Genomic DNA, 41,390 nt, shown 5'->3' on the forward strand with positions numbered 1-41,390 from the left:
GACTTACGCCAAGTTAGTCAGGTTAAAGAATTTCTATAGATAATTCATATAAATTTAGAGGAAGTTTAAATTTATACTAAATAAGATTCATTTACATAGAAGTATAATTACATTATTGACATTGGACATCATACATCATACAATAAATACATACAACTAAGAATATATTATAGAGGTGTTCATATTATGAATAGCGATTCAGTAACTAAAAGTGCACCTAAACGTGCATTATTCCATGCTCTTGGATTAACAAATGAGGAAATGAAAAAGCCTTTGATCGGTATTGTTAGCTCTAAAAATGATATCGTTCCAGGACATATGAATTTGGACAAGATTGTAGATGCAGTAAAACTTGGTGTAGCAATGGCTGGGGGGACTCCCTTTGTATTTCCTGCTATTGCAGTATGCGATGGCTTGGCAATGGGGCATCAGGGAATGAAATATTCTCTTGCCACAAGAGAATTGATTGCGGATTCTACAGAAGCTATGACACTAGCTCATGCATTTGATGCTTTAGTTATGGTTCCAAATTGTGATAAAAATGTTCCTGGATTATTAATGGCAGCGGCTAGATTAAATATTCCAACCATATTTGTAAGTGGTGGACCAATGCTTGCAGGAAAAGTGGATGGGCATAAAGTCAGTTTCTCTAGTGTATCTGAAGCAGATGGTGCATTTAATGCAGGAAAAATTACAAAGGAAAAATTAGAGGAATTTGAAAATAAAGCCTGTCCAACTTGCGGCTCATGTTCTGGTATGTACACAGCTAACAGTATGAATTGTTTAACAGAAGTACTTGGAATGGGATTACAGGGTAATGGAACTGTTCCAGCAGTGTATTCAGAACGTATTCAGCTTGCAAAGCGTGCAGGTATGCAAATCATGGAATTATTTAAAAAGAACATAAAACCGAGAGACATCATGACTAAAGATACCTTTATAAATGCTTTAACTATGGATATGGCCTTGGGTTGCAGTACTAATAGCATGCTTCATCTTCCTGCAATTGCCCATGAATGTGGTATTGAGTTAAATGTTGATATTGCAAATGAAATCAGTGAAAAAACACCTAATCTTTGTCATCTTGCACCTGCAGGACATAATTATGTTGAAGAGCTTAATGAAGCAGGCGGTATTTATGCAGTTATGAATGAAATCAATAAATTGGGTTTACTTAGAACGGATTTGATTACATGTACGGGTAAAACCGTAGGAGAAAATATTGCAGGTTGCATTAACAAAAATACAGAGGTAATTAGAACTGTAGAAAATCCTTACAGTAGGACTGGGGGAATTGCTGTATTAAAAGGTAATTTAGCACCTAACTCATGTGTTGTGAAGCGTTCTGCGGTTTCAACTGAAATGCTAAAGCACCAAGGCCCTGCAAGAGTTTTTGATTGTGAAGAAGATGCCATGGAAGCAATAAACTCTGGGAAAATTATAGCAGGTGATGTTGTGGTTATACGTTATGAAGGACCTAAAGGAGGCCCTGGTATGAGAGAAATGCTGAATCCAACATCTGCAATTATGGGACGTGGTCTTGGTGAAAGTGTAGCACTTATTACAGATGGACGCTTTAGTGGTGCAACTAGGGGGGCAGCAATTGGACATGTATCTCCAGAAGCCGCAGTAGGTGGAAATATTGCGTTGATAGAAGATGGAGATATTATTCGTATTGATATTATGGCGAATAGGATTGACTTTGTAATAAGTGATACTGAACTAGAAAAACGTAGAGCAAACTGGAAGCCTAGAAAGCCAAAAATTACAACAGGATATCTTGCAAGATATGCAGCTTTAGTTACATCAGGGAATAGAGGAGCTGTTTTAGAAGTATGTAAGGCATGTGAAAATAAATAGTAAGTCAAAGATGCGACGAGTATTTTGAATCCAACAAGGAAGCAGGTTCCGAAGATAGTTTGGCTATCTAAGGGTTCTGCTGACGCAGTAGGATTCAAAATAGGCTAGCATACTGACTAGTTATTTATTTGAATATGCCTAAGTTTTAATTGAATTTACAGTATTTTTAAATGGATAATACAATTAAGATAATAATTTACAGTTAAAATCCTTATTAAAAATAGTATTATCCCTTATCTAAAAAGTGCTATAATTACCTTAAATATAAGAGAGGTAATAATATGAGTGATAAAATCAATAAAGAAAAATTAGTAAAGAAGATACTGGATAACGATAGAGATTTAGATGGATCTAATATTAGCGAAGAATTAATACATGAACTTATAAGTGGAAAGATTTCAAAAAATATAAATAATATTCATGATGAAAAGCTTACAATTGGACAAAAAGTTGCAGATAAAATTGCTTCCTTTGGTGGAAGCTGGCCATTTATAATAAGTTTTGTAACTGTACTTGTAGTTTGGATAGTAGTAAATGCAGTTTTGTTATCAAGAAAGGCATTTGATCCTTATCCATTTATATTGTTAAATTTAGCACTATCCTGTGTTGCAGCTATACAAGCGCCTATAATTATGATGTCACAGAATCGTGAGTCTGAAAAGGATAGGTTAACTGCTGCTAATGACTATCTTGTAAATCTAAAGTCAGAGATTATAATAGAGGACTTACATAAGAAGATCGATATACTAATGGAGCAGCAAGAAGAAAATAAGAAAAACATAGAATTATTATTAAAAGTAAAAAAATAGTATAGAGAACGGTACACTCATAATAGTGTGTGCCGTTTTTTTTAGTTACTAAATCTATTTTTTTACTATAGTATATTTTTACTTTTAACTTATATTTTTAATATTTTTAACATTTTATATTTAAATATGTATTTTAATATTGACATCAAATATAATTGTATTATAATATATATATCATAGTAATCTTATAAGATTACTATGAAAAATTATTACATAGATATTCAGGGGGTAATAATATGAAAAAATTATGTATTAAGTCAGAATGCTTAGAATTAGCATTTTGATAAATCAAATTATTTTTAAACACAAATAGGGGGGGCTCTTTATGAAAAAAATTAAGTTTGGTATTTTAATTTCATTAATTAGTATTTTGACATTGTTAACTTTTGCCGGATGTGGAAATAAGAATAGTGGAGAAGCAACAAATGAAAAAAAATCAGCTGAAAAAAAGCCAGTGGAACTTTTAAACGTTTCCTATGATCCAACTAGGGAATTATATGTGGAATACAATAAAGCCTTTGCGAAATATTGGAAAGGAAAAACTGGTCAAGATGTAACTATAAAACAATCCCATGGTGGTTCTGGGGCACAGAGTAGGTCCATCATACAAGGCCAAGAAGCGGATGTTGCTACTTTGGCTCTAGCCTACGACGTAGATGCAATTCAAAAGGAAGGACTAATTAATGAAGGATGGATGAAAAAACTTCCAGATAATAGTGCTCCGTATACATCAACTATAGTATTTCTTGTTAGAAAAGGAAATCCTAAAAATATAAAGGATTGGGATGACTTAACAAAGAAGGGAGTTTCAATTGTAACTCCAAATCCTAAAACTTCTGGTGGTGCTAGATGGAACTATCTTGCTGCTTGGGGATATGCTTTAAAGAAGAATAATAATGATCAAGATAAAGCTAAAGATTTTGTTAAACAGATATATGGAAATGTTGAAGTATTGGATTCAGGAGCAAGAGGTGCTACTACTACTTTTGTTGAAAGAGGAGTAGGAGATGTTCTTATAGCTTGGGAAAATGAAGCTTATCTATCTGTAAAGGAATTAGGTGCAGATAAATTTGATATAGTTGTACCATCTATAAGTATACTTGCTGAACCATCAGTAGCGGTTGTAGATAAAGTTGCTGACAAAAAAGGCACTAAAGAAGTTGCACAAGAGTATTTAAAATATCTATATTCTAAAGAGGGTCAGGAAATAGCTGCAAAAAACTACTATCGTCCAAGAGATAAAGAAATTGCTGAAAAATATAAAAATAACTTCGCTAAAGTAAATTTATTTACTATTGATGATGAATTTGGCGGATGGGCTAAAGCTCAAAAGACTCATTTTGCTGATGGAGGAACATTTGATCAGATATATCAACCTAAAAAATAATACTATGATATCAATGAATCTTAATTAGTGGGAATTTGTACTCCCGCTAAGTTTAGATGAATTATCCAGGGACGTGTCGCTATTATCTCCACCTTTTGAGGGTGGAGTATTATAGCGACTAGTCATCAGATAAACAGAAATCTAAGTTTCAGATTGTAATTATTATTCTGAAACTTAGAATTTATTATATATTTTTATGATGCTTTTATTGACACCGGAGTTAAAGAGTTATTGGATAAACATATGGGGAGGCGACATAAGTGGCTAAAAAAACAAGAGTTATTCCGGGGTTTGGTATATCTATGGGATTAGCTATTTTATATTTGAGCTTAATAGTTTTAATTCCACTTAGTACAGTATTAATTGAAACATCTAAAGGGGGACTTGTAGAATTTTTAAAAATTATAACAGATCCAAGAACAGTAGCATCATACAAAGTGAGTTTTGGTTGTGCATTTTTAGCTGCTGCAATAAATGTTGTATTTGGATTAATTATTGCTTGGGTATTAGTAAGGTATGATTTCCCTTTTAAAAAATTTTTAGATGGATGCATAGATTTGCCCTTTGCCCTTCCTACAGCTGTTGCAGGTATTTCATTAACAACACTTTACTCAAAAAATGGGTGGCTTGGTTCTATACTAGCTAAGTTTGGTATACAGGGAGCATTTTCAACCTTTGGAATTACTGTGGCATTAGTATTTATAGGTATACCATTTGTTGTACGTACTGTACAACCTGTTTTAGAAAATTTAGATTCTAGTATAGAGGAAGCAGCTTCTATTTTAGGTGCATCCAGGATACAGGCTTTTGTAAGGATAATATTTCCACAACTTATTGCACCTCTTCTAACTGGATTTTCACTTGCTTTTGCAAGAGGAATAGGAGAATATGGTTCTGTTGTGTTTATAGCAGGTAATAAACCTATGAAAACTGAAATAGCACCACTTTTAATAATGACTAAACTTGAACAATTTGATTATTCAGGAGCTACAGCTATAGCCTTAGTTATGCTGATATTTTCATTTTTCATGTTATTTGTTATAAATTTAATTCAATGGAGAGCCAACAAGTATAGATAAGGGGTGAAAAAATTGGAAAAAGGATATTATACTAAATCTAAAGCAATTAAGTTCTTACTTATAGCAATAACAATAATATTTCTATTTATAATGCTTGGAATGCCATTGATATTAATATTTATACAGGCTTTTAGAAAAGGCAGAGAAGCATATATAGCAGCTATTACAGATATAAATACTCTTTCAGCTATAAGGCTTACTTTAGTGGCTTCTGGAATAGCAGTTTTGCTAAATACAATATTTGGAGTCATAATGGCCTTTGCTGTAACAAAGTTTAAATTTCGTGGTAGAAATTTTTTAATTACATTAATAGATCTTCCCTTTGCTATTTCACCAGTTATAGCTGGATTAATATATGTACTCACATTTGGTAGAGGAGGTTTATTTTATGACATTTTATTTGCAAATGACATAAAAATAATATTTGCCTTGCCGGGTATAGTATTAGCAACAGTATTTGTAACTTTCCCTTTTGTAGCTAGGGAAATAATACCTTTAATGATTGCTCAGGGTACTGATGAGGAGGAAGCGGCAGCATCTATGGGAGCAAATTTATGGACAATATTTAGAAGGATAACACTTCCTAATATAAAATGGGCTCTTTTATATGGAGTTGTATTATGTAGTGCACGTGCCATAGGAGAATTTGGAGCGGTTTCTGTAGTATCTGGGCATATAAGAGGGGAAACCAACACCCTACCATTACACGTAGAAATATTATACAATGAATATCAGTTTTCTGCATCTTTTGCAGTATCATCACTCTTAGTATTTATAGCGGTTATTATTTTAATTTTAAGAAATATTATCGAATGGAAAGCGAAAAAAGAGGTGAGATAAAATGTATGTTGAAGTTAAAAATCTTAATAAAAAGTTCGGAAATTATAAAGCATCAAGAAATGTATCATTTGAAATAGAACGTGGGAAATTAATAGGACTATTAGGACCTAGTGGAAGTGGTAAAACTACAATACTTCGTATTATTGCAGGTCTTGAAACTGCTGATAGTGGTGAAATATATATTGATGGAAAATTAGTTAATGATATAGCTCCGGGCAAAAGAGGAATAGGATTTGTTTTTCAAAACTATGCGCTTTTTAGAAATATGACAGTTTATCAAAACGTAGCTTTTGGACTTTCGATTAAAAAGGTAAATAAAAATGAGATAAAGAAGAGAGTATTAGAATTAATAGAACTTGTAGGGCTTAAAGGGTTAGAAAAGAGATATCCTAGTCAATTATCCGGAGGGCAGAGACAGAGAGTTGCTTTTGCTAGGGCCCTTGCACCAAACCCACAATTGCTTCTTTTAGATGAGCCTTTTGCAGCCATTGATGCTAAGGTAAGAAAAGAACTTAGAACATGGCTTAAACAGATGATACACAAGTTAGGTATAACAAGTATTTTTGTGACCCATGATCAGGAAGAAGCAGTAGAAGTAGCAGATGAGATTATCATAACTAATTTAGGAACCGTTGAGCAGAAAGGAGAGCCTGTAGAGATATATAAAGAGCCTAAAACTGCTTTTGTAGCAAAATTTATTGGTGAATCTAATGTTATTGAAAACTTTGAAGAATTTAAGGCATTTAAGGATATACCACAAGGATCCAAAGCTATTATAAGACCAGAATTTATTCAGATTGGCAAAAAAGGTGAAGTGCAATATGTATCTGCCTCTGATAAAGGTATAGTTACTGACATTTCTTTTGCCGGTTCTAATTGGATAATTACTGTTAAAATAGGAAATATCGAAATTACAGGTACTCGTTCCTTAGAGCAAAGTGCTTTTAAGTTAGGTGATGAGGTATTGGTTCTTATACACAGATTGTACTTATTTAATGACAATAAGGTAGAGATCGTTGAAAATAAATTAAAGATTGATCCTATGCCAGTATATATATAAAACTTAAAAATATAGAATTATTATTGAAAGCAAGAAAATAATATAAAAAACGGTACACTCATAATATTGTGTACCGTTTTTCAGTTGTCAAATTTTAAAAACAAAATCCGTGTATAGGGTTGTTTAATTTTCCGTAGAAAAATTTACAATTACAGTTTAACTAACTTATTTGTTGAATCAATATAGAAGCATTGTCATTGATTTGGGTTCCACCTACTAAAGTTTGTAAGGTGACTGCAGCAGCACTAGTATGGTTTCTTATAGTTAACGTATCACCGGCGGCAGATGTAATAATTACCATGCCAGGATTAGGTTGAGTGCCAGCTCCAGAGCCATAGGTTGCACCAGAAACCGGAGCACCATTTTGGAATAGAGTAAATTGATTTGGTTCTACACCTGCAACATTAAACCATATTGCATAGTCTCCTGCATTAACAAGGGCAATTGAAGCTGTATCTTGTGCATGTGTTATGCCTGCTGTGAGGATACCGTTAGTACTAAAGATAATATCTGCTTCTAATGGTACAACTTGAGCAGCTAAGTTGTAAATGTACGCATATGCTGATAATCCTTGACCAACAGGACCGATAGCACCAGTAGCACCAACAGGACCAACAGGACCAGTAGGCCCAGCAGCACCGGTAGGTCCAGTAGGGCCGATAGCACCAGTAGGGCCGGTAGCACCCCGACTATCATGAGCTTCCCAATGATAATACTCTGAACCATTATTATCCATAAATTTACCTCCTGATTATTGCTATTTTATTTTAATTGTCACTATAGATTATGAAAATAAAAACAAGCTGTTACTGATGTTGTCATAATACTGTGAATAAAGGAAACCCACAACTTATGAATATATAATTGTATTTCATGTAGTTTTTTTTGCATTTCATTCAACATTTAATAATTTTGTATTGAATTAATATATAATTTAAAAAAAGAAAATGTTTACAACAATATAAAAATATTATTTAGTTACTATATTAATCTAGATAAAATTAGAATATGAATGTAAGGAGAATTTTAAAATGAAAAGCACATCAGAAAAACGCTGGTTAATAGCAATAGGTACAGTGATCTGTCAATTGGGTCTAGGAACAATCTATACTTGGAGTTTATTTAATGGACCTCTTGTAAATAAGTTTGGATGGCAACTAAATAAAGTAGCTCTTACATTTTCCATTACAAGTTTTGCTCTAGCATTTGCCACATTATTTGCAGGTAAGCTTCAAGATAAACTGGGAATTAGAAAACTTATAACAATTACTGGAATAATACTGGGTATTGGTTTATTCTTAACATCTAAAGTCAGTTCACTATCTATGCTATATATTACTGCAGGTGTGATTGTTGGAGCTGCAGATGGTATTGCATATATTATTTCACTTTCAAATTGTATTAAGTGGTTTCCAGAGAAAAAGGGTCTTATATCAGGTATTTCTGTAGGAGCCTATGGAACTGGAAGTTTGGTATTTAAATATATTAATGGAGGTTTAATTAGCAGCAAGGGTGTTTCAGAAGCATTCTTATATTGGGGTATTATAGCAATGGTGTTAGTAGTAAGTGGCGCTCAATTATTAAAGAATGCACCATCTCAAAAGGTTAGTGCTAATAATTCAAATGAAAATAACTTTACTGTAAAGGAAATGCTAAAAACTAAAGAAGCTTATCTTTTATTTACAATATTCTTTACAGCATGTATGAGTGGTCTTTATCTAATAGGAATTGTTAAAGATATAGGTGTCCAATTGGTTGGGATTAAACCAGATATGGCTGCAAATGCCGTAGCTATGGTAGCAATATTTAATACAGCAGGAAGAATTATATTGGGTGCGCTATCAGATAAAGTAGGTAGATTAAAAGTAGTATTATTCTCACTTACAGTTACTGCTATCTCTGTGTTTGTATTGAGTTTTGTACATTTAGACTTTGGAATTTTCTTTGCCTGTGTTGCTGGAATCGCATTTTGTTTTGGTGGAAATATTACAGTCTTTCCTGCTATAGTAGGTGATTTCTTCGGCTTGAAAAATCATAATAAGAACTATGGAATTATATATCAAGGATTCGGATTAGGAGCACTTTCAGGATCATTTATAGGAGCACTGCTAGGAGGCTTCAAAATTACATTTGTAGTTGTAGGGGTATTGTGTATTATTTCAGTTCTTATAGCAGCCACAATAAGAATTCCTAAAAGAATTAAGGACACTAATAGCAATAATTTAGAAGTACATAAAGAAGCTGGTGAAAGAGTATTGATTAGCTAAAAATAGCCTAGCATACTAACTAGTTATTTATTTGAATGTGCCTAATTAGAAAAGCAGTAAACTATTTCCTTAAAAAGCGTCATAGTAGTAAATAATATTTAAAAATTGCTCACTTGTATTTTGTATACCATAATATTAAAATTATATATAAGGCATTTTTGTTTTCATATTTATTTCCAGAGATGCCTGAACTTAAAGATAAGAACTTATGCTTTAAATAAGATATAGGAAATATAAAGTGAGAGGTGTTTATATGGTAAATTTTAATTATTCTATTCCAACTAAAGTGTTTTTTGGAAAAGGCCAGATAAGTGTATTACCTGATGAAATAAAAAAATATGGTTCAAAAGTGCTTCTTGTATATGGTGGAGGAAGTATAAAAAGAAATGGAATTTATGACGATATTATCAATGGATTAAAGAAGAATTCCATTTCATTTTGGGAACTTTCTGGCGTTGAGCCAAACCCTAGAATAACAACGGTAAGAAAGGGTGTTGAAATCTGCAGGGAACATAAAATAGATATTGTACTTGCAGTTGGAGGAGGAAGTTCTATTGATTGTGCCAAAGTTATAGCAGCTGGATATTATTATGATGGGGATGCCTGGGATATTGTTAAGGATTCAAGTAAAATTTCTAAGGTACTTCCTATTGCAAGTGTATTAACTTTAGCTGCAACTGGTTCTGAGATGGATATTTTTGGCGTCATTACAAATATGGATACTAATGAAAAGATTGGAGTTGGTCATCCTGATATGGTACCAAGGTTTTCAGTATTAGATCCAACTTATACTTTCAGTGTACCTAGTAGTCAGACCGCAGCAGGTACTGCAGATATTATGAGTCATATTATGGAGTCGTATTTTAGCAGCACAAAAGAGGCATTTTTACAGGATAGAATGGCCGAGGCCATGCTGAAGACCTGCATAAATTATGGGAAAAAAGCTATGGATGAACCTGAAAACTATGAAGCAAGGGCAAACTTAATGTGGACTTCCAGTCTTGCAATAAATGGACTTCTAAGCTATGGGAAAGATAAAAATTGGGTTGTTCATCCTATGGAGCATGAACTCAGTGCCTATTATGACATTACTCATGGAGTTGGTCTTGCAATTTTAACTCCTTATTGGATGAAATACATTCTAGATGACAGCACTGTAGATAAATTTGTAGAATTTGGAGTAAATGTTTGGAATATAGATTCAAGTAAAGATAAATACGATATAGCCAATACTGCAATTAATAAAACAAGAAAATATTTCGATTTACTTGGAATTCCATCAAGACTAAGTGAAGTGGGAATTAAAGAAGATAAGCTGGAAGAGATGGCAAAACAATCTGTTAGAAAAGGCAAAATAGGTAGTCTAAAACCAATAGATTATGAAGATGTTCTTAATATCTTTAAGGCTGCACTATAGATAAAATGAAATTAAAATTACACCCCAGGGGTGTAAAAAATGGAAAATTTACAAATTTAAGAAGATAAAAGCTTGCGAAATTAAAATTCACAAGCTTTTTATACTTATATGAAGTAAAAATTTATGGGAAGTATATATTTAGAAGAAATTTGAACATAAAAATTTTATATAGAATGATATATTAATCTAACAATATCCTTTATAATATATTTTACTTGTATTATAGAATAAATGTAAAACTTTATTTTAAAACATAACCATGACAAGGGGTTCTGTACCTTGTAGACTAACTAGATATTAAAGGGAGATGAAAGTATGAATACAAAATATGTGGTTATTATTCAATGTGATATTGCACATAAAAGATGCAGCGGCTTTGCCTGTACTAATGCCTACTATAATAGAGATGAATTATTTAAAGACTATGATGATAATACGAGATATATTTCTTTTACCTGCGGAGGATGCTGTGGAAAGACAATTGCTTCTAAATTAGAACATTTTTCGAAAAAGTTAAAAGCTAAAAATAATATAGATAAGAGTGAAGTAGTGGTGCATCTATCTTCTTGTATGGTAAATGACAATTATCATTATGACAGATGTCCCCATATAGATTATATTAAAAATATCATAGCAAAAAAAGGCTATGAAAAAGTAGTAGAAGGTTCTTATATAAGTAAGGGAGCAGCTAATAAAAGAGAAAATGGTCAGTATAATATTTGACATCAATCTAAAAACTATATATAATTAATTTAAATTTCAATGTAAGGCATGTGAAAATAAATAGTAAGTCAAAGATGCGACGAATATTTTGAATCCAACAAGGAAGCAGGTTCCGAGGATAGTGGGCTATCTGAGGGTTCTGCTGACGCAGTAGGATTGAAGCAAGTTCTTAATTCAGGTGGGGATTCTTTTACCCCATCTGAATTTTAGAACTGCAAATGCATGGCTTACTTGGCGTTGAACTCCCACTTGAAGAAAAGCAGAGAACGTGGGAGACTTACGCCAAGTTAGTCAGGTCAAAATAGGCTAGCATACTGACTATTTATTTATTTATTTGAATATGCCTAATATCGATTTTTGAGAAAATAAAACTATATATTATATAACAGTGTCACGTTAACCACTTTAAATACTATGAAGTGGTTTTTTATTTTTGTTTTTTTAATTCAGGAGGGGGAAGAAGTTAAAATGAAATCCATATTATTAAAAAATATAAGGCATATTGTTACTTTCAACGATAGGGAAGAAACTTTTAAACAATCAGATATATTAATCCATGGCTGTAAAATTACTGATATAGGTAAAGATTTAAAAGCATCTGAAGATACTGAGATTATTGACTGTTCAGGTCTTGTAGCATTACCTGGATTTGTAAATACTCACCATCATTTGTATCAAACTTTATTCAGGGGTATAAAGGAAGTTCAGGAGAAACCACTATTCCCATGGCTAATTGGACTCTATGAGTTCTGGAAGAATATAACTCCAGAAGCTGTATATTATGGAGCGGTAGTTGGATTTAGCGAGCTGCTTCGTACAGGATGTACTTTAACATCTGACCATCATTATGTATTTCCAAGCGATGAGCCTGGAAATTTAATTGATTATGAAATTGAAGCTGCAAAAAAAGTTGGGATTAGATTTCATGCTACAAGAGGTTCCATGTCCTTAGGGCGTGACCAAGGTGGGTTACCGCCTATGTCAGTTGTTCAAACTGAAAATCAGATTTTGGAAGACAGTGATAGATTAATAAGTAAATACCATAATGCAAATGATTTTTCTATGATTAGAATTGCTCTGGCACCTTGTTCACCTTTTTCTGTTACAAAAGAGCTAATGATTGAAACTAGAGATCTTGCTAGAAAAAGAGGTGTAATGATGCATACTCATCTGGCTGAAACAATGGATGAAGAAGATTTCTGTATAGAGAAATTTGGAAAAAGACCTTTTGAACTTATGGAAGAACTGGAGTGGACTGGATCAGATGTATGGTTTGCACATGGAATACATTTTAATGATAGAGAAATAAATTCTCTTAAGGGTTCTGGTATAGCCCATTGTCCATCATCGAATATGAAACTCAATAGCGGAATTTGTAGAACAAGTGACATAGTAAAATCTGGTGGCAAGCTCAGTATAGCAGTAGATGGAAGCGCAAGCAATGATGGATCTAACATGTGGGAAGAAATCAGACGGGCTTATCTATTAAATCATCTTAAATATGGTGCAAAAGGTTTAAGTGCCTATGAAATATTGAAAGTTGCAACCCGTGGAGGAGCAGATGTACTAGGAAGAAAGGATACAGGTAGACTGGATAAAGAAAAAGCGGCTGATATAATTTTACTCGATCTTAATGGAATTGAATATGCAGGATGTCATGATCCGCTTGTATCTATAGTATGTCTTGGAAATTCTAGTTTAACTAAGATGACTATAGTTAATGGAAAGATTGTTGTAAAGGATGGAAAAATATTGACTTTGGATTCCAGTGAGATGGGAAAGAATGCACATAAAATTGCCTGTGATATTGTTGGAAAGTATAATAGATAGCACATTAGGTTAAAAAATCAAAATAGGAATGACGTTATTTCAAAATTATGACAGAATGCAGTTAAAAGGATTTACTGAATAAATTCTGTATGTTTTAATTAGGTATAAGGTTTAGCCTACAGGTTAGAATAAACATATCATTATCTTCAACTTTGATAGAAAAGCAGAGAACAAAAATCTTCGATTTTCTGTGAATCGCTTTCACAGAGTGCAAGCAGAGAACAAAAATCTTTGATTTTCTGTGAATCGCTTTCACAGAGTGTGATGGGAGTATTAGGTCTGGTAGTCATCGGATAAATATGAAGATAACAGCATTAGTTTCTATAAAATAATTTTTAAGATTTATAGAGAAAAATATTTTCTGAAACTAAGAAATATGTTTACATTACAGAGGAGGATTTTATATGTTTCAAAAAAATGAACTAACTGTAGGGCGATACCTATTTAATTGTCTAAATAGTGAGGGTGTTAGTGAAATCTTTGGTGTACCTGGAGACTACAATTTTACTCTTTTAGATAATTTAGAAAAAGATGAAAGAATAAATTTTGTCAATTGCAGGAATGAACTGAATGCAGGTTATGCAACAGATGCCTATGCAAGAATTAAAGGACTTGGGGTAATGATAACTACCTTTGGAGTGGGAGAATTAAATGCTTGTAATGCTATTGCAGGTTCATATTCTGAATGTATTCCAGTTATTCATATAGTGGGGGCTCCAAAAACTATGCTTCAAATGGAACATAGAAAGATGCACCATACACTTATGAATGGGGATTATTCCGTGTATGAAAATATTTATAAAAATATAACCGAATACACAGCAGTAATTACTAAGGATAATGCACAAATTGAAATTCCAATAGCTATTCAGAAGGCTAAAGAAATGAAGAAACCAGTATATTTAGTAATAGCCATTGATGTAGTTGATCAGCCAGTAACCAAAAGAGAGGCTAATCTACCAAAACCACAGACAAATAAAAATTCATTACAATTGGCACTTAATAATATAAAACAGGTTATTAATCAGGCACAAAAGCCAATACTTCTTCCAGATATCATGGTGTCAAGATATAACCTTCAAGCTGTAGTTGAGAATTTAGCAGATAAAATGGATATACCTGTAGCCACTATGATGACGGGGAAAGGATCATTTAACGAAAGTCATAAAAACTATATTGGATTATATGCAGGCAGATGGGGAAGCTTGGAAGTCAAAGATTTCGTTGAGAGTTGTGATTGTATTTTGGCAATTGGACCAATCTGGTCAGACTACAATACAGGTTCCTTTAGCGCACAATTAAATCCTGTGAACATTATAGAAATTCAGCATAATTATGTAAAAGTAGGTATGAGTGTATATGAAAATGTGTTAATGGAAGATTTGTTAAATGAGTTGGTTAAGGTTGTAGATAAGAAGTCGTTTCCTATACCAAATATGAAAATGATTTATACTGAAAATGGTGCTAGTAATGGAAATGATCAAATTTCATCAGTGTACTATTATCCAAAGTTACAGAAATTCATTAAAGAAGATGACATAGTAATTGTAGAATCAGGATCACTTCCTCTTGGAATGGCACAAGTTAAGCTGCCTAAAAATGTTACCTATATAAGTCAGTATAATTGGGGGTCCATTGGATATGCAACTCCAGCTACCTTTGGTGCTTGTATTGCCGCTAAAAATCGTCGTGTAGTTCTATTTACTGGAGATGGATCTATTCAGTTAACAGCTCAGGAGTTAAGCTCTATGATATATAATGGATGCAAGCCTATTATATTTTTAATAAATAATAAGTATTATACTATTGAAGCCTACCTAAATACTCCTAAAACAACTGAGTACAATAACATACCTGTTTGGGATTTTGAAAAACTTATAGAAGCTTTTGGCGGAAATGCGTATACTGCTAGGGTGAATACCAATGCCGAGTTAGATGAAGCTATAAGGCAAATTGAAATTCAGGGTAAGGATAAAATGTGTTTTGTTGAAGTAAATGCAGATAAGATGGATGTACCGGGGATTGTTCATAATGTTCATACTATGATAGAAGAGATGGAAAAGCAGAAATTGAATTGAGGAAAATATTTTATAAGAGGTGAGTATATTACTTGCCTCTCTATTATTTTGAAATCATATTGACATTTACACAATATTAAATTAAAATTGATACTGATATTCATTATCAATAATTGTTAAGGAGATGCATATATGATTTTTATTTGTTCATTAATTGTAATTGTTATTTTATCTTTAGGATTTACTTCCAATATTAAGACTCGTTATAGTATTTATTATTCTTTAGCTGCACTTATTTCCATATTAATAAGTATATATGAAATACTAAGGATCGTTTCAAATCCTAAGCTTAATGGATTAATTTTAAGTATTGAAAAAGCTTTTATGCATGGAAATGTTGCTATATCTTTTTTTATTTTAGTAATGTTTGCAGGGGCATTAAACACAAAGTGGAAAGTAACAAGAAAGTTATTGAGTATTAGAGCTCAATTAGCAATTTTAGGTTCTATATTTATATTGCCTCATGGAATTTTATATTTAGTTAGATTCTTTGTATTGAAACTTCCTAACATACTTAGTGGTAAAACAAATTCAACATTGTATTTAATTTATATAGCAGTTGGATTAATAGCCTTTGTTATATTAATTCCACTTTTTGTTACATCCTTAAAAAAGGTAAGAAAAAAAATGAATGCTTTACAGTGGAAGAAACTTCAGAGGTGGGCATATATATTTTATTTTCTTTCATATATACATATATTAATTGTATTATTAAATGATGAAGAAATTGATTTAATAAAATTAATTAGTTATACTATTATCTTTAGTTCATATTCAGTATTAAAGCTAGTAAAACAACGAGACATTAAGAAAGTTAGAGTTAATAGTTCTTCAAGCTATAGTTGTAATTAAAAATATGCAAATAAATAGAGGATAGACATTTAAAGACAGCGCTTAATAAATAACAGATTTTATTAAGCGTTGTCTTTAAATAATATGAGGGGAATGGGAGCAGCCATGTAAGCATAGCAAAGCAGAAATAAAAAAATGCATTTCCTTTTATAAGTTAAGAATTATCTCTATAGTTTTACATAATAATCATTATATTGGTTAAACTGTAAAAGAAACTAATAAAATAAATTTAGGCATGTGAAAATAAATAGTAAGTCAAAGATGCGACGAATATTTTGAATTGAGCAAGGAAGCAGGTGACCAGTATAGTGGGCTATCTGAGGGTTTTGCTGACTAGCATACTGACTAGTTATTTATTTGAATATGCCTTATAGGAGATATGAAATGATGTCTATCAGTAAACATCAACTGTTTTGTTTAGTTGTATTATTTGAGATAGGAAGTACTACTCTTTTTGCATTGGGAATAGAAGCAAAACAAGATGCATGGATTGTTATTATATTTTCCGCTATTATAGGTATTATTTTAATAGTTATTTATACAGAACTTCAAAAACAATTTCCAAAAAAAAATTTTATTGAAATTGTTTTTGAATTACTTGGAAAATCCATAGGAAGACCTCTTGCATTTCTTTATGGACTTTTTTTCCTTTATGGTTCTAGTAGAAATCTTCGTGACTTTAGTGAATTAATGAAAATAACATTTCTTGCTAGAACTCCAAGATTAGTCTTACATATTACAATTATGGCTGTTATGGTTTATATCATAATCTTAGGTCTTACTGTACTGGGGCGTACCAGTGAGATAATGCTGCCTATATTTATGTTTTGTATTTTAATTACAATTATGATGGTTATTATATCTCCAGAATTTGATATAAAAGAGTTATCTCCTGTATTAAGCAATGGAATAAAACCTATTTTAAATTCATCTTTTCCCATGGTGATAAATTTCCCCTATGGAGAAGTATTTGCTTTTTCTATGATTTGGTGTTATACAAATCACCAAAAGAATATTCGCAAATCATCAATTTTAGCAATAATTTTATTTACTGTATTACTATTAATCACCACTATTATAATTATCTGTACAATAGGAGTTGACTATGCTTCCATTTCAACTTTACCTTTACTAGAAGTAATTAAAATGATTGATGTGGGAAATATATTAACAAATCTAGATGCTGTGGGTGTAATAATATTGTTTATTGGAGGCTTTTATAAAACAGTAATATTTTTATATGCAGCTGTATTAAGTTTCTCCACATTATTTGAAATAAAACCTAGTAAATGGTTAATATTTATATGTGCTATTATTGAAACATGGTTTTCTATTGTATTTGAGTCCAGTTATGCCTATCATATTTGGTTAGGACATAAAGCTTCATTGCCGTATTTGTTTAATACTTTTCAAATAATTATTCCACCTTTACTATTAATCATTTGTTGGTTAAAAATAAAGGTGAAAAAATCAAAAATAGATAGATATGAATATTAAAATTACATGAAATCTAGAGACTATCTAACAAATATATTATGATGAAGGATGAAAATAATTATGATTAATGTAAAATTTTTTATAAATATTTTAATACAGGCTGGTTTAATTCCCAGCATTTTAATCTTAGGTGGTTTTATTTATGTACTAATTCTATTATTGGTAATGGTATATTATTTTTTCCGCTTGCTATTTAGGAGATAATTAGAGTGATTTTAAAATATCATTTTAGTTTTTCGGATTGAATTGGTTTATCCATTAATCCTGGGCTTCTAAGCTGTATATCTACATCTATTGTATATTGTACTGTTGGAAATACATCATTCCAGTTGTCTTTTTTTTCCTCCCACACTTTAGGGTATTTTCTATTTAAAGTTTTCCCAAAACCCACAATATCTGAATTAAATGTTTTTTGTATTTTATTAAGACACATTTTAATTTCACTTTTCAATATAATTTCTAACTGATCTTCTAATTGTTTGATTACCTTTGTGTCAGAAAAATCTGTAGCATCCAGTACTTCATCTATATTCCCTTCCCCTTTTACTTCAATATGAAATACTATTTTATTATCTATTATTTCTGGTTTTATTTTTGGTTTTAAATTTTCTAAACCAATGCCAATAAATCTATTTGAATTCAATATTGATGATATATTTATATTACCATTTTTAACCTCTCCAGTTATCCAATTATAACCTTTAGTTTCTTCTGTATTTAAATAACCTACTAATTTATCTCCCTTAAAAACCGCTGTTCCTGAAAATTTAACTCCATTACTAGTATTACTATTTTTTGTTTCTATAGGTAAGTTTGGCATTTCAGCAGTTCCTATTACTCCGGCAACAGGATCAATACCATCACCTAATGTTCTTTTATAAAAATTCATCATATTAATATTTGTAATTTTGGCATTGGTTTTACCAATATTAATAATGTCATTTAAATAAGAACCCTGTATATTCCCAATTCCGTGTTGTTCACCCAGTACCTCCTTGACTCTTCCAGGTTTTGCTATGGCTATCCATTGAGTATTATGGACTTGATAACTTCGTTTAAAAAAATCAAGTATGGGTAAGATTCCTTTTCGTGCTAGTGTTTCATCAATGACAATTATTTTATTTTGTGAAAAATCAGGAAACCTATCAACTTTTTCTGTAAGGTTTCTAATAGCATCAGAAATTGTAGCACCTCTGACTTCTAAAATTTCTACGGCAGATTCATTTCTTGATGCGTCCTGTTTTAATGCAGATGGTATTGCAATCTGAACAGTACAAATTATCTGCTTTTTATTTTCATCTTGTTCTAATCCAATTGCGTAGATTACTCCTATAGTATTCAATTCTCTTGTGTCCCAGCATCCTGTTAAAATAAAAATACAGAGTATAATATTAATAGCAATAAAAAACTTTTTTCTCAAGTTTTCTCACCCTCTTTAGAATTATTAGCTTCTTTATTTGATTTTCCATGAATAATTGATTTGGGTTTTGACTTCATAGATCTTAATGGAAATCTTACAATAGTATCTTTTAGTTCACTCCATATAGTGGGTGCAAATGGGGCTAAATAGGGAGTACCAAAAGAATTTAATGAGCACATATGAGCTAGGATAATAAATATACCTATGATAAATCCAAAAAATCCAAAGGTAGCACTTAGTGCTAAAAGTAAAAATCTTATAAGAAAAACAGCATCTGATATAGGATTAATAATAAAGCCTGTAATTCCCATTAAAGCTACTACAATTATTACAGGATTACTTATTATACCTGCTGCAACAGCTGCCTGACCTACTATTAAAGCTCCAATAATACTAACTGCTTGTCCTCCGGGTATTGGCATTCTAATTCCTGATTCTTTAACTACTTGAAAACCAAATAACATAATTCCAACCTCTATAACTGATGGAAAGGGTACCCCTTCTCTTGATGAAGCAATTGATAGTAAAAGTATGGGCGGTATCATTTTAGGATGGAAAGATGTTATTGATACATATAAAGCAGGTAATGAGGAGGAAATAAAAAAAGCTAAAAATCTACCAGCTCTAATAAGTGAATCTGCAAAGGGTCTGGAATAATAATCTTCTGAGGCTTGAAAGGCCTCAATAAATAAGTAGGGAACAGTTAGTACACAGGGAGTACCATTGCATAAGATAGCTATTCTTCCTTCAAGTATCTTTGCCGAAACTTTATCTGGCTTTTCACTATTTCCAACTGTAGCAAATATAGAAAATGGTCTATCTTCAATATACTGCTCAATGTAACCAGATTCTAAAATAAAATCAGCATCAATTTTATTTAATCGTTCTTTTAGTTCTTTCAAAACATTTTGATTAACCAGTCCATCCATATATGCCAAACAGACCATGGTATGGGTTTGCTTTCCTAAATATAATGTTTCAAAAACCAGATTAGGATTTCTTATTATTTTTCTTATTAAGGATATATTTACTTTAATGTTTTCTACAAAACCTTCTCGACTACCACGTATGCTCAATTCTGAATTGGGTTCATCAATACTTCTTTGTTCTGAAGATTGGGCGCCGATAATAAATGCAGTATTGTAGCCATCTATGAATATTACTGTACTTCCTGATAATATACTTTCTAGAACTTCATTGAAGGATCCAGACTCCTTTATATCAATTGAGTATAATAATTTTTCTTTTAATGTTGTAAAAATATCCGAGTAGACCACTGTACTATCATCGTTCACAATGGGTTTATCAAACATAGACATTGTTTTAATGTATCCTTCAATTTTATTTTTATCTACTAAAAAATCAACAACACATATAAAAGCTTTAATTTTTTCTTTAACACCAATTGTAAATTCCTTGAATATAACATCAGTACTTTTGCCTATAGTTTTTTTAAGATTTTTTAGATTAATATCTATTTCCATATATATAGTACAATTATCTTCCACATATTTATTTGATTCATGAGTTATAGCCTGTTGTTGCTTTAGCTTTTTTGTAAATTGTATATGATTTTTAATTTTTTCAAACATGTATACCCTCTTTTCAAATTAAATATTAAATATAATATTTGTAATTTTTACTTTTTTTATTACAAAAATAACAAATTATATAGAAATTATGATAGTATATTTTCTATAAATTAATTAAAGCAAAAAAATGGATTTTAAGATTAAATTATTAAAAATATATGTTCATAACATAAGACTGTGGAATGAAATGAGGAGATTTACTTAATAATGTAAAGTAGAATAAGAATATATGTATATTGGTATAATATAATAAGATACTTACTTTTATTAAGTAAATATGATAAAATAAGATTAGGGGGTGATCTAATGGAAAAATATCATATGTGCCCCAAATTTGAAAATGCTTTTGAATTATTAGGAAAAAGATGGACTGGATTAATTATAAGAACACTTCTAAGTGGACAAAAGCGATTTTCTGATATAGCTGAGGCAATTCCCAATATGAGTGCTCGTATGCTAACAGAAAGGTTTAAAGAATTAGAAAGGGAAGGGATTATAAGCAGAAGAGTTTATCCAGAAACTCCTGTGCGTATAGAATATGAACTTTCAGAAAAAGGACGAGATCTGCAATATGCTATGGATGAAATTCAAAAGTGGGCAGAAAAATGGAACAAGTAATAAGAATATTATTTATAATATAGAAGGACGCTGTATCACAATGCATATCTATACATTGTGACACAGTTTTTTTACTATTTTACTATTAAAACCATATTTCTAATAAAGAAATATGGCTGTTCTCAAATCTAATGAATGATTATTTCTTATTTTTATCCGATAACTACCAGACCTAATACTTCCATTCCACTCTGTGAAAGCGATTCACAGAAAATCAAAGATTTTTGTTCTCTGCTTTTCTATCAAAGTGGGAGATAACGGCTGCTACGTCCCTAGATAACGAGTTCTAAGTATCACAAACCGATACTTAGAATAAATACCTAGTAAGAATATCTATAAATAGTAAGATGTAAATTAAAATGTAAGAATATTTTAAAAATGTTGAAAATAATTATTGACTAATAATTATGTTTATGTAATAATAAATATAGAGTTAGTTACTAAAAATAATCAAGTATATTAAATGAATGAAATGAATATTAATAACTAAACATTTATTAGAAAAAATGAATTTAGCTTCTGAATATAAAAGTTACAGACATATTTAATTAATATAGAAGGAAGCATTATAGTAAATAAAAAAATATATTTTAAATTAAGGGAGAGATTAATATGGGAAAAAATTTTTTGGATGCTGTAGCAGATAGACGTACATTTTATGGAATTAGTAAAGAAGCAGTTGCTTCAGATGATAGAATTAAAGAAATAATTGAGCATGCTGTAAAACACACTCCATCATCATTTAATGCTCAAAGTGCAAGAGTAGTTTTGTTATTAGGAAAACATCATGATAAGTTATGGGATATTGCAAAAGAGGATTTAAAAAAAATTGTTCCAGCTGATCAATTTAGTACTACTGAGGATAAAATAAATTCATTTAAAAATGGATATGGTACAATTTTATACTTTGAGGATAGAAGTGTAATTGAATCACTTCAACAACAATTTGCTCTTTATAAAGATAATTTTCCAATTTGGTCTCAGCAATCAAGTGGAATGCACCAATATGTTATCTGGACAGCACTAGAAATTGAAGGATTTGGTGCATCGCTGCAACACTATAATGAAATTATTGAAACTGATGTAAAAAATCAATGGAAGATACCAGATAACTGGAAACTAATTGCACAAATGCCTTTTGGAAAACCAATTGCAGAACCAGATGAAAAGCAATATCAGCCTTTAGAAGAACGTATTAAGATATTTAAATAATACTAATAAATAAAAACTAAATTACTTACAAAAATATTAAGATGTTATATTTTTAAAATATACCCTATAAGATAGATAATTAATAAAAGATCTATTTTATAGGGTATTTTATAATGTAAAAGATATAGAAATTCATAATAATTTTGTTCTAAGTGATTTAGATATTTTTTATATATTAGGCATATTCAAATAAATAACTAGTCAGTATGCTAGCCTATTTTCAATCCTACTGCGTCAGCAGAACCCTCAGATAGCCCACTATCCTGGTCACCTGCTTCCTTGCTCAATTCAAAATATTCGTCGCATCTTTGACTTACTATTTATTTTCACATGCCTTACTAGAATGTAGTATAATTATACTGATATAACAATTAATTGATTATTATATTATAAATTTAGAAATTATATTTATAAAAAGTAAATAGATTGGAGGAAAAATAATGCCTATTGGAGTTATAGTTAATGCTCTTTCGGTATTTATTGGAGGTTTAATTGGAGCATTTTTAGGAGATAAAATTCCAGAAAGAGTACGCAAAGCATTACCCCTTACTTTTGGTGTAGCATCAATGGCTATGGGAATAAGTTTAATAATGAAGATGGATACAATGCCTGCAGTGATTTTATCTTTAATTCTTGGAAGTGCTATAGGTGAGTTAATTAAACTTGAAAAGGGAATTGAGTGGTGCGCAGGCCGTATACGTAAACCAATTGAAAGAATTTTTCCGAGTAAGGGAGATACAGATAATCAAAAAGATTTCATGGAAAAGTTTGTTGGTATAGTAGTTCTATTTTGTGCCAGTGGTACAGGCATATTTGGAGCATTAAATGAGGGGATGACTGGTGATCATTCAGTGTTATTAGCAAAATCATTTCTTGATTTTTTCACAGCAGGAATCTTTGCAACCGCCCTTGGGTATATAGTTTTAACTATTTGTATTCCACAATTTATTATATTAATATGCTTATTTTTAAGCGCGTCACTTATATTGCCCATGACTACACCTACAATGGTTGCAGACTTTACTGCCTGTGGTGGTATTATTATGCTAGCAACAGGTTTTCGTATAAGTGGTATAAAAGCTTTTCCAATTGCAAATATGCTGCCTGCCCTTGTAATTGTAATGCCAATATCACATTTGTGGGTTAGCCTTGTAAAATAAATTGCGATTTGCATTTGCAATTTACCCTGGGATGAAAGTTTTTCTGTTTGATTTCTTTTAACCGGAAGCCATGTTGTAACCGTTGGTTAAGTGTATTAATAGATAGTTGTAGAAGCTTTGATATAGTTTCAAGAAATGGGGGTAGCAACAGTTGCTGAATAATTGGATAAAGCTATACAAAATCATATAAAATTGCTGGATAAAGTATATTTCATCTCATTACTAAGAATAGATACAACTAAAGCAAGTAAATTATTTGGAGTAAATACTAAAACTTTGAGAAGAGGAGATAATAAAGATAAACTAAAAGCCTAATGAAAGAGATGAAAATAGTGAAGATAACAATGAAAGCAATTCTAATAAATGAAACTGATATAAATAAATCTGTAATTGATAATATGATGTTAGTATTTTGTACTGTTATTAGATATTCTTTTAAAAAAATATTGAATGGTATTAAAATATCTGAATTAGAAAAAATGGCAGCAAAGAAATATAATCTTAATATTAGACAGGCGAAAGATGCTGTGGAATCAGCAAGACAAACAATTCGATCACAAAAAGAATTGATTAAAATGAATTATGATGATTATTCTAAAAAAGTTAAAGCTATAGAAAAAATACTATCTGATAAAAATAAAAAATTATCAGATAAAAAGAAAAATGCTCTATTAAGTAAATTAGCTAAAAGACAAAGAAAATTAGATTATTGGAACAATTTTATTGTTACTGGAACTATTCCAACTGTAACTTTTGGAAGAAAAGAAATGTTTTTAAGAAGATGTAAAGGACTAATTACTAATAAAGAATGGAAAGATTGTAGAAATAATAGAATATATTCTCGTGGAGATAAAACTAAAAATGGTAATCCTAATTTAAGAGTTATTGTAAAAGATAATATGACTTTTTTAGAAATATCTACTTTAGAGAAAACTGAATCAAATAGAGCTGTTAAAATACAAGTACCTATATATTTACCACAGAAACTATCAAAGAAAACGAAGAAAATTAATGGTATTAATTACAGACAATTATTTTTAAATCATTTACAAACAGGTGAAGCTTATCAGGTAGAAATTATAAAAAAGAATGATAAATATTATTGTCATATAACCTTTGAGTTACCTGAAACAGATGTTATATATACTGGACATAATGGAGTTATAGGTATAGACACAAATCCAGATGGTTTTGCTTTAACTATGATTGATAATAAGGGTAATTATAAATGGAATACTTATTTAAAACAACATGAGTTACTATATTTCAAAGGTAATCGAAGAGAAAATCTATGTGGTGAATTAATTGCTCAAGTTGTAAAAATAGCTAAAGTGTATGAATGTGGTATATCTATTGAAAATTTAAAGTTTAAAAATGATAAAGATGTAAATAGTAAATTTGCTAGAATTAAAAATAATTTTATTTATTCCAAGCTACTAACTATGCTGGAAAGTGCCTGCTATAGAGAAGGAGTAGAATTGTTAAAAGTACATCCTGCTTATACAAGTAAAATAGGATTATATAAATACTGCCATCAATATGGTATGGTTATACATAACGGTGCAGCCATGGTTATAGCAAGAAGAAGTTATAAATTCAAAGAATCAATTCCACAAATATTGATAGATAAATATGTAAATGAAAAGTATAAATATAAATTTAATTACTATCATGAATGGAAAAAATGGTCAATAATAGATAGAAATATTAAAAAGAAAGAAGAGGTGAAAAATCCTGATTTTTGGATAGTAAATAGGAAAATATTATTAGGACTAATAGTTTAGTATTAACTTTAAAATAGATAATAAACTGCATAAGTACACCTAGTAGGAAAGGCTTATGTGGATATAGTATATTTTAGGGGCTCAGTAACACTGGCAATTCTGTTGAACTTTATAAGAATATTAAATATTGAATTATAAAGGCAGTCTAGTATATAGATAGATATATGGAATTTTAATACGAGAGTATTAACCTTAGTAGTTGAATCCTGTGATACTACCACTTTATTAGCGAATAAAGTGAAAATATTAGATTGATAAGTTTGTCTAATATTTAGAAATCAGGTTAATTTTATGGGAAATCAAGTGTTAGAAGTTATTAGTAAACGAAGAAGTGTACGTAAATATAAACCAGAGCAGGTCTCAGAAGAAAAACTTTCTCTTATTCTTGAGGCGGGGCGTTTTGCTCCAAGTGGTGGAAATAATCAAACAAGTCATTTTATCGTAATACAAAATCGAGAAACTTTACAAGAACTGAAATTACTGGTAGAAAAAGAATTTGCGAAAATGGAGATTAAAAAGAACACATACAAGAGTATAAAGAATTCAATTCTAGCATCGAAAAAAGGTGGCTATGATTTCACATATAATGCCCCTACACTAATTGTGGTTGCAAACCAAAGAGGATACGGTAATGCTATAGCGGACTGTTCTGTTGCCTTGGAAAACATGATGCTAGAAGCAACATCTTTAGATATAGGCTCTTGTTGGATAAATCAACTTCACTGGCTGGATGATAATGAGTCCATTAATGAATACATGATGAAATTGGGCCTAGCTAATAATGAAACAATTTGTGGTGGACTTGCACTAGGATACTCTCAAATTTCAGATATGGCACCTCTTGCGAGAACAGGAAATACTGTTACTTATATTAAGTAATAAAATTGTGGCAAAGTCTTAAAACTAGTGCCACAATTTTATTAAATATTTATCTCTAAACTAATGACATAGATTTACTTGTTCTTGCTATCTCAGTATTGTCCTGCTTTCTATCTGATAATCCAGATACTGGATTTGGCTGAGATTCTGAACGATAATCCTCACCTTTCTGTTTCTGATGCTGATCGATTATCACATGACTAGCTACTGAGGAAACGTCATGGTTCACTTTGTTTTGATAAAAGAAGAATTTATGATCCTCAGGAAGGTCATGAATATTTTTGAAATCTTCTTTATCGGCAGTGAGCTCAATTTGATTTGCAAGAACATCTCGTACATAGTCTCTAGTATCATGGAACTGAAGCAATTTTGGGAAAGCACCGGGAACAACTTCTTCCCACTGCTTATTTTCATATTTGCCAAGAAGTTCAGCAGCTTTGTGTAAATGAGATATCTCCTGATGCAGATGCATATCCCATATGGATTTCACATTGGTGTCCACTTCATCCTCATAGAAGGAGTAATATAGATAACATTCCATATATTCATGCAGCAAAAGACTTTCTAGCCATGTGCAGTTTGGATCAATTAGTGATCCGTATTGGCTTACATGCTGCTCTTCTATCATAGCAATTTCCATATAAAGCTGACGGCCTATATCGTTGGAGTATGTATTGCCAAGGTTCATATAGAAATTCATGGTCTGCTGTTCTCCAGCCGTAATGATCATCGTATTAAGTTTTGTGCGGATATCTGCCTTCTTAAAATCAACAAATCGTTTGGCTTCTTCTTCAGGATAACGGTGTTCTGCTATAGTTGGACGTCCCGGAGTTATATCTACATATTTTTTTACAAGCTGTTGTGAAGGAATATTTGCATCCAAATTCAATAGATTTGAATAACGGTATAGATGATCGAAATCCTCTAGCAATGCAAAATCAAGCGATTGTTTCACATAAGAATTAGGTTCATTTTGAGCAAGCCAGGCAGTTAGATCTACAGCAACATGCTCGTAGCCAATGGTTGTTTCAAGCTGTGTTTCATCAAGGGGCTTGAGCCAGTTAATATGCTTTTGCTGCTGCTGTTCCACTCGGCGCATCATGGCTAATTCTCGACGTAGGTCATTGTTGTTGCAATGGCGATGGAATTGATGAGAGAAAAAAGTTGATTCAACTTCAATTCCATTCATCAAAATTATGCGAATTCTTGTATAGGGATCAATAGTTTGTTTTGAATATGACTTTGGGTACATAGTTTTCCAGTCCATAATACCATCTTCTATGGGCATGGGTTTTTCATCAAATGGATTAAACATTGTGATCACTCCTTTTTTCTATTATGCTCATTAGATTATTTAGATATGTATACATATTATTATGTTGAGCAATTCATCCTGGTGGTGTAAATTTTCCTATTAATACAATTTTTTACCTTAAGAGTGTAAGCTTTTTATGGTATAATTTACTTATAAAATCATAAAATTTTTATCGAAGTAATCTGTCTATAAATATGGAAGAGAGAAAATATATGAAAGGAAAATTGTCTTTTAAAACTATTATTGGAATATTTGATGCAATAGCAATAATAATTATTATACTTCTTCATGTGTACAAATAATTATTGAACTTCACCCCTTGGGTGAAGTTTTTTCCATAAATTAAATTTTCCACTATTCGGTCAGTTTATTTTAAATGTGGGTGTGTTAGATATTGATGATGTTATTTTAAATACAATAGGTTGTGTTTTAGGTTTTATGGTCTACAAAGTAGTTAAATCAGTCATTAGGAAGTTTATTTTTTAACTTTCATTTATTTATAGTAATATAGTTTTCCATTGATGTTATGACCACATTATACAAGGAGTGATGAGATGAAAAAGCAATTAGTTGATACTATTATTGAACAAACTGACATTATGTTTTCTAACATGAATATAACACTACAAACTTGTGATTTAAATGCTATTGTCTGCGAAATGCCTATTTGGAAGCACTTGTATCATACACTTCATTCTCTTGATAGATGGTTTATTAATCCAGAAATATATGATGAGCCTTCTTTTCATGAGGAAAATCTGAATTCACTTGATATCAAAAGTGATGGTACATTAACTAAGGAAGAGCTAAGTAACTATTTTGATAGTATAAAAATTAAGATTAATAAATATTTAAATAAATTAACAGATGATATGTTATATAAAAAGCCTGATGGGTGTAAATATACCAGGCTAGCCTTGGTGTTAGGGCAATATCGTCATTTTATGTGCCATATTAGAATCATAAATTGTTCTACAATTAGTGAAACAGGGAAATGGCCAAGGGTTAATGGATTAGAGAGAAAAAATGGAAATGGGTATTTTGAATAAGTTAAGAAAAGGTGGATATGTATGTTAGATTATTTATCTAAACAGATTAAAGTTATTGTTGATAGACCATTATGCTCAAGACATCTTCAAGCACTTGTAGAATTTCAAGAATGATTTTTTCATATAGAAATGATAAGTTGTTAATTTATAGTATATTAAATCCTATATAATAAGAGGATTGTAAAGGGGATGGTTAATATGAGAGAAATTAAAGTAATATTTCATATAGATGAATTAAACAAATGGGGACTACTACTAAAAAATGTTGGTAATTTATTAAAATCTATAAATGTTGAAAAGTTTGAAATTGAAGTGTTAGCAAACTCAGAAGCAGTTAAGTTTTATAATTTGAATAATGGTTTAAATACATATAGTACATTTATGAAAGATTTAAGTAATAAGGGAGTTAAATTTGTTGCTTGTAATAATGCATTGAATTCTTTGTGTATAAAAAAAGAGGATATAATGAATTTCATAGATATAGTGCCGACTGGAATTTTAGAACTTATAGATAAACAGAGAGAAGGATATGCTTATATAAAACCTTGATTGACATGATTAGAAAAGTGTATGTGAAGAAAAGAAATTTTGGACAAACATAAGTAAATGAAATGGATTAACTTCAGATGGTTCTTGTAATTTTAAAAATAAAATGTAGCTAGACATTAAAGTATTATAAAGTAATGGTGGTGCTTAACATGAAGTTTAAATCAAAAATTACTTGGTGGTTTCATATTTTAATATGGTCATATATTTTATTTACAGTACGGATTTTATCCATGTACATTACAAATTCATCAAAATTAGTAATTATAATATTTGTTTTTATGTTAATTTTGCTTATACTTATTATTTTACCAATGTATGTTTCTACATATTATGTTTTAGAAGATTCATATATTTATATACGCTGCGGATTAATAACAAACATAAAAATTGATTATATAAATATCATTTCCTTTAAAGAAAGTAATAATCCTATATCATCACCAGCTTTGTCAATGGATAGAATAAAAATTCAGTATTCTATAAACTACTATAATAATTTTATATTAATTTCTCCTGATAGGAAGAAAAAATTTATAAATAAGCTAAATAAACGGATTAAAGAAATAAGATGATTCAGTTTATATATAAAGAACATGGTTGGACATTAGAGGAAATAGAGTGTTTACCATATTTTCCAAAGCTAAAAAAATTTAAGATAGAGTATTTATAATTGAATCTGGATAAATATGCAATTAGATATATCTTATTGTTAAGGAACCTAAAAATGAATTTATTAACACTGTATTATGATAAAAATTTCTTTGAATGCTAATATGAAAATAGTTTGTAGTAGTAGAAAAGTATGAATAAAAGATTTATTTATATAATCCACAGGAAAATAGTAATTTTAGAGGGGGATTTCAAGTGAATATTGCCATTTGGATTGCTATAGGTGTTGCTCTTTTTTGCTCTTTAGGTGCTATCAATAAAAAAGATAAGAAGAAATAAATTCCAATTTTAGGTTGGGTAATAAAATAGTAATTTAGAAAGGAGATTAAAATGGTTTTATTAGTAGTTGATACACAAAAGTTAATAACAAATGAAAAATTATATGAATTTGATATGTTTGTATCTAATGTTAAAGAAATAATACATGAGGCTAGGGAAAATAATATTGAAGTAGTATATGTACGTCATGATGATGGAATAGGAAATGAATTAACAAAAGGAGCTGATGGCTTTGAAATATATGAAAAGTTTCAACCAATAAATGATGAAAAAATATTTGATAAAAAGGTTAATAGTGCTTTTAAAGGGACAGGATTATTAGAATATTTAATAGATAAGGGTGAAAAAGATATAATCATTGTAGGGCTTCAAACAGATTATTGTATTGATGCTACTATAAAATGTGGATTTGAACATGGATTTAATATTATAGTTCCAGCATATGCAAATACAACAGTTAATAATAAATTTATGTCATCAGAACAAAGTTATCAATATTACAATGAATTTATGTGGAATGGCAGATATGCAGAATGTATTTCATTAGATGAAACAATTAAAAGAATGAAATAGCTAAATTTCAATTTTAGGTTGGGTAATAAAATAGTAATTTGTAAAAGAACATGATTTTATTCATAATAAAGAATTTATGGAGGATAATTTATGATAAAGCAGGCAGGTGAAAATGATATTCTCATCATTGAGGAAATTCTGTTAGATTCAGTAATTTGGATGAAAAAAAATAAATTATAGAATCAATGGGATGAGGAAAGTATAAAGTGGAATTCTCTATCAAAAGATTATCAGATTAATGATTTTTATATTGATTATCAGAATAGGGTACCTGTAGCATGTATAGCTATAACTGATTTAGACACAAAATATTGGCCTGAAATTCCAAAGGGAAAGTCACTATATATACATAAGTTAGCAGTTAAAAGAGAATTTGCAGGTAAAGGTATTTCAAAAGAACTTATTAACTTTGCAAAACATTTATCAATAAGAAATGGTATTAATTCACTAAGATTAGATTGTAATTTGCAAAGAAATAAATTGAAGATGCTATATGAAAATAAAGGTTTTATATATGCAGGTAAGAAGAATTTTGGAAATAATTATGATATGGCACTATATGTATGGCATATATAAAACTTCACGTAACTACAAATTCCAATTTATCTGATTGAACAAAATGAACATAATATCTAGCTGAGTTAATTTACATTTTTCTTATTAGACGCAACAGTAAGATAATGTTCACTAAACCACAAATTTGCTTGATAAATAATGGCAATTTACTATGAGGTAAAATATTGAAAGGAAAATAGAATGAATAATATATCTAATATTGATAATATTCCCAAGGAATATATGTATGACCCTGATTTTCAATCTAAAATGAAAACAATATTAATAGGAGATGCCATTGACTGTGAAAAAATTTATGCAAATATAGACTATGTAAAACCTGGTGCTGAAAGCGTAAAGTATCATTCACATTGAAAACAGGAAGAATTCTTTCTAATAATAAATGGAAAAGGTATATTGAGAATAGACGGAAAAGAAATATTAATAAAGACAGGTGATGTTATTTTAAAACCTGCTGGTAAAGATATCGCACATCAGTTTATAAATAACAGTTCAGAAATATTACAGATACTTGATGTAGGAACTCGTGAAGAAGACGATGTTATTACATATCCAGATGAAAATGTAATTCTTATAAAAAATAAAAAACTGATTTTTAATATTAATGATAATATTAAAGATTGGACCTCAGAACTAAATGAATAATTCTAATTAAATAAGTAAAAGAAAAAAGAAGAGCTTAGTTAATTCCACCTATTTATTATATGAGTCATTATTTGGACAAAAAAGTAATATGGAAAATATGGTGGAAAAGTTTTCAGAGGATATATCAAAAACATTGATGATCTTTCTAAATTAATGGATTTTAAAATAGATGATAATGGAAATTTATTAGTATCTGAGAAGTAAATAGTAAAAAGGCGAGTATACTACTCGTCTTTTTACTATTTTAAGGAGAAAATTATTGAGACTTGGACTTATTGCCGTTAATAATGCCATAAAAAATCTACAATAATTACGACTAGTCTTTCAGCTGACAGATGGGGGAAAATACTTAGTGATCCTGTGAGTGATAATTGCTTCTGTGAATCTTCTGGAATGTCTATTGCTTTTTTTATATATCGAGAGTGCTCTTTGTATCACGGAGTTGATGGAAATAGTGAGGCTGAGATATATAATAACTAAAATTTTTAATGGAAAATACTTAGAATATGAACATTCGTACAATAAAAAATCATTAATATTATATTATTGTCCGATGTAAACGTATCTAATAGGCAATATAATTATGTACATAAAGAGATATATTAATTGAAAACAAAACAAGGGAGAAGATGTTTATGTTATTGTTCAACTGCAAACCCAAAATTCATAATTTTGAAGCATTTAGCGAATTTGCTGAAGAATTTAATATAGGTGAAGGGGATCTTGTATTCACTTTAGGTTCTCTATATGAACCCATATTTAAACCATTAAACTTAAAATGTAACTATATACTCCATAAGCATGGTCTTGGAGAACCAACAGATGAAATGGTAAAGACCATATTTGAAGAAGCTGAAAAGTTCAACTATAAAAGAGTTATAGCTGTTGGAGGAGGTACTATAATTGATATAGCCAAATTAATGACTCATTCAGGTATATCTAAAGATACAAATTTATATGATCTCTTTACAAAAAAAATTCCTTTTAATAAAAATAAGGAACTGGTTATTGTTCCAACTACTTGTGGAACAGGTAGTGAGGTTACCAATATTTCAATAGTAGGTTTTGTGGAGAAGAATACAAAGTTTGGATTAGCCATTGAAGAACTTTATCCCGATGATGCTGTATTAATAACAGAATTATTAAAGACATTACCTTTCAATCCATTTATAACAAGTTCTATTGATGCTTTAATACATTCTATAGAATCTTATTTGGCACCAAGATCTAATCCTTATACAGAATTATATAGTTTAGAAGCAATTAAAATTATATTAGAAGGATATTTAAAAATACTTGAAAAAGGTAAAGATTACAGAAATGAAATTATGAATAATTTTGCTATAGCTAGTAATTATGCAGGAATAGCTTTTAGTAATACAGGAGTAGGTGCCATACATGCTATATCTTATCCATTAAGTGGGAAATATCATGTAGCACATGGAGAAGCAAATTATCAATTTTTAACAGAGGTTTTAAGAACTTATTATAAGATAAATAGTAAAGGAAAAATCAAAGAATTAAATGCCTATATTTCAAAAATTTTAAACGTTAAAGAAGATGCAGAGGTAATATACGATAAAATAGATGAAATATTAGGAGGGTTTTTATCCAAGAAAAAGCTCAGCAAATATGGTATGCAGCAAAATGAAATAGATGATTTTTCAACACTGGTAATTGAAACTCAACAAAGATTACTTAACAATAACTATGTTCCTTTTGATAAGAAAATTGTATCTTCTGTATATAAAAATTTATTCTAAGAGAATAGCAAAATTTTAAAATAATAATAAATTCAATAAGAATGATATAAAAATTAAGGGGTGAAGAAAAATGTTAGTTAAAAATAAAGTTAAAGAATTAAATATTTTTGCTACAAGAATGAGAATAGAAACTATAAGACAAATTGCTACAAGAGGTTTTGGTCATATTGGTGGGGCTATGTCCATATGCGATGTGTTATCAGTTTTATATGGTGATGTCATGAAAATTGATCCTAAAAATCCTAAAATGGAGAATCGAGATTGGTTTATATGCTCTAAAGGACATGCAGGACCAGCAGTATACTCTGCTTTGGCTTTAAGAGGTTTTTTCCCAGTAGAAGAGCTTAAAACGTTGAATCAACATGGAACAAATTTCCCTAGTCACTGTGATAGAACAAAAACTCCAGGAATTGATGTAACTACAGGTTCTTTAGGGCAGGGATTGTCTGCAGCAATAGGAGTTGCATTAGGACACAGACTGGATAAAAAAGATAGCTATGTTTATGTAATATTAGGTGATGGCGAGTGTGATGAGGGACAAGTATGGGAAGCAGCATTATATGCAGCTCAAAAGAAAACTAGTAATTTGATTGCATTTGTAGATTATAACAAACAACAAATAGATGGATATACAAAGGATGTAAATGATTTAGGAGATATGCGTGAAAAATTTGAAGATTTTGGCTGGTACTCATTGAGTGTAGATGGTTCAAATGTAGAAGAAATAGAGGAAGCAATTCAAAAAGCTAAGGAACAAAAGGAGAAACCTTCAATGATAATATTAAATACAAGAAAAGGTGAAGGCTGCAATTTTGCTGAAAATACTTTAAATAATCATCATGTAAATGTATCAATGGAACAGGGAAATGAGGCTATTAAAATATTAGAAAAAAAATTAAATACATTAATAAATAATTAAGGATGGTGAAAATTATGAGTATGAAGACTATGAGTATAATATTAGCAAAGGAAAATGTAGTAGATTCAAAAGCTATGAGGGATGCTTATGCAGAAACTCTTATAGATTTAGCAGAAAAGGATGAAAGAGTAGTAGTGCTAGATGCAGATTTGATGTCATCTATGGGTATGAAACCTTTTGCTAAAAAGTATCCGGAAAGAACTTTTAATGTAGGTATAGCTGAAGCAAACATGATAGGAGTAGCTAGTGGATTGTCTTTAACTGGGAAAATACCTTTTGCACATACCTTTGGGGTTTTTGCATCAAGAAGAGCTTGTGATCAAGTTGCTATATCTGGATCATATCAGAAAGCAAATATAAGGATAGTAGGAAGTGACCCTGGAATTACAGCAGCTTACAATGGAGGTACACATCAAACATATGAGGATTTAGGTATAATGAGGGGTATCCCTGAAATGACTGTTATGGAGCCTACAGATGTTACTATGTTAAAGGATATTTTAAGACAAGTTAAAGATAAATATGGAATGTATTATATAAGACTTGTAAGAAAAACTTCAACAAAAATATATGAAGAAGGATCAACTTTTAAAATAGGAAAGGCTGTAGAAGTAGTTCCAGGGTATGATGCTACAGTAATAGCAGCGGGTTTATTAGTAGCTGAAGCTATAAAGGCAGCAAAAATTCTAAAAGATAAAGGCATATCTATTAGAGTACTTAATATGTTTACTATAAAACCTATTGATAAAGAAGCTATTATAAAAAGTGCAAGGGAAACTGGTGCTATTGTAACAGCTGAAAATCACAATATATTAAATGGCCTTGGATCAGCAGTGGCAGAAGTACTAGGAGAAAATGCACCTGTACCTATGGAGAGAATAGGAATGCGAGATTGTTATGGAGAAGTCGGCTCAATAGATTATTTGAAGGATAAATATGGATTGAATTTTTCTAATATAGTGGAGCAAGTAGAAAAAGTTATAAAGAGAAAAAATAATAAATAATGGGGGTTAATTATATGAAAGCAGCAGTTATTGAAGATTTTAATAATATAGTTATGAAAGAGGTACCAGAACCAAAATTGGGATATGATGAAGCTTTAATAAAGGTTGAATATGCTGGAATCTGTGGTACAGATGTTCATATATTTGCAGGACATCATAAGCAGGCTAAACCACCATTGATACCGGGTCATGAATTTGTAGGAAGATTAGCTAAGGTTAATACTGATAAACCTATAGATTTTAAAATAGGTCAAAGAGTTGCAGCACAGCCTTTAACTGGATGTGGTAAATGCGAATTATGTATACAGGGAAGAGATAATGTTTGCGTAGACTTAAACATATTTGGTGTTCACAGTAATGGATGTTTTGCAGAATATATAAAGGTACCTTTAAAAAAGGTTTATGCAGTACCAGAAGATATAGATCCTAAAATTGTAGCATTGGTAGAACCTTTAGCCGTGGCTATGCATGATGTTAGAAGAAGTAATTTAATTGTAGGTCAGACAGCATTAATAATAGGGGGAGGTCCTATAGGTATCTTAATAGCTATGGTTGCAAAACTTAACGGTGCATCTAAAGTAGTTATAAGTGAAATAAATGAAAAACGTATTAAATTTGCTGAAGATATGGATATGGGATTTGATATGATTAATCCATTGAAAGATGATGTAGATGGAAAAATCAAAAATTTAACTAATAATATGGGATTTGATATAGTTTATGAAGTTTCAGGAGTTCAGGCAGGAGCGGATTTAATGACTAAAGCTACTAAAATAGGTGGAACTATAATGATGATAGGTATCCCAAGTAAAAATTATAGTGTAGATACAGGAGCTATAACTTTAAAAGAACTAAAAATGGAAGGAGTAAGAATACATGCACAAATAAATTTTGCAGCTGCATTAGATGTCATTATTAACAATGTATTCAATGATAAATTAAAGAGACTTATAACTAATGAATTTAATATAGAGGATATAAAAGAGGCTATGGAATTTTCTATAAATGACAAAGATCACTTTAAGGTTTTACTGAAAATGGATAAATAGATACAATTTAAAAGGCTCTGTACAAATCTGTATAGAGTTTTTTAAATTATTAATTGAAGAGAGTGAAATATTTCATATAGGTGGTGTAAATAATGGCTTTATTAATAAATCCTTCATTGTTAGCAGCTGATTTTTGTAATTTGGAAAGACATATACGAATACTTGAAGAAAGTAATATAAAATCTATTCATATTGATGTTATGGATGGAAACTTTGTATCCAATCTAGCTTTTGGAATAGGTGAAATTAAAGCTATTAATAGAATTACTAATATGAAACTAGATGTACATCTAATGATAAATAATGCAGAAAGATATATAGAAACTTTTGTTGAGTCAGGGGCAGATTCTATTACAGTGCATGAAGAAGCTTGCACTCATTTATATAAGACAATACAGCATATTAAAAGCCTTGGAATAGAAGCAGGTATTGCATTGAATCCATCAACTAATATTAATAATTTAAGGTATGTTTTTAATTTAGTAAACAAAGTGCTTATTATGACTGTAGAACCAGGTTTTGGTGGACAACAATTTATAAGTTCCATGAAAGAAAAAATTGTAGATACAAGAGTTATTAAAGATAAAAATAAGTATGGCTTTGAAATACAGGTGGATGGTGGAATAAATTCTGAAAATATTAGGAGTGTAGTAAATTGTGGAGCTACAAATATTGTCATAGGTTCAGGGATTTTTGATGGTGGACATATAAAAGAAAATATAAATAAATTTTACAGTATTTTTGACTCTAGTTGTATAGTTTAGGTAAATGTAGAATTTAAAAAAGCTATAATTGTACAAATGTATAATAACAGTTTCAAAAAAATATAAAACTGGTTATATAAAAATCTATTAAAAAGTCTTAAAATAGTAAATGTAGAATCTAATAGTAGATTTTAGAACTTTATGAAAAGGTTTTAATGCAGCTAGAGATAAGATATCTAAAAGTTCACAATAATTGAATAAAAATGGAGGTTTGTATTATGAAGATGATTATTAATGGGGAAAAGGTCAATTCAAGTGATGAAAAGGTAATACAGGTTTTAAATCCTGCCACACAAGAAGTTTTGGATACCGTACCAAGTGCAACACCGGAAGATATACAAAAAGCTATTCAAGCTGCTCAAAATGGTAAGAAAGTTTGGGGACAGACACCGTTATATGAACGTTCCACAATACTTAAAAAATATGTTGGATTGCTGGAAGAACACAAATCAGAACTATCAAAATTAGAATGTAGTGAAACTGGTAAAATAATAAAGGAATGTGAAGGAGAAGTAGGTACAGCCGCAAAAATATTTACGGGCTTTATCGAAAGAGCTAATCATCTATGTGGTGAAGTAATGCCTGATTGTCAATCGGAATGTGGTAAAGATTTAATATTTACAAGAAGAGAACCTTTAGGAGCAATTGCCTGCATAGTACCATTTAACTATCCCGTGGAATTATTCTTTCATAAAGTAGCACCAGCTCTTGTAATGGGCAATGCAGTTATTATAAAGCCGGCTACGGATAATCCTTTGACAGCTATAAGGCTTGTGGAGCTTTTATTAGAGGCAGGAGTACCTAAAGGTGCAGCGCAAATAGTAACGGGAAGAGGTTCTGTAGTAGGAAATCATCTTATAGAGAGTCATGATATAAATGCTGTTAGCTTAACAGGAAGTACTGAGGTTGGTATTGAAGTAGCTGAAAAATCATCAAAATATCTCCATAATGTATTTTTAGAGCTGGGTGGAAACGATGCCATGATAGTATTGGAAGATGCAGACATAGATTTTGCAGTAGAGGAAACTATTCTTGGAAGAATAACAAATACTGGACAGACTTGCTGTGCTACAAAGAGAGTAGTTATTAGTAATAAAGTTAAAGAAGAGTTTACGGAGAAACTTATAAAAAGACTTGAAAAAGTAAAAAGGGGAAATCCAGCTGATTATAGCACAGATATAGGATGTTTAATAAGTGAAAGAGCAGCCATAGATATTGAAAAACAAGTTAAACATACAATTGAGCAAGGAGCAAAATGTGTATATGGAGGAACTAGAAACAAAGCTTTTTTTGAACCTGCTGTATTGGTAGATGTAACACTAGATATGGATATAGCTAAAGATATGGAGATATTTGGACCAGCAATACCTATAATTGGTTTTGACACTGAAGAAGAGGCTATTGAAATAGCAAACGCACCTATATACGGTCTTCATTGTGGAATTGTAACTAAGAATACTAAAACAGCTATAAATATAGCATCAAAAATTGAAGTAGGAAATGTTGTGATAAACGGAACAGGAAACTATAGGCATACAGATATGGCTTTTGGTGGAGTTAAAATGACGGGTATAGGAAGAGAAGGAGTTCAGTATACTCTAGAGGAAATGAGTAACGTAAAGAGTTATATATTAAAGAATATTTTTAATTAGGCATATGAATGTGCCTTAATATAAATGTAAATGAACTTAAGGCACATTCAAATAAATAAACTAGTCAGTATGCTAGTCTATTTTGAATCCCAATGCGTCAACAGAACCCTAAGATAGCTTACTATCTCAGGAACCTATTTCCTTGTTGACTTCAAAATATACGTCGCATCTTTGACTTGTTATTTATTTTCATATGCCTAATTAAAAGAATACTATTATAAAATTGTTGTTCTCCACATGTTATTTATATTTGCTACTGGAATTGTGTCATGAATAGCATTGTGGTATAAATAGCTACTTCCAAAATATTTTATATATATATGTACATCTATATTATATATTTTACCTATAATATAGATGTATTTTAATTTACAATTATTTATTTGGTAATAGATTTATTTATAAATGGTAAAAGTTTTAATGCAAGTTCTAATTCTAATAAATCGTTTTCAGAAGTTATATCTATACAGCACAGTTCTTCTATCTGTTTTAATCTATATCTTATAGTATTGTGATGAAGGTTCATTTCTTTTGCACAACTTCGAAAGCTTCTATGGCATTCAAAAAAGTTTTTTAAAGTTGTAAGTAATTCAGAATTATTTTTTTTGTCAAAAATAATTATGAGACCTATATATTTATTGGCAAAGTTTTGGATGTCTTTATTGATGCCAGGATTACTTAATATAGAGTAAATTCCAAGATCATTAAAATTTATAATAAAGTTATTATTAAAAAATTTTTTGTAAGAATCAAATGCTCTTACTGCTTCGTTATAGCTTGTCTTAATTCCATCTATGGAAGTATGGTATGTGCCTATTCCAAAACTAAAATCATTTATATGGAAGAAATTTTCAAATTCCTTTTTAATTTTTATGATTTTTAATTTTGTATTTTTATAATTTTCCATAGGAGAAATATTCTTGCTTACAGGATTAAATATAATGTAGTTTCCATTGAACTCAAAAGCACTTAATACTTTATATTTAAGATTAATGTTATTTTCAATAAATGTGTAAACTTTATCTAAATCTTCATATTCAGATATAGGTAGATTTTTAGATACAGTCACTACATAGTCTTTATATAAGTCTATATTAAGTTCATTAGATTTATATAACAAAGTGTTTTTATCCATAGTCTTATTAGTAACTAATTGTAGTAAAAATTTGTTTTGTCTTGGACTAAATTTTCTATTAGAGTTTAGAAATCTATTTACATAAGATTGAACGCAAATCACAATATATTGTAACAGAGAGATATCTTCAGGTTTAAGTTCATCATTTTTTTCATAGAGAAACATGTAACCATAACAACTCATTTTATGATTTAAAGAACAAAATAAAATTGATTGCTTTTCAAAAATAATCCTTTTAATATTATTTATTATAAGATTATTTTGTGTATTCTGAAATTTTTCAATTAACTCTGTTATTGATTCTTCAGAGATAGGTGATTTAGGGGGATAGCTAGCAGATATATTATTGTAATTTATATATATATAACAGGGGATATTAAAAATTTTATATATGTGTTTAGTAATTTCGTCAAAACTATTACTATTTAATATAGTATCCGATAATGTGGTCATTTTATTTAAAATATCTTTATTTGTCCCCAATTGTACTATATGCATTAAATGGAGGAGGGGAGAAAAAAAATCATACCATCCATATTCATTGGGAATATACATTAAAGGAAAATTGTGAGTATTACAAAAATCTATAGTTTTCTGTGAAATTTCCTTTATATATCTATTTATTTTAATTCCTAAAGCGCAAACACCTCTATTGTATAATTCCTTTACGATTTTGTATTGAAGTTCAGGGCTGTCCTTAAACATGTATCCTGTAGTCATAAGAAATTCATTTCTTTTTACAAAATGAAAGGAATCTGGAGCTTCAAGTACTCCAAATTGGTCTATTGGACGCTCTAAACCATTAGAACCTGCAATTACCTTTGATTTATTAAGTGGATGTAGTTTTAAAGCTTCATTTAAAATAATCTGCAAAATAATCACTTCCTCAGTAATATATAATTAAATATTTATAAAACATAAGGCATGTGAAAATAAATAACAAGTGAAATATATTAGTATACTGACTAGTTATTTATTTGAAGATGCCTAAATGAAAAGGAATACAACAATTAGATTATGAAGTTATTAATTATTTTTGTCAAGTTTATAAAATAAGAATGATAACAGTTGAAGCAAGTTCTTAA

At 30.1% G+C, this 41,390-nt stretch carries 37 protein-coding genes and 1 pseudogene; 33 read left to right on the forward strand and 5 right to left on the reverse strand.

Annotation, left to right across the window (positions count from 1 at the left end):
- The first annotated feature begins 186 nt into the window (after nucleotides 1-186).
- The 6 genes from ilvD to RH99_RS06380 all read left to right on the forward strand — a co-directional run bounded on the left by ilvD (nucleotide 187) and on the right by RH99_RS06380 (nucleotide 7,035).
- Nucleotides 187-1,860 carry a dihydroxy-acid dehydratase gene (gene ilvD / locus RH99_RS06355; protein WP_010235497.1) on the forward strand — a complete coding sequence of 558 codons (1,674 nt, stop codon included), beginning with the start codon at nucleotides 187-189 and terminating at the stop codon, nucleotides 1,858-1,860.
- A gap of 281 nt (nucleotides 1,861-2,141) precedes the next feature.
- Complete coding sequence (locus tag RH99_RS06360; RefSeq protein WP_010235499.1) at nucleotides 2,142-2,669, forward strand: DUF1003 domain-containing protein; 528 nt, start codon at nucleotides 2,142-2,144, stop codon at nucleotides 2,667-2,669.
- 325 nt (nucleotides 2,670-2,994) lie between these two features.
- Entirely contained in the window at nucleotides 2,995-4,056 is a 1,062-nt protein-coding gene (locus tag RH99_RS06365; RefSeq protein WP_010235503.1) for a sulfate ABC transporter substrate-binding protein, read from the forward strand.
- A gap of 260 nt (nucleotides 4,057-4,316) precedes the next feature.
- Nucleotides 4,317-5,135, forward strand: coding sequence for a sulfate ABC transporter permease subunit CysT (gene cysT, locus RH99_RS06370; RefSeq protein WP_010235505.1), 819 nt, complete (start codon nucleotides 4,317-4,319; stop codon nucleotides 5,133-5,135).
- 12 nt (nucleotides 5,136-5,147) lie between these two features.
- The gene (cysW, locus tag RH99_RS06375) at nucleotides 5,148-5,975 is read left to right on the forward strand and encodes a sulfate ABC transporter permease subunit CysW (protein ID WP_010235508.1); all 828 of its coding nucleotides are present in this window, start codon (nucleotides 5,148-5,150) and stop codon (nucleotides 5,973-5,975) included.
- 1 nt (nucleotide 5,976) lies between these two features.
- The gene (locus RH99_RS06380; RefSeq protein WP_010235511.1) at nucleotides 5,977-7,035 is read left to right on the forward strand and encodes a sulfate/molybdate ABC transporter ATP-binding protein; all 1,059 of its coding nucleotides are present in this window, start codon (nucleotides 5,977-5,979) and stop codon (nucleotides 7,033-7,035) included.
- A gap of 160 nt (nucleotides 7,036-7,195) precedes the next feature.
- On the opposite strand, the gene RH99_RS19885 is transcribed toward RH99_RS06380, so the two are convergent.
- Nucleotides 7,196-7,771: a collagen-like triple helix repeat-containing protein gene (locus tag RH99_RS19885; RefSeq protein ID WP_010235513.1), complete on the reverse strand. Its 576-nt coding sequence runs from the start codon at nucleotides 7,769-7,771 to the stop codon at nucleotides 7,196-7,198.
- A 295-nt stretch (nucleotides 7,772-8,066) separates the two neighbouring features.
- On the opposite strand from RH99_RS19885, the gene RH99_RS06390 reads away from it, so the two are divergent.
- From RH99_RS06390 to RH99_RS06420, 7 genes are all read left to right on the forward strand, one after another.
- Nucleotides 8,067-9,302, forward strand: a complete 1,236-nt coding sequence (locus tag RH99_RS06390; protein WP_010235515.1) for an L-lactate MFS transporter — start codon at nucleotides 8,067-8,069, stop codon at nucleotides 9,300-9,302.
- Between the two features lie 253 nt (nucleotides 9,303-9,555).
- Nucleotides 9,556-10,719 carry an iron-containing alcohol dehydrogenase gene (locus tag RH99_RS06395; protein ID WP_010235517.1) on the forward strand — a complete coding sequence of 388 codons (1,164 nt, stop codon included), beginning with the start codon at nucleotides 9,556-9,558 and terminating at the stop codon, nucleotides 10,717-10,719.
- A 315-nt stretch (nucleotides 10,720-11,034) separates the two neighbouring features.
- Complete coding sequence (locus RH99_RS06400) at nucleotides 11,035-11,442, forward strand: CGGC domain-containing protein (protein ID WP_010235519.1); 408 nt, start codon at nucleotides 11,035-11,037, stop codon at nucleotides 11,440-11,442.
- 468 nt (nucleotides 11,443-11,910) lie between these two features.
- Complete coding sequence (locus RH99_RS06405; protein ID WP_010235521.1) at nucleotides 11,911-13,272, forward strand: 8-oxoguanine deaminase; 1,362 nt, start codon at nucleotides 11,911-11,913, stop codon at nucleotides 13,270-13,272.
- A gap of 404 nt (nucleotides 13,273-13,676) precedes the next feature.
- Nucleotides 13,677-15,350, forward strand: a complete 1,674-nt coding sequence (locus RH99_RS06410) for an alpha-keto acid decarboxylase family protein (protein ID WP_010235523.1) — start codon at nucleotides 13,677-13,679, stop codon at nucleotides 15,348-15,350.
- A gap of 132 nt (nucleotides 15,351-15,482) precedes the next feature.
- The gene (locus tag RH99_RS06415) at nucleotides 15,483-16,202 is read left to right on the forward strand and encodes a ferric reductase-like transmembrane domain-containing protein (protein ID WP_010235526.1); all 720 of its coding nucleotides are present in this window, start codon (nucleotides 15,483-15,485) and stop codon (nucleotides 16,200-16,202) included.
- Between the two features lie 384 nt (nucleotides 16,203-16,586).
- On the forward strand, nucleotides 16,587-17,699 hold the full coding sequence (locus RH99_RS06420) for a GerAB/ArcD/ProY family transporter (RefSeq protein WP_026038421.1): 1,113 nt from the start codon (nucleotides 16,587-16,589) through the stop codon (nucleotides 17,697-17,699).
- Between the two features lie 223 nt (nucleotides 17,700-17,922).
- Here RH99_RS06420 and RH99_RS06425 read toward each other — a convergent pair whose 3' ends face one another.
- Together RH99_RS06425 and RH99_RS06430 are read right to left on the reverse strand one after the other, a co-directional pair.
- A complete protein-coding gene (locus tag RH99_RS06425; RefSeq protein WP_010235532.1) occupies nucleotides 17,923-19,119 on the reverse strand; it encodes a Ger(x)C family spore germination protein in 1,197 nt (398 codons plus the stop codon).
- Nucleotides 19,116-20,711 (reverse strand): spore germination protein, encoded by a 1,596-nt coding sequence (locus tag RH99_RS06430; RefSeq protein WP_010235535.1) that lies wholly within the window; start codon nucleotides 20,709-20,711, stop codon nucleotides 19,116-19,118. The genes RH99_RS06425 and RH99_RS06430 overlap by 4 nt, the downstream gene beginning before the upstream one ends.
- A gap of 306 nt (nucleotides 20,712-21,017) precedes the next feature.
- Here RH99_RS06430 and RH99_RS06435 point away from each other — a divergent pair, with 306 nt between their 5' ends.
- From RH99_RS06435 to RH99_RS06455, 6 genes are all read left to right on the forward strand, one after another.
- A complete protein-coding gene (locus RH99_RS06435) occupies nucleotides 21,018-21,329 on the forward strand; it encodes a winged helix-turn-helix transcriptional regulator (protein WP_010235537.1) in 312 nt (103 codons plus the stop codon).
- Between the two features lie 612 nt (nucleotides 21,330-21,941).
- Complete coding sequence (locus tag RH99_RS06440) at nucleotides 21,942-22,541, forward strand: nitroreductase family protein (protein ID WP_010235539.1); 600 nt, start codon at nucleotides 21,942-21,944, stop codon at nucleotides 22,539-22,541.
- Nucleotides 22,542-22,981: 440 nt separating this feature from the next.
- Entirely contained in the window at nucleotides 22,982-23,701 is a 720-nt protein-coding gene (locus tag RH99_RS06445) for a DUF554 domain-containing protein (protein WP_010235541.1), read from the forward strand.
- A 162-nt stretch (nucleotides 23,702-23,863) separates the two neighbouring features.
- Nucleotides 23,864-24,016, forward strand: a complete 153-nt coding sequence (locus RH99_RS19210; RefSeq protein WP_158511940.1) for a MerR family transcriptional regulator — start codon at nucleotides 23,864-23,866, stop codon at nucleotides 24,014-24,016.
- An 8-nt stretch (nucleotides 24,017-24,024) separates the two neighbouring features.
- Nucleotides 24,025-25,485, forward strand: coding sequence for an SSO2105 N-terminal domain-containing protein (locus RH99_RS06450; RefSeq protein WP_243441461.1), 1,461 nt, complete (start codon nucleotides 24,025-24,027; stop codon nucleotides 25,483-25,485).
- Nucleotides 25,486-25,776: 291 nt separating this feature from the next.
- Complete coding sequence (locus RH99_RS06455; RefSeq protein WP_010235545.1) at nucleotides 25,777-26,364, forward strand: nitroreductase family protein; 588 nt, start codon at nucleotides 25,777-25,779, stop codon at nucleotides 26,362-26,364.
- 55 nt (nucleotides 26,365-26,419) lie between these two features.
- On the opposite strand, the gene RH99_RS06460 is transcribed toward RH99_RS06455, so the two are convergent.
- Nucleotides 26,420-27,679: a hypothetical protein gene (locus RH99_RS06460; RefSeq protein ID WP_010235547.1), complete on the reverse strand. Its 1,260-nt coding sequence runs from the start codon at nucleotides 27,677-27,679 to the stop codon at nucleotides 26,420-26,422.
- Nucleotides 27,680-28,048: 369 nt separating this feature from the next.
- Here RH99_RS06460 and RH99_RS18560 point away from each other — a divergent pair, with 369 nt between their 5' ends.
- The 14 genes and pseudogenes from RH99_RS18560 to RH99_RS06515 all read left to right on the forward strand — a co-directional run bounded on the left by RH99_RS18560 (nucleotide 28,049) and on the right by RH99_RS06515 (nucleotide 39,170).
- Nucleotides 28,049-28,165: a VanZ family protein gene (locus tag RH99_RS18560; RefSeq protein ID WP_081504378.1), complete on the forward strand. Its 117-nt coding sequence runs from the start codon at nucleotides 28,049-28,051 to the stop codon at nucleotides 28,163-28,165.
- Between the two features lie 68 nt (nucleotides 28,166-28,233).
- Nucleotides 28,234-28,728 carry a hypothetical protein gene (locus RH99_RS06465; RefSeq protein WP_010235552.1) on the forward strand — a complete coding sequence of 165 codons (495 nt, stop codon included), beginning with the start codon at nucleotides 28,234-28,236 and terminating at the stop codon, nucleotides 28,726-28,728.
- A gap of 198 nt (nucleotides 28,729-28,926) precedes the next feature.
- Nucleotides 28,927-29,277 carry a DsrE family protein gene (locus RH99_RS06470; RefSeq protein ID WP_010235555.1) on the forward strand — a complete coding sequence of 117 codons (351 nt, stop codon included), beginning with the start codon at nucleotides 28,927-28,929 and terminating at the stop codon, nucleotides 29,275-29,277.
- A 149-nt stretch (nucleotides 29,278-29,426) separates the two neighbouring features.
- Nucleotides 29,427-29,849 (forward strand): PH domain-containing protein, encoded by a 423-nt coding sequence (locus RH99_RS06475; RefSeq protein WP_010235558.1) that lies wholly within the window; start codon nucleotides 29,427-29,429, stop codon nucleotides 29,847-29,849.
- Between the two features lie 427 nt (nucleotides 29,850-30,276).
- Complete coding sequence (locus RH99_RS06480) at nucleotides 30,277-30,798, forward strand: cysteine hydrolase family protein (protein ID WP_010235560.1); 522 nt, start codon at nucleotides 30,277-30,279, stop codon at nucleotides 30,796-30,798.
- A gap of 234 nt (nucleotides 30,799-31,032) precedes the next feature.
- Nucleotides 31,033-31,374 (forward strand): GNAT family N-acetyltransferase, encoded by a 342-nt coding sequence (locus tag RH99_RS19670; protein WP_373854702.1) that lies wholly within the window; start codon nucleotides 31,033-31,035, stop codon nucleotides 31,372-31,374.
- A 180-nt stretch (nucleotides 31,375-31,554) separates the two neighbouring features.
- Nucleotides 31,555-31,728: a cupin domain-containing protein gene (locus RH99_RS19675; RefSeq protein WP_243441459.1), complete on the forward strand. Its 174-nt coding sequence runs from the start codon at nucleotides 31,555-31,557 to the stop codon at nucleotides 31,726-31,728.
- Nucleotides 31,729-31,743: 15 nt separating this feature from the next.
- Nucleotides 31,744-32,019: pseudogene (locus RH99_RS19680) on the forward strand (cupin domain-containing protein); the annotation flags it as partial.
- A gap of 635 nt (nucleotides 32,020-32,654) precedes the next feature.
- Entirely contained in the window at nucleotides 32,655-33,782 is a 1,128-nt protein-coding gene (locus tag RH99_RS06490; protein WP_010235561.1) for a 4-hydroxybutyrate dehydrogenase, read from the forward strand.
- Between the two features lie 70 nt (nucleotides 33,783-33,852).
- On the forward strand, nucleotides 33,853-34,701 hold the full coding sequence (locus RH99_RS06495; RefSeq protein ID WP_010235564.1) for a transketolase: 849 nt from the start codon (nucleotides 33,853-33,855) through the stop codon (nucleotides 34,699-34,701).
- A 14-nt stretch (nucleotides 34,702-34,715) separates the two neighbouring features.
- Entirely contained in the window at nucleotides 34,716-35,705 is a 990-nt protein-coding gene (locus tag RH99_RS06500) for a transketolase family protein (RefSeq protein ID WP_010235566.1), read from the forward strand.
- Between the two features lie 14 nt (nucleotides 35,706-35,719).
- Entirely contained in the window at nucleotides 35,720-36,754 is a 1,035-nt protein-coding gene (locus RH99_RS06505) for a zinc-dependent alcohol dehydrogenase (protein WP_010235568.1), read from the forward strand.
- Nucleotides 36,755-36,846: 92 nt separating this feature from the next.
- Nucleotides 36,847-37,518, forward strand: a complete 672-nt coding sequence (gene rpe / locus RH99_RS06510) for a ribulose-phosphate 3-epimerase (RefSeq protein ID WP_010235570.1) — start codon at nucleotides 36,847-36,849, stop codon at nucleotides 37,516-37,518.
- Between the two features lie 218 nt (nucleotides 37,519-37,736).
- Entirely contained in the window at nucleotides 37,737-39,170 is a 1,434-nt protein-coding gene (locus RH99_RS06515) for an aldehyde dehydrogenase family protein (RefSeq protein WP_010235573.1), read from the forward strand.
- Nucleotides 39,171-39,549: 379 nt separating this feature from the next.
- Here RH99_RS06515 and RH99_RS06520 read toward each other — a convergent pair whose 3' ends face one another.
- Nucleotides 39,550-41,178 (reverse strand): PucR family transcriptional regulator, encoded by a 1,629-nt coding sequence (locus tag RH99_RS06520; RefSeq protein WP_010235576.1) that lies wholly within the window; start codon nucleotides 41,176-41,178, stop codon nucleotides 39,550-39,552.
- Between the last annotated feature and the right edge of the window lie 212 nt (nucleotides 41,179-41,390).

It is taken from the genome of Clostridium arbusti SL206 (genome assembly GCF_000246895.1).
In the GTDB taxonomy this organism is placed as follows: domain Bacteria; phylum Bacillota; class Clostridia; order Clostridiales; family Clostridiaceae; genus Clostridium_I; species Clostridium_I arbusti.

What these genes read in the sequence shown, in the direction of transcription:
- ilvD (WP_010235497.1), top strand. Translation starts at nt 187, where the DNA reads ATGAATAGCGATTCAGTAACTAAAAGTGCACCTAAACGTGCATTATTC.
- RH99_RS06360 (WP_010235499.1), top strand. Translation starts at nt 2,142, where the DNA reads ATGAGTGATAAAATCAATAAAGAAAAATTAGTAAAGAAGATACTGGAT.
- RH99_RS06365 (WP_010235503.1), top strand. Translation starts at nt 2,995, where the DNA reads ATGAAAAAAATTAAGTTTGGTATTTTAATTTCATTAATTAGTATTTTG.
- RH99_RS06380 (WP_010235511.1), top strand. Translation starts at nt 5,977, where the DNA reads ATGTATGTTGAAGTTAAAAATCTTAATAAAAAGTTCGGAAATTATAAA.
- RH99_RS19885 (WP_010235513.1), bottom strand. Translation starts at nt 7,771, where the DNA reads ATGGATAATAATGGTTCAGAGTATTATCATTGGGAAGCTCATGATAGT.
- RH99_RS06390 (WP_010235515.1), top strand. Translation starts at nt 8,067, where the DNA reads ATGAAAAGCACATCAGAAAAACGCTGGTTAATAGCAATAGGTACAGTG.
- RH99_RS06395 (WP_010235517.1), top strand. Translation starts at nt 9,556, where the DNA reads ATGGTAAATTTTAATTATTCTATTCCAACTAAAGTGTTTTTTGGAAAA.
- RH99_RS06400 (WP_010235519.1), top strand. Translation starts at nt 11,035, where the DNA reads ATGAATACAAAATATGTGGTTATTATTCAATGTGATATTGCACATAAA.
- RH99_RS06405 (WP_010235521.1), top strand. Translation starts at nt 11,911, where the DNA reads ATGAAATCCATATTATTAAAAAATATAAGGCATATTGTTACTTTCAAC.
- RH99_RS06410 (WP_010235523.1), top strand. Translation starts at nt 13,677, where the DNA reads ATGTTTCAAAAAAATGAACTAACTGTAGGGCGATACCTATTTAATTGT.
- RH99_RS06415 (WP_010235526.1), top strand. Translation starts at nt 15,483, where the DNA reads ATGATTTTTATTTGTTCATTAATTGTAATTGTTATTTTATCTTTAGGA.
- RH99_RS06420 (WP_026038421.1), top strand. Translation starts at nt 16,587, where the DNA reads ATGATGTCTATCAGTAAACATCAACTGTTTTGTTTAGTTGTATTATTT.
- RH99_RS06430 (WP_010235535.1), bottom strand. Translation starts at nt 20,711, where the DNA reads ATGTTTGAAAAAATTAAAAATCATATACAATTTACAAAAAAGCTAAAG.
- RH99_RS06435 (WP_010235537.1), top strand. Translation starts at nt 21,018, where the DNA reads ATGGAAAAATATCATATGTGCCCCAAATTTGAAAATGCTTTTGAATTA.
- RH99_RS06440 (WP_010235539.1), top strand. Translation starts at nt 21,942, where the DNA reads ATGGGAAAAAATTTTTTGGATGCTGTAGCAGATAGACGTACATTTTAT.
- RH99_RS06445 (WP_010235541.1), top strand. Translation starts at nt 22,982, where the DNA reads ATGCCTATTGGAGTTATAGTTAATGCTCTTTCGGTATTTATTGGAGGT.
- RH99_RS06450 (WP_243441461.1), top strand. Translation starts at nt 24,025, where the DNA reads ATGAAAATAGTGAAGATAACAATGAAAGCAATTCTAATAAATGAAACT.
- RH99_RS06455 (WP_010235545.1), top strand. Translation starts at nt 25,777, where the DNA reads ATGGGAAATCAAGTGTTAGAAGTTATTAGTAAACGAAGAAGTGTACGT.
- RH99_RS06460 (WP_010235547.1), bottom strand. Translation starts at nt 27,679, where the DNA reads ATGTTTAATCCATTTGATGAAAAACCCATGCCCATAGAAGATGGTATT.
- RH99_RS06465 (WP_010235552.1), top strand. Translation starts at nt 28,234, where the DNA reads ATGAAAAAGCAATTAGTTGATACTATTATTGAACAAACTGACATTATG.
- RH99_RS06470 (WP_010235555.1), top strand. Translation starts at nt 28,927, where the DNA reads ATGAGAGAAATTAAAGTAATATTTCATATAGATGAATTAAACAAATGG.
- RH99_RS06475 (WP_010235558.1), top strand. Translation starts at nt 29,427, where the DNA reads ATGAAGTTTAAATCAAAAATTACTTGGTGGTTTCATATTTTAATATGG.
- RH99_RS06480 (WP_010235560.1), top strand. Translation starts at nt 30,277, where the DNA reads ATGGTTTTATTAGTAGTTGATACACAAAAGTTAATAACAAATGAAAAA.
- RH99_RS19675 (WP_243441459.1), top strand. Translation starts at nt 31,555, where the DNA reads ATGAATAATATATCTAATATTGATAATATTCCCAAGGAATATATGTAT.
- RH99_RS06490 (WP_010235561.1), top strand. Translation starts at nt 32,655, where the DNA reads ATGTTATTGTTCAACTGCAAACCCAAAATTCATAATTTTGAAGCATTT.
- RH99_RS06495 (WP_010235564.1), top strand. Translation starts at nt 33,853, where the DNA reads ATGTTAGTTAAAAATAAAGTTAAAGAATTAAATATTTTTGCTACAAGA.
- RH99_RS06500 (WP_010235566.1), top strand. Translation starts at nt 34,716, where the DNA reads ATGAGTATGAAGACTATGAGTATAATATTAGCAAAGGAAAATGTAGTA.
- RH99_RS06505 (WP_010235568.1), top strand. Translation starts at nt 35,720, where the DNA reads ATGAAAGCAGCAGTTATTGAAGATTTTAATAATATAGTTATGAAAGAG.
- rpe (WP_010235570.1), top strand. Translation starts at nt 36,847, where the DNA reads ATGGCTTTATTAATAAATCCTTCATTGTTAGCAGCTGATTTTTGTAAT.
- RH99_RS06515 (WP_010235573.1), top strand. Translation starts at nt 37,737, where the DNA reads ATGAAGATGATTATTAATGGGGAAAAGGTCAATTCAAGTGATGAAAAG.